This window comes from Lysobacter sp. Soil_C_59 (assembly GCF_057656415.1).
Genome location: NZ_JBDGKK010000003.1, coordinates 509,830 through 560,896, shown reverse-complemented (window position 1 = coordinate 560,896; position 51,067 = coordinate 509,830). Strand labels below are relative to the sequence as shown.

The 51,067-nt window shown below is 64.3% G+C and carries 49 protein-coding genes (1 of these 49 cut by a window edge); 23 read left to right on the top strand and 26 right to left on the bottom strand.

The annotated features are described in order from the left end of the window. The first annotated feature begins 867 nt into the window (after positions 1-867). Positions 868-1,881, top strand: a complete 1,014-nt coding sequence (locus tag AC3A3Q_RS09275) for a CheR family methyltransferase (RefSeq protein ID WP_487585965.1) — start codon at positions 868-870, stop codon at positions 1,879-1,881. 611 nt (positions 1,882-2,492) lie between these two features. On the opposite strand, the gene AC3A3Q_RS09270 is transcribed toward AC3A3Q_RS09275, so the two are convergent. Further along, positions 2,493-3,020 carry a cytochrome b gene (locus AC3A3Q_RS09270; protein ID WP_487585964.1) on the bottom strand — a complete coding sequence of 176 codons (528 nt, stop codon included), beginning with the start codon at positions 3,018-3,020 and terminating at the stop codon, positions 2,493-2,495. Between the two features lie 261 nt (positions 3,021-3,281). Between AC3A3Q_RS09270 and AC3A3Q_RS09265 the strand changes: the two genes are divergently transcribed. Then, on the top strand, positions 3,282-5,741 hold the full coding sequence (locus AC3A3Q_RS09265) for a cation-translocating P-type ATPase (protein WP_487585963.1): 2,460 nt from the start codon (positions 3,282-3,284) through the stop codon (positions 5,739-5,741). Between the two features lie 86 nt (positions 5,742-5,827). On the opposite strand, the gene AC3A3Q_RS09260 is transcribed toward AC3A3Q_RS09265, so the two are convergent. Then, entirely contained in the window at positions 5,828-6,481 is a 654-nt protein-coding gene (locus AC3A3Q_RS09260; protein ID WP_487585962.1) for a BON domain-containing protein, read from the bottom strand. A gap of 160 nt (positions 6,482-6,641) precedes the next feature. Here AC3A3Q_RS09260 and AC3A3Q_RS09255 point away from each other — a divergent pair, with 160 nt between their 5' ends. Then, complete coding sequence (locus AC3A3Q_RS09255; protein ID WP_487585961.1) at positions 6,642-6,884, top strand: DUF6868 family protein; 243 nt, start codon at positions 6,642-6,644, stop codon at positions 6,882-6,884. 122 nt (positions 6,885-7,006) lie between these two features. Next, positions 7,007-7,471, top strand: coding sequence for a CBS domain-containing protein (locus tag AC3A3Q_RS09250; protein WP_487585960.1), 465 nt, complete (start codon positions 7,007-7,009; stop codon positions 7,469-7,471). A 10-nt stretch (positions 7,472-7,481) separates the two neighbouring features. Here the strand turns inward: AC3A3Q_RS09250 and AC3A3Q_RS09245 are convergent, their stop codons facing one another. Beyond that, a complete protein-coding gene (locus AC3A3Q_RS09245; RefSeq protein ID WP_487585959.1) occupies positions 7,482-8,306 on the bottom strand; it encodes a universal stress protein in 825 nt (274 codons plus the stop codon). A gap of 54 nt (positions 8,307-8,360) precedes the next feature. Here AC3A3Q_RS09245 and AC3A3Q_RS09240 point away from each other — a divergent pair, with 54 nt between their 5' ends. Both AC3A3Q_RS09240 and AC3A3Q_RS09235 read left to right on the top strand, forming a co-directional pair. Continuing rightward, positions 8,361-9,185: a response regulator gene (locus tag AC3A3Q_RS09240; protein WP_487585958.1), complete on the top strand. Its 825-nt coding sequence runs from the start codon at positions 8,361-8,363 to the stop codon at positions 9,183-9,185. Further along, positions 9,182-11,164, top strand: a complete 1,983-nt coding sequence (locus AC3A3Q_RS09235; RefSeq protein WP_487585957.1) for an ATP-binding protein — start codon at positions 9,182-9,184, stop codon at positions 11,162-11,164. Before AC3A3Q_RS09240 ends, AC3A3Q_RS09235 begins: the two co-directional genes overlap by 4 nt. A gap of 2 nt (positions 11,165-11,166) precedes the next feature. Here the strand turns inward: AC3A3Q_RS09235 and AC3A3Q_RS09230 are convergent, their stop codons facing one another. Continuing rightward, positions 11,167-11,895 carry a helix-turn-helix domain-containing protein gene (locus AC3A3Q_RS09230; protein WP_487585956.1) on the bottom strand — a complete coding sequence of 243 codons (729 nt, stop codon included), beginning with the start codon at positions 11,893-11,895 and terminating at the stop codon, positions 11,167-11,169. Positions 11,896-12,076: 181 nt separating this feature from the next. Here AC3A3Q_RS09230 and AC3A3Q_RS09225 point away from each other — a divergent pair, with 181 nt between their 5' ends. The 3 genes from AC3A3Q_RS09225 to AC3A3Q_RS09215 all read left to right on the top strand — a co-directional run bounded on the left by AC3A3Q_RS09225 (position 12,077) and on the right by AC3A3Q_RS09215 (position 15,018). After that, positions 12,077-13,465, top strand: a complete 1,389-nt coding sequence (locus AC3A3Q_RS09225; RefSeq protein ID WP_487585955.1) for an MBL fold metallo-hydrolase RNA specificity domain-containing protein — start codon at positions 12,077-12,079, stop codon at positions 13,463-13,465. 116 nt (positions 13,466-13,581) lie between these two features. Next, complete coding sequence (locus tag AC3A3Q_RS09220; protein WP_487585954.1) at positions 13,582-14,229, top strand: BON domain-containing protein; 648 nt, start codon at positions 13,582-13,584, stop codon at positions 14,227-14,229. Positions 14,230-14,244: 15 nt separating this feature from the next. After that, positions 14,245-15,018, top strand: coding sequence for an SDR family NAD(P)-dependent oxidoreductase (locus AC3A3Q_RS09215; protein WP_487585953.1), 774 nt, complete (start codon positions 14,245-14,247; stop codon positions 15,016-15,018). A gap of 26 nt (positions 15,019-15,044) precedes the next feature. Here the strand turns inward: AC3A3Q_RS09215 and AC3A3Q_RS09210 are convergent, their stop codons facing one another. Then, positions 15,045-15,893: a universal stress protein gene (locus tag AC3A3Q_RS09210; protein ID WP_487585952.1), complete on the bottom strand. Its 849-nt coding sequence runs from the start codon at positions 15,891-15,893 to the stop codon at positions 15,045-15,047. A gap of 95 nt (positions 15,894-15,988) precedes the next feature. Continuing rightward, positions 15,989-17,665, bottom strand: a complete 1,677-nt coding sequence (locus AC3A3Q_RS09205) for an ABC1 kinase family protein (protein WP_487585951.1) — start codon at positions 17,663-17,665, stop codon at positions 15,989-15,991. A gap of 169 nt (positions 17,666-17,834) precedes the next feature. Between AC3A3Q_RS09205 and AC3A3Q_RS09200 the strand changes: the two genes are divergently transcribed. Beyond that, the gene (locus AC3A3Q_RS09200) at positions 17,835-18,512 is read left to right on the top strand and encodes a DUF2238 domain-containing protein (RefSeq protein ID WP_487585950.1); all 678 of its coding nucleotides are present in this window, start codon (positions 17,835-17,837) and stop codon (positions 18,510-18,512) included. Then, positions 18,491-19,540 carry a L,D-transpeptidase gene (locus tag AC3A3Q_RS09195; RefSeq protein ID WP_487585949.1) on the top strand — a complete coding sequence of 350 codons (1,050 nt, stop codon included), beginning with the start codon at positions 18,491-18,493 and terminating at the stop codon, positions 19,538-19,540. The genes AC3A3Q_RS09200 and AC3A3Q_RS09195 overlap by 22 nt, the downstream gene beginning before the upstream one ends. Here AC3A3Q_RS09195 and AC3A3Q_RS09190 read toward each other — a convergent pair. Beyond that, positions 19,537-20,367, bottom strand: a complete 831-nt coding sequence (locus AC3A3Q_RS09190; protein ID WP_487585948.1) for a universal stress protein — start codon at positions 20,365-20,367, stop codon at positions 19,537-19,539. The genes AC3A3Q_RS09195 and AC3A3Q_RS09190 overlap by 4 nt on opposite strands. A gap of 164 nt (positions 20,368-20,531) precedes the next feature. On the opposite strand from AC3A3Q_RS09190, the gene AC3A3Q_RS09185 reads away from it, so the two are divergent. Further along, complete coding sequence (locus AC3A3Q_RS09185) at positions 20,532-21,104, top strand: N-acetyltransferase family protein (RefSeq protein WP_487585947.1); 573 nt, start codon at positions 20,532-20,534, stop codon at positions 21,102-21,104. Positions 21,105-21,191: 87 nt separating this feature from the next. Here AC3A3Q_RS09185 and AC3A3Q_RS09180 read toward each other — a convergent pair whose 3' ends face one another. Next, the gene (locus AC3A3Q_RS09180; protein WP_487585946.1) at positions 21,192-22,040 is read right to left on the bottom strand and encodes a universal stress protein; all 849 of its coding nucleotides are present in this window, start codon (positions 22,038-22,040) and stop codon (positions 21,192-21,194) included. A gap of 172 nt (positions 22,041-22,212) precedes the next feature. Here AC3A3Q_RS09180 and AC3A3Q_RS09175 point away from each other — a divergent pair, with 172 nt between their 5' ends. Further along, positions 22,213-22,635, top strand: coding sequence for a universal stress protein (locus AC3A3Q_RS09175; protein ID WP_487585945.1), 423 nt, complete (start codon positions 22,213-22,215; stop codon positions 22,633-22,635). A 29-nt stretch (positions 22,636-22,664) separates the two neighbouring features. Here the strand turns inward: AC3A3Q_RS09175 and AC3A3Q_RS09170 are convergent, their stop codons facing one another. Continuing rightward, positions 22,665-23,360, bottom strand: a complete 696-nt coding sequence (locus tag AC3A3Q_RS09170) for a VIT1/CCC1 transporter family protein (protein WP_487585944.1) — start codon at positions 23,358-23,360, stop codon at positions 22,665-22,667. A gap of 443 nt (positions 23,361-23,803) precedes the next feature. Between AC3A3Q_RS09170 and AC3A3Q_RS09165 the strand changes: the two genes are divergently transcribed. Next, positions 23,804-25,096: a BamA/TamA family outer membrane protein gene (locus AC3A3Q_RS09165; protein WP_487585943.1), complete on the top strand. Its 1,293-nt coding sequence runs from the start codon at positions 23,804-23,806 to the stop codon at positions 25,094-25,096. 125 nt (positions 25,097-25,221) lie between these two features. On the opposite strand, the gene AC3A3Q_RS09160 is transcribed toward AC3A3Q_RS09165, so the two are convergent. The 6 genes from AC3A3Q_RS09160 to AC3A3Q_RS09135 form a co-directional block, all read right to left on the bottom strand. Further along, positions 25,222-26,118 (bottom strand): ribose-phosphate pyrophosphokinase, encoded by an 897-nt coding sequence (locus tag AC3A3Q_RS09160; protein WP_487585942.1) that lies wholly within the window; start codon positions 26,116-26,118, stop codon positions 25,222-25,224. Continuing rightward, positions 26,115-27,638, bottom strand: coding sequence for a thymidine phosphorylase family protein (locus tag AC3A3Q_RS09155; protein ID WP_487585941.1), 1,524 nt, complete (start codon positions 27,636-27,638; stop codon positions 26,115-26,117). The genes AC3A3Q_RS09160 and AC3A3Q_RS09155 overlap by 4 nt, the downstream gene beginning before the upstream one ends. A gap of 290 nt (positions 27,639-27,928) precedes the next feature. Next, a complete protein-coding gene (locus AC3A3Q_RS09150) occupies positions 27,929-28,906 on the bottom strand; it encodes a zinc-binding alcohol dehydrogenase family protein (protein ID WP_487585940.1) in 978 nt (325 codons plus the stop codon). Positions 28,907-28,983: 77 nt separating this feature from the next. Next, complete coding sequence (locus AC3A3Q_RS09145) at positions 28,984-30,159, bottom strand: acetate/propionate family kinase (protein ID WP_487585939.1); 1,176 nt, start codon at positions 30,157-30,159, stop codon at positions 28,984-28,986. Then, positions 30,122-32,587, bottom strand: a complete 2,466-nt coding sequence (locus AC3A3Q_RS09140) for a phosphoketolase family protein (RefSeq protein ID WP_487585938.1) — start codon at positions 32,585-32,587, stop codon at positions 30,122-30,124. Before AC3A3Q_RS09140 ends, AC3A3Q_RS09145 begins: the two co-directional genes overlap by 38 nt. 62 nt (positions 32,588-32,649) lie before the next feature. Then, a complete protein-coding gene (locus AC3A3Q_RS09135) occupies positions 32,650-33,090 on the bottom strand; it encodes a low affinity iron permease family protein (RefSeq protein ID WP_487585937.1) in 441 nt (146 codons plus the stop codon). A 351-nt stretch (positions 33,091-33,441) separates the two neighbouring features. Between AC3A3Q_RS09135 and AC3A3Q_RS09130 the strand changes: the two genes are divergently transcribed. Then, positions 33,442-33,885 carry an Hsp20/alpha crystallin family protein gene (locus tag AC3A3Q_RS09130; protein WP_487585936.1) on the top strand — a complete coding sequence of 148 codons (444 nt, stop codon included), beginning with the start codon at positions 33,442-33,444 and terminating at the stop codon, positions 33,883-33,885. A gap of 17 nt (positions 33,886-33,902) precedes the next feature. After that, entirely contained in the window at positions 33,903-34,442 is a 540-nt protein-coding gene (locus AC3A3Q_RS09125; RefSeq protein ID WP_487585935.1) for a sll1863 family stress response protein, read from the top strand. A gap of 6 nt (positions 34,443-34,448) precedes the next feature. Here the strand turns inward: AC3A3Q_RS09125 and AC3A3Q_RS09120 are convergent, their stop codons facing one another. Both AC3A3Q_RS09120 and AC3A3Q_RS09115 read right to left on the bottom strand, forming a co-directional pair. Then, positions 34,449-34,928 (bottom strand): CDP-archaeol synthase, encoded by a 480-nt coding sequence (locus AC3A3Q_RS09120; RefSeq protein WP_487585934.1) that lies wholly within the window; start codon positions 34,926-34,928, stop codon positions 34,449-34,451. Positions 34,929-34,959: 31 nt separating this feature from the next. After that, the gene (locus AC3A3Q_RS09115) at positions 34,960-35,181 is read right to left on the bottom strand and encodes a hypothetical protein (protein WP_487585933.1); all 222 of its coding nucleotides are present in this window, start codon (positions 35,179-35,181) and stop codon (positions 34,960-34,962) included. Between the two features lie 238 nt (positions 35,182-35,419). On the opposite strand from AC3A3Q_RS09115, the gene AC3A3Q_RS09110 reads away from it, so the two are divergent. The 7 genes from AC3A3Q_RS09110 to sugE all read left to right on the top strand — a co-directional run bounded on the left by AC3A3Q_RS09110 (position 35,420) and on the right by sugE (position 44,440). Continuing rightward, positions 35,420-35,890: an Hsp20/alpha crystallin family protein gene (locus tag AC3A3Q_RS09110; RefSeq protein WP_487585932.1), complete on the top strand. Its 471-nt coding sequence runs from the start codon at positions 35,420-35,422 to the stop codon at positions 35,888-35,890. 755 nt (positions 35,891-36,645) lie between these two features. Continuing rightward, on the top strand, positions 36,646-38,340 hold the full coding sequence (locus AC3A3Q_RS09105; RefSeq protein ID WP_487585931.1) for a DUF3604 domain-containing protein: 1,695 nt from the start codon (positions 36,646-36,648) through the stop codon (positions 38,338-38,340). Then, positions 38,337-39,191, top strand: coding sequence for a peptidyl-prolyl cis-trans isomerase (locus AC3A3Q_RS09100; RefSeq protein WP_487585930.1), 855 nt, complete (start codon positions 38,337-38,339; stop codon positions 39,189-39,191). Before AC3A3Q_RS09105 ends, AC3A3Q_RS09100 begins: the two co-directional genes overlap by 4 nt. Then, complete coding sequence (locus AC3A3Q_RS09095) at positions 39,188-40,195, top strand: HupE/UreJ family protein (RefSeq protein WP_487585929.1); 1,008 nt, start codon at positions 39,188-39,190, stop codon at positions 40,193-40,195. The genes AC3A3Q_RS09100 and AC3A3Q_RS09095 overlap by 4 nt, the downstream gene beginning before the upstream one ends. 612 nt (positions 40,196-40,807) lie before the next feature. Then, positions 40,808-43,228, top strand: coding sequence for a ribonuclease R (rnr, locus tag AC3A3Q_RS09090; protein WP_487585928.1), 2,421 nt, complete (start codon positions 40,808-40,810; stop codon positions 43,226-43,228). A 47-nt stretch (positions 43,229-43,275) separates the two neighbouring features. After that, positions 43,276-44,037: a 23S rRNA (guanosine(2251)-2'-O)-methyltransferase RlmB gene (gene rlmB, locus AC3A3Q_RS09085; RefSeq protein ID WP_487585927.1), complete on the top strand. Its 762-nt coding sequence runs from the start codon at positions 43,276-43,278 to the stop codon at positions 44,035-44,037. An 85-nt stretch (positions 44,038-44,122) separates the two neighbouring features. Beyond that, a complete protein-coding gene (sugE, locus tag AC3A3Q_RS09080; protein ID WP_158731508.1) occupies positions 44,123-44,440 on the top strand; it encodes a quaternary ammonium compound efflux SMR transporter SugE in 318 nt (105 codons plus the stop codon). Positions 44,441-44,444: 4 nt separating this feature from the next. Here the strand turns inward: sugE and rnt are convergent, their stop codons facing one another. From rnt to pstA, 9 genes are all read right to left on the bottom strand, one after another. After that, positions 44,445-45,125 carry a ribonuclease T gene (gene rnt / locus AC3A3Q_RS09075; protein WP_487585926.1) on the bottom strand — a complete coding sequence of 227 codons (681 nt, stop codon included), beginning with the start codon at positions 45,123-45,125 and terminating at the stop codon, positions 44,445-44,447. A 26-nt stretch (positions 45,126-45,151) separates the two neighbouring features. Then, positions 45,152-45,793 carry an HvfX family Cu-binding RiPP maturation protein gene (locus AC3A3Q_RS09070; RefSeq protein WP_487585925.1) on the bottom strand — a complete coding sequence of 214 codons (642 nt, stop codon included), beginning with the start codon at positions 45,791-45,793 and terminating at the stop codon, positions 45,152-45,154. A gap of 59 nt (positions 45,794-45,852) precedes the next feature. Continuing rightward, the gene (locus AC3A3Q_RS09065; RefSeq protein ID WP_487585924.1) at positions 45,853-46,635 is read right to left on the bottom strand and encodes an HvfC family RiPP maturation protein; all 783 of its coding nucleotides are present in this window, start codon (positions 46,633-46,635) and stop codon (positions 45,853-45,855) included. After that, a complete protein-coding gene (locus tag AC3A3Q_RS09060; RefSeq protein ID WP_487585923.1) occupies positions 46,628-47,506 on the bottom strand; it encodes an HvfB family MNIO-type RiPP peptide maturase in 879 nt (292 codons plus the stop codon). Before AC3A3Q_RS09060 ends, AC3A3Q_RS09065 begins: the two co-directional genes overlap by 8 nt. Positions 47,507-47,509: 3 nt before the next feature. Next, a complete protein-coding gene (locus tag AC3A3Q_RS09055; RefSeq protein WP_200605815.1) occupies positions 47,510-47,902 on the bottom strand; it encodes an HvfA family oxazolone/thioamide-modified RiPP metallophore in 393 nt (130 codons plus the stop codon). A 110-nt stretch (positions 47,903-48,012) separates the two neighbouring features. Next, entirely contained in the window at positions 48,013-48,528 is a 516-nt protein-coding gene (locus AC3A3Q_RS09050; protein ID WP_487585922.1) for an RNA polymerase sigma factor, read from the bottom strand. A 365-nt stretch (positions 48,529-48,893) separates the two neighbouring features. After that, entirely contained in the window at positions 48,894-49,604 is a 711-nt protein-coding gene (phoU, locus tag AC3A3Q_RS09045; RefSeq protein ID WP_200605811.1) for a phosphate signaling complex protein PhoU, read from the bottom strand. A 22-nt stretch (positions 49,605-49,626) separates the two neighbouring features. Then, positions 49,627-50,436: a phosphate ABC transporter ATP-binding protein PstB gene (gene pstB, locus AC3A3Q_RS09040; RefSeq protein WP_487585921.1), complete on the bottom strand. Its 810-nt coding sequence runs from the start codon at positions 50,434-50,436 to the stop codon at positions 49,627-49,629. Positions 50,437-50,470: 34 nt separating this feature from the next. Continuing rightward, positions 50,471-51,067: the 3' portion of a phosphate ABC transporter permease PstA gene (gene pstA / locus AC3A3Q_RS09035; RefSeq protein WP_487585982.1), read on the bottom strand. It continues 303 nt past the right edge of the window; only the last 597 of its 900 coding nucleotides appear in the window; its start codon lies off the right edge, out of view; the stop codon is at positions 50,471-50,473.

The following is a 51,067-nucleotide window of genomic DNA, read 5'->3' as shown; positions in this document are numbered from 1 at the left end:
AGGCCGGATATACGTGCGCAGTCGACTAGGGCGCCGGATGCAGGATGCTTGCAGCAAGAGGAGGAGTCCATATACGGACATATGGCCGGGAGGGACGGCGGCGGTGCTGCTGGTGTCCGCTCCCGACCCAAGGCGGACCATGACGCAGCGAATGTAAGCCTCGTTCGGTATCCCTTGTCTAAAGGGTTGTTTCTGCGCATCTGCAGATCACATGAGGTGCATGGCCTCGACCCCAAAACAAGATGGCCGGCCCCGCGGGCCGGCCACGTTGGAACAAGTGCTGCAACCTAATGAGCGGCCATGCTTCCACGTCCCCGACAACTCGTGTCAGTTCTGCGTGCCTGCTTCATGACGCTGCTTCTGCTGGGGCTGGCGACGCAGCCGGTCTTGATTGCTGCCGGGCAGCTACACGAAGTCGAACACGCCGCGGCCGCCATTTGGGGCCACGACCATGACCATGACCATGGGGCGGAGCTCGGGAACTCTGCCTCTCCTAGCCCAGATCCCGGCCACGCATCAGGATCCCACGGCCTTCTGCACCACCACGCCGTGATCATGGCGGCCGATGTCCATTCGGTCTCCCCGATGTGCGTAATCGTGATGACAACGTCCACGATCTTCAAACTGCCTGGCCGCGACGTTCCTGCCGGCAGATGCGCGGTGCCATTCCGTCCGCCAATCGCTTAGGTTCCCAGACTCCCCGTCACTGATCGAAGAAGCTTTCGGCGCCTAGCGTGTCCGGCATCTGCTGGAGTGTCCATCGACCTGCTTGGTTGAAGGCGGGCCGTGGGTGCGCCTGTAGCTACTCGGTGCCCCCCGGCATCGAGCAAGGCGTCCGGATCGGTGACCAATCCCCCGGATTGGACGATGGACACCATGAATATCAATTCGAACGGGCAGCTCGCAGCCCCGCTGTTGACGTTTGCGCGCCGATTCTGGCAGCGACTTCCTCCTGATGTCCTCGCGAGCAGGCCAATGCGCCGTTTGGGAGGCGCCATCTACAACCATTACGTGCGGCACACCGACCTATCTCAGTCTCACTACACGTGGTTCTTGCGCAATCCGCCACAGATGGCATTGGCGACGGATCTGATCTGCAGCGCACGGCATGCAAGGACGCCCCTGCGCGTCATATCGGTTGGCTGCAGTGTAGGGGCTGAGCTCTACTCATTGCTTTGGCTCTTACGCCAACAGCAACCGGACATATCAGTCGACGCGAGAGGCATCGACATAGTTCCTGACGCTGTTGCATCGGCACGGCAAGCAACCTATCGCCTAGAAGCGCCGTCGTCATCCGGTGGTACTTTGTGGGTCGATGGGAACAAAGTTCTGTCGACATCAGCAGAAGCCATCAATGAGATATTTGACCTCTGTCCGAACGGTGCCTATCGGGTCAAGGACGCCATCCGTGCCGGCACATCCTGGTACGTCGACGACGCGGCCGACCCTGGGCTGTCAGATCGGCATGGACTGCAGGACGTCGTACTCGCCTGCAACTTCCTCGGGCCGATGGGGCCGGAATTGGCGGAGAGGTGCCTTCGCAATGTGGCGAACCTACTCACGCCGGGAGGCCATCTCATCGTAGACGGGATCGATCTCGACCTGAAAGCACGGGTGGTAAAGGTGCTCGGGTTGCTTCCCATAACGGAGGATGCGCAGTGCATCCACGAAGCCGATCCGACCAAGCAAGATTGGCCTTGGACCCGATGGTCTTTGGAGCCCTTCGATGAATCGCGGGCTGACTGGCCTTTCCGCTATGCAACGATCTTCCAACGTCCCATGTTGCTGGAACGAGCACGCCACGTTCTCCGATCCTCTTCTCCTGCTATGACTGTGGAGTCGGTTGACTCATTGGCGACGACGTCTTCACACAGAAGTTAGGTCGAGTGCTGCGGGCTAAGCTCCATGTCCGCTATGGCCGAGAGCGGACATCGGGGCAGGGCGGAGACCAGGGCCGGTGCTAATGTCCGCTTCCGACCCAAAGCGGACAGGCCGCGCTACGGCAATTCCCGCGCGGAGATCAAGGAGCGGGTCGGGAAGGACCGACGTGCCAAGCCCTAAAGCGTCTCTAACCCGCTGAGGCGTCGTCACTGTTCTGGCGCTGCTGGAGAATCTTGGCCACCTGTGCGTCGGCGGCCGCCCGATGCTGCAGGGACTTGCACATCTCAATCCCGGCCGAAGTCAGTGCCAGCCCTTCCTCGTCCTCAACCACCAACCCACTCTCGATCATTCGGTCTCGGACGACGGAGTCATCATCAGTCAGAGCGGAATGCTGGGAGATCCTTGTTAACACCTCCAATAGTGCGAGGTCTTCGAGCGAAATAGGATCCTTGGTCGTCCGGAGAAGTGGGCATGCGACGTGTTGCCGCAACTGGGACTATACCAAGTGAAATTCTGGCAAATGTGCGGGGTCCGCATTCAGTCTCAGAACGGCTTTGCGTGGGAGTCTGCCGTAAGTCGTGCTGACTCAGCCCCTACAGGTGAGGCGCCCTTCATAGCATCCGCCGAAGGACGCCGTCTCGGCGAACGATCTGGTGCCAAAGCGCAGCTAGCACGTGCAGGCCAATTACCCCATAGAACACATTGCCGATAACCTCGTGCAACTCCTCGAGTGTCCCCTCCATTCTCTCGCCCGCTATCAGAAGTGGCGGAATCTCCCAGCCCAGCAGTGGCACGGTCAGCGGATCCCCATCAGCCCATGAGATCAGTAGCCCGATTGCAGGCTGCACTACCATGAATAGCAGCAATGCCAGATGCACGGTGCGTGTCAGGAACCTCTCCATCAGGCTGGAATGCATGCTGGGCACTTCCCGTACCCACAATCGCGCCAGCACTCGTGGCACGAACATCACCAGCACGCCAAGTCCGGCAAGTACGTGCCAGTTTGTACTTGCTTCACTGGACCCGCCATGCCCTTCTGCTGACTCAGTACTGACGTAGGCAATTGTGATCAGGACCACGCTGAGCCAGTGAATCCAGCGAAGAAGCAGGGGATATCGGTACTGGGGGGCAGCATTCATTGTCAGCCGAACTCGTGAGGCTGGCGCTACCAAGCCGCGCGCCAGGTTGCATGGTGCACCCTAAGCCCGGAACCGCTACCCGAACTTGATCTGGGTCAATCAATCCACCGGTATGGACTGGAAGCTACGTATCGATGCTTGCCCACTGTCTTGAGAGGACCAGGTCGCGCCGAGGGATCTACGGTCGCATGAATCCAATCGAGAATCTTCACCGGTTGGCGGGGGACATCGCGTCCCACTTGATGGATGTAAGAGGACCACATGCAACATCGCGTGCCACCAGACCGCCTTCCGTTCCTGTCTTCTGGTAAGGCAGGCCTCGATAGTGAAGCTGCGGCAGAGGCGCTTCGCCACTTCGGCAACAACGACATAGTCGGAGCGGCCACATCGGGCTGGAGCGCCATTGTGCTCGACACCATACGCGACCCTATGCTTTGGTTCCTACTGGCCACAGCAGCACTGTTCCAGTGGCTGGGAGATCACGCGGAGGCGATGGTACTTGCGGCCGCGCTGCTGCCCATACTGGGTATGGATGCTTGGTTGCACTGGCGCACGCAGGCCAGTACTGCCAGCCTGGCAAGCCGGCTTGATCCGCATGCTCGAGTGCTCCGCGATCGTAGATGGATCGAAGTTGCCGCTACGTCCGTCGCTCCCGGAGACCTGTTGGAGGTACGACCTGGCGATCATGCTGCGGCGGATGGTGTCGTGGTTCAGGCAGAGAACGTCCAGTTGGACGAATCTGCACTCACCGGCGAGTCGATGCCGGTGCGCAAGCATGCACTGTGTGGCGTTCCTGAGGACGACCGAGTTGACGACGAGCACTGGATCGCAGCCGGCACCCGTATGCTTGCTGGAACTGCGCACGTGCGCGTTTTACTGACGGGAAAGGACACGCTGTACGGCGAGATCGCGCGACTGACGAAGACGGGAGGCGTCGAGAGGACGCCGCTGCAGCGATCGCTTGATCGACTCGTCGGTCGACTTGTCATTGCGGCAGCCGCCCTTTGCCTGCTGCTCGCCGGAGTGCGGCTAGGCCAGGGCCATGGCGCAGTTGATGCCCTTGTCAGTGGGGCGACGCTTGCCGTCGCCGCCTTGCCCGAGGAGTTTCCAGTCGCTTTCGCATTCTTCCTGGGTGTGGGCGTGTATCGGCTAGCCAGACGCCAGGCGCTGGTACGGCGTGCCGCAGTGGTCGAGAACATCGGAAGGGTGACCTGCCTGTGCACTGACAAGACTGGAACCCTGACCGTTGGTGAGTTGCGACTGGTGGCGCTGCTGGCAAGCGATGACAGCAATGAGGAAAGTCTCATCGCGGCTGCAGTAGCCGCGTCACGCCAGGACAGCGGCGACCCATTAGATCAAGCGATTTTCGCCTACCAGGCACGTGCAATGGCTCCCGCCCGGTTGTCACCGGCGTCAGCTTGCATGGCTGATTTCCCCTTCACCGAGCAGCGTCGCAGGGAGGTCGCGGTTCTGCGAGATGCAGGGGGACGCCATCTGGCCTTTGCAAAAGGGGCGCCAGAAACGATCTTTGAACTTTGCGATATGTCAGTCGAGATGCGCGGTCGCTGGCGCGACGTGCTCGTCCAGCAGGCGAAAGAAGCTCGTAAGGTGATTGCGTGCGCTACACGTGAGATCACTGGCTGGGATGGAAGTGAACCTTCATGCGGCTTCGCCCTCGTTGGACTGCTCGCATTCGAGGATCCGCTGCGACCCGAAGCGAGGGAAACCGTCGCTTCCGTCGCGGCCGCTGGACTGAGGCTGATCATGCTAACGGGAGATCACGCCGCGACGGCCAGCGCGATTGCCGGTAGATCCGGCTTGGGGGCAACTCCACCACGCCTGATCGAAGGCGAAGCCCTTGAGGCCGCGCTACGTGAGGACCCTCGACTGAGGTCCGTGGACGTGGTTGCTCGTTGCCTGCCAACCCAGAAGCTTGCGCTCGTGCAGTCGTTGCGGGGCGCTGGGGAAATTGTTGCGGTAACCGGCGACGGAGTGAACGACGCGCCTGCCTTGTCGGCGGCTGACGTCGGAATATCGATGGGGCAACGGGGAACGCGCAGTGCTCGCGAAGCCGCCTCCATCGTCCTTCTCGACGACGACTTACGATCACTTGTGCGCGCCATCGCTGAAGGCCGGCAGCTGTTCCGCAATCTCCAGTCTGCCTTCGCCTACCTCTTATTGGTGCACATTCCGCTTGTACTAACCGCAGCATTAGTGCCGATGTTTGGACTACCGTTGGTCCTTCTGCCGATTCACATTGTGTGGCTCGAGCTTGTCATTCACCCAACGTTGCTTCTGGTCTTTCAGGAGCTTCCACAAAGCTCTGGTTGTGAAGCTCGCGTGGCGACTCAGACTGCGCGGTTCTTCAGCAACTCGCAAGCAACCACGATCGGAATCGGAGGGGCCGTGCTCACCGCGATTGTAGCGGGCGCCTACGTGGCTGCATTGCACGAAACGTCCGATGCAGCTGAGGCCAGGACGTTCGCGTTGTCGGCACTGCTCGCTGTTAGTGCTGGAGTCACGGCGGGTCTAACCAGCTTGCGGACGCGAGCATCTCGTGCGGCCGTCGCGACAACGCTCTTAACGACTGCCATCGCGGTGAGCACTCCGGCGATTGCGTCGACCTTATCGCTTGGTGTCGCCGGATTAGGCGTGATTGCCACGTCCTTGGTCGCAGCTGTCTCGTCGGCATTGATTGCATCACGCGTTCGCCAACCGTAACCTGTTCGCAGATTGCGGCCTGTGTTCACAGGGCCGTGACGTGATCGGGCTACACGTGGTAACGGGTATCAACCTGGACCTTTCGATCAGCGAATTGTCAGTCGATCGACAACCGCTCGTACGCCGGGCGCCGACCAGGCAGCGCGCTCGGCCGCCATACGGCCGCTCCATGTGTTGACTTCGCCATCGAGGCTTACCAACCCCTCCAGTACGCCGACCCGGATCTGACGAGCCTGAACTTCGCAGCTCCTTCTTAGTGCGTACTCGATGCACTGCCTGGCCCGAAGCGCCTGTTCAGCAACCGGCTCGACGGCAACCGCAATGTTGTTGGTGATACCCGTAACACCAGAGAGGTGCGAAAGAGCTTGCTCCGCGTCGTCGCGCTGGGACTGCCGAGTGACCTGTCCTGTCAGATTGATCCAGCCTCGGCTGACCGTCAGTTCGATGGTGTTCGGGAACCTACAGTCCCACTCCAGGAGCGCCCGGCCTCGCGCCTGGATCTCTTGGTCGCCAACCTGTTGCCCATCCCCAGGGCGGACAATGATGCCCTGTACCAGGGCCTTCACGCCTTTCACCCGCCAGGCCGCGCATTCGGCAGCAAGCTTCTGACTGTAGGTGCATGTGTAACCGGCCAAGGTGATGGTGCCATTCTCGGCCTTCACGACGACACTGCTCGCGTCGATGCGCGGCTCAAATGCCAGCTCGTCAACGACGCGCTGGCGCAGTTGCCTATCATCCATCTGGAGTCTCCGACCGTCGACCCTCATCGGGCAGCTCGATTACAGGTGCATGAGGGGCCTTTCATCTTGATCTGGATCAGATCTTTGCGCAGATCTGCCACGGATCATCGGAGGGTCGCCGCAAGGCGGACTGTTCAATGCGATTCAACGGAGACACGTCATGACATTGGTCGAGATAAGAGAACTCCTGCTCTGGTGCGCGGTGATCAATTACACCGTCCTGCTGGTTTGGTTCTGTGCCTATGCGTTTGCCCGCGACTGGCTCTATTCGCTGCATAGCCGCTGGTTCAAGCTGTCGCCGGAAGGTTTCGATGCTATCCACTACTCGGGCATGGCTGTCTACAAGATCGGTATTCTGCTGCTCAACCTGGTCCCGTTTTCTGCGCTGTGCCTGGTTCCATAACGGGAGCATGCCGCCGAGATCAGAACGACAAGACGCCGCGTCGCACTGGACATTGACGCCGATCAACATCACCTCGCCGGAGCCTGGCGATAGTGATCGTGGCGAAGCTCTTGGAGTGATGTATGCGAGTTGGTGACATCTGTACAGGCGAAGTGGCCTGCATCCAGTTGAATGCGTCGATCCGCCAGGCGGCCGAAGCCATGCGGCGGGCCCATGTGGGTACGCTTGTCGTGGTCGCAGGCGACGAGCGCATTCCTGTGGGCATCCTGACCGATCGCGATATCGTGCTGTCTGTGGTCGCTGCCGGCCTCGACGCGGATTTGGTGAGCGTGGCAAGCACGATGACAACGTCAGTTGCGACCTGCCGTGAGCTGCAAGATCCGTTCGACGCGATCGAGATCATGCGCTGCCGGGGCGTTCGCAGGTTGCCGGTGGTGCGAGAGGACGGACACCTGGTCGGTATCGTATCGGCCGACGACATCTGCGCGGTCATGTCCCTTCGCTTGCGTGGGCTCAGTGAAGCAATGCTGAAGGAACAGGTCCGGGAAATGGAATGCGACCAGCGCCGGGCGCAGGGAGCCGTGTGAGGCACCGCCGTCAGTGACGCATCAGCATTGGCAGCTGACTGTGCTCGAGCATGTAGCGAGATACACCGCCCAGGACCCACTCGCTCAGCCGTGAGCGTCCGAATGCGCCAAGGACAATCAGGTCGGCACCAATATCCAATGCCGCGTGCAGGAGAGGCGCACCATCGTACTCATGGCGTCCCAGATCGACTGGCTCGCGATTGCACGACAAACCGTGCCGCGCGAGATGGCGCTCCAAGTCCACTTGTGGCACTCGCGACACTGCCGGAGGTGGCAAGTCGTTGGCGACCAATGCGACCACCCTCCGGGCTCGCTCCATGAGCGGGAGAGCCGCGTGCACCGCGCCTGCGGCCGCAGGCGAGCCATCCCAAGCGATCGCGATGCAGGCGGTGTCTGGGGATAGCTGGCACTTCTGGGGCACCACCAGACAAGGCAGCTGTGACGTCACCAGGATCTCCGCCAAAGCCGGTTCCGAACCCCAGGGCACACCCTGACCAGCAGCCAGCACAAGCAGGTCATGCCATCGTCCCAGCGATTGCAGCGCGTAACTCGGGTCGGTCTGGCAGATCAACAGATCACTGTGCGCGACCCCGATCGAGGATGCCCAGCTTCCGAAACGATGCTTCTTCCCTTCCAGTGCGTCCAAGTCAGGAGGAGGCAGTAACGCCGCCAACGCGACCGTGCCGCCGACATCGCCGGCCATCCCGGCACCAACAGGAGGGATGCACAGTGCTCCGGTCAACGATGCCTTCAATTTCGCCGACAGACGCGCAGCATACAGGGCGCTGCTGTCCCATTCGTGGTGCGACGCAAGAAGTGTGAGGACATCGCGCATGAGGGCACCTCCGGTGTTGAGCCGGACCAAGTCTCGCCCCAACGGTGCCGGGCATTGCTGATCCAGGTCAATCTCCGCGACCGATGCGCCTGCCGCCCTGCGTTGGTAAGCTGGGTCCACCAACGAGCCCGAGCCGCCGCCGTGCATGCTTCCGAGGGTCCCGTCAGCGAAACCCGGTCACACGTCCTGATCGTGGACGACGATCCGGATGTGTGCGCTCTGCTCATGCGCTACCTGGCCGGAAACGGCTTTCGGACGAGCATCGCTGGCAGCAGCTTGGAGCTCGACCTCGTCCTCAAGAGCGGCCCTGTAGACCTGATATTGCTCGACCTGGGCCTGCCTGATGAGGACGGCCTGATGGTGTTAAGACGTCTGCAGCCCTACGGGATCCCGGTGATCGTGGTCACTGGTCGTGGCGAGCCCGTTGAGCGGGTGGTCGGTCTGGAACTTGGGGCGGACGACTATGTCACCAAGCCGTTCGACTTCAGGGAGTTGCTCGCCCGCATGCGATCGGTGATGCGCCGCGTCCAGCCCGAGGAGCGCTCCGCGTCGACCTCTTCGCGTCTGGTTGCATTCGATGGCATGCAACTGGATGTGGCGACGCGCCGGTTGACGGATCGGCAAGGCGCTGCGACGGCGCTGACGACGGGCGAGTTCGCACTTCTGTGCACGCTTGTCGACCACCCAAACCAGACCTTGTCGCGCGACCAGTTGATGAACTCGCTGCACGGGCGCGATGTCGGGCCGTTCGATCGCTCGATCGATGTGCAGATTGGCCGGTTGCGCCGCAAGGTCGAGCGCGACCCCGCGCACCCGCAACTGATCCAGTCCGTTCGCGGCGTCGGCTACCTTTTCGCGGTGACGGTCCAACGGTCATGAGCCTTGGCAACCTGCTCGCGCAGTTGTTCGAGATCATCCCGGATGCGCTGATCCTGGTCGACGATGACGGCAAGGTCGTACAGGCCAATGCCAACGCCGAGCGCCTGTTCGGCTTCGCCCCGGGGCTGTTGCTCGGTCTGGAGGTCGAGGCGCTGATGCCCGCAGCCTCGCGCCACCGTCATGGTCGTCATCGTCAGGACTACATGAGCAACCCACGCGTTCGCCAGATGGGTGAGACCGGCCAGTCCCTCATCGGCCAGCGCCTGGATGGACAACAATTCCCAGTGGAGATCGCCCTCAGCCCGGTGGATACGGAGTTGGGTACACGCTACCTGGCGTCGATCCGTGACGTGTCGGAAAGCCAGCGCGCACGGCAGGCGATCATCCGTGCCCGCTACGATGCGCTGGTCGCGAGGCTCGGCCACCTCGCGCTGGAATCGACGGACGAGAAGCGGCTGATCCAGACCCTGCCGCCTTTGCTGGCAGGCGAACTGGACGTGGATGTTGTGGCGCTGGCTCTGATCGGGCTGGATCGCCTTATCACGGAGGTTCCCGCTTCCTTCGGGGCGGAACCGGAGATCATCCAATCGTGGGCGGTCCGACATTGGTCCGAGCTCAGCCACGGCCTGTCGGGCGACCGACCAGAGATCGTGCACGACGTATCGCTGCAGGCGGATGACAAGCCGTTTGCGCAAGGGGTATTGATTCCATTGCTCGGCCGGGACCGCCCGGTAGGGCTGCTGATCGGGTTGTCGCGCCGCCCCAGTGGCCTGGACCACGACGCGCTGCACCTGTTGCAGTCCTCGGCCCATCTACTGGCGGCGTTGATGCAGCGCCGCCACACCGAAGATCAACTTGCGCACGCGCAGCGACTCGACGCGATCGGCCAGTTGACGGGAGGCGTCGCACACGACTTCAACAATGTGTTGACAGTCGTGTCCGGTTGCCTGCAGTTGCTGGAGCTGGAGTGCCAGGATCGCCCCGGTGCCCAGGAACTGATTGCAGGTGGCCTGCGTTCCGTATCCCGCGGCGCGGAGCTCACCACCAAGCTGCTGGCGTTTGCCCGACGCCAGCACCTGACGCCCGATGGCGTGGTGCCGCACTCGCTGCTGCAGGGATTGGGGATGCTGCTCCAGCGCACGCTGGGCGACATGGTCAGATTGACGATTGACTGCCCGGACTCGGTGCCGGCCGCTTACGCCGATGTCGCTCACCTGGAGACGGCGCTGGTCAACCTCGTGCTCAATGCCCGAGATGCGTTGCCGGCCGGTGGCGACATCACCGTTTCCGCGCAGGAGAGCTGGATCGCTGCCGGACAAGGACTTCCGGACATGGCGCCGGGCCACTACGTGGTCTTCCGCGTCGAAGACAACGGCACGGGCATGTCGGCCGAAACGCTGGCCCACGCGATCGATCCCTTCTTCACAACCAAGGATCCAGGGCGCGGCAGCGGACTGGGTCTGAGCATGGTCTATGGCTTCGCCCGGCAGAGCAACGGCTACCTCGGTATCGAGAGCCGAATCGGGGAGGGCACGTCAGTCGCGGTCTATCTGCCTGTGGCGCGCTCCGCCAGCCTTGCTGCTCGTCCCACACGGTCATCCCTGCGCGGCGACGGCGAGACGGTGCTGGTGGTCGAAGACGAGGCCGATGTGCGCGCGGTTGCCATCGCCTTCCTGCAATCCCTGGGGTACCGGACCCTGTCGGCCGACAGCACGACGCAGGCGATGGCGCTGTTGTCGGAAAACCCAGGAATCACGCTGCTCTTCAGCGACGTCATCCTCGGAAACGGAATGACCGGCCATCAGCTGGCGCAGTGGGCAAAGGAGCAGCACCCCAACCTGCGGGTGCTGCTGACCTCAGGCTATGACGAGAGTACCGCCACGACCGATCACGATGTGCGCAGCGACTTCGAGCTCCTGCGCAAACCCTATCGACGCGAGGACTTGGCGGAAGCGATTCGGGAGTGCCTGCAGCAATAGTGTCACTCCATGACTTCCTCACCCAACGAGGCGCGCAGGCCGGCGGCGTTGAGGATCCGAATCTCGCGCCGGTCCACGCGGATCAGCCCCCGAGCCTGGAGACGTGAAAGCGCGCGCACCACCGTCTCGAGCTGGATCGAAAGAAAGTTTCCTACATCCGCACGGGTCATGCGCAGCATCATGCTGCTGGCACTGAAGCCGAGGGAATGCAGGCGCGCCGACAGGTCCAGCAGGAACGAAACCACCCGCTGATCGGCGTTGAGGCTGCCGGTCACGAGCATCCAGTTCCAGTCTCGCCGGATCTCGCCGGCCAGCATCGCCGTCAACAGTTCCTGGAACTGCGGCAGGCGCTCGCGCAGCTCGCCGTAGGGCAGCTCCCAGACCTCACCGACGTCCAGCGCGATCGCGTCGCAAGTGAACCGGGGCATGTCAAGCGCGTCCATCCCCAGCAAATCGCCGCGCAGGCGGAAGCCGGTGATCTTTTCCCGGCCGTCTTCGCTCAGGATCCGCGTCTTGAAGAAACCGGCATGCACCAGGTAGAGCGCGTTCCGTGCCTGCCCGGCGCGGAATACATACTGACGTGCGCGTACGCGCCGACGGTGCAGTGGCAAGTCGGCCACCAGGGTCTCCAGTCCCGGCAGGTACGGTGCGCAGCGAGTCAAGGCCGGCAGCGAATCCAGAACCGGCGTGGCGATCGCGAAGTCTTCATGGATGCTCTGCGAATCCAGCATGACGGCAACTCCGATGCGGGGATCTCAGGGGCCACGGTAGCTCGCGATTGAAACACCAGAACCCTGGTTCGGTAACGGTTTGTAACAATCGGTAACGGGCCGCTGCCCTGATCCAGATCAATACCGGCAGGCCACCCGATGCCAAGGTGGATCGGTCATCCGACCCGGCAATGGGGCGCTCATGGGCATCCGATCACCGAACAACAATGGTCTAAGGCTGCGCTTCCTCGGGGCCAATGCCACCGTGACGGGTTCCCGTCACCTGCTGGAGATGGGCGGGCGTCGAATTCTGGTCGACTGCGGCCTGTTCCAGGGCTACAAACCGCTTAGGTTACGCAACTGGAAGGATTTCCCCGTCGAGCCATCGTCCATCGACGCGGTGGTGTTGACCCACGCCCATCTGGACCACAGCGGCTACCTTCCCAGACTGGTGCGCTTGGGGTTCCGCGGTTCGATCTGGTGCACGTTGGCCACGATCGATCTGTGCCGGATCATGCTGCCGGACTCCGCCCACTTGCTGGCAGAAGAGGCCGAGTACGCCAACCGTGTCGGTTCATCGCGCCACCATCCTGCTGAACCGCTTTACAGCGAAGCAGACGTGGAGAGCTGCCTGGAGCAGATGCGCGGTATGGCGTTCGACCAGCCGTTCGAGCCAGTACCAGGAGTTCACGCACGCCTGCGGCCCCAGGGGCATATCCTCGGTGCGGCTGCCGTACATGTGATCGCATCCAAGACCTCCATCACTTTCAGCGGCGACATTGGGCGGCCGGCGGATCCGCTAATGCCGGCGCCCGTTCCGCTGACCGATTCCGACTGGATCGTCACCGAGGCCACTTACGGCAATCGGGCGCACCCGCCCTTGTCGCTGAGCGATGAGTTGCGCGCAGCACTCGCTCCGGTGCTGTCTCGCGGTGGCGTAGCGGTGATTCCTTCCTTTGCAGTCGGGCGCGCGCAGCTACTCCTGCATTCGATCGCCCAGCTGCTGGAGGAGGGTCAGTTGCCTGCCGTGCCCGTCTACCTGAATAGTCCGATGGCGACCGATGTCAGCGGGCTTTACCAGCGCTATGGCTACCTCCACCGACTGAACTCGAGCCAACTTTCGGCCATGAAACGGATCACGCGCCTGGTTAACACGGCCGAAGAGTCGAAAGCCCTTAATCGGCGCAAGGGTCCGATGATCATCGTCTCGGCCAGTGGCATGGTCACCGGCGGGCGGGTGGTGCACCACCTGAAGGCATTTGCGCCGGACCCACTCAACGCAATCATCCTGTGCGGATACCAGGCGGGCGGCACGCGTGGCGCGGCACTGGCCGGCGGCGCCCAGTCGCTGCGGATCTTTGGCGAGGACGTGGCGATCAATGCCCAGGTCAAGCAATTGCAAACGGCCTCGGCACATGCCGACGCCGACGAGATCATGGCATGGCTACGGACGGCCCCACGCCCGCCGCGCGGTGTCTTCATTACCCACGGCGAACCGGATGCTGCGGACGCTTTGCGCGTTCGCATCGGGCACGAACTGGGATGGTCGGCACACGTCCCAGAGTATCTGGAAGACGTTGATCTGACCTGATGGTGGCGGCGACGCCCCCGGGCGTGTTTCCAGATGAAGGCGCAGAGTTGATGCAGGTCAATATCGCCGCAGGCGATGACTGACATCGTATCGGCGAGCCATACCGGTGCTGTGCCATGAGTAGTGAACTTCTTCGCCAGAGGATTCTCGATGAGCTGGATTTCGATCCAAGCATCGAGGCGTCGGCCTTGGGGGTCGCCGTCACCGATGGTGTAGTCACCCTGACCGGGCATGTGTCGAGCTATGCGGAAAAGCTCGCCGCGGAGCATGCCGCGTGGCGCGTCAAGGGTGTCAGGGCAGTGGTCCAGGATATCGAGGTCCGCTTTGGACGAAAGGTCCCTGGCGATGAGAGCATTGCCTTGCAGGCAGTCGAGCGACTGGCATGGGATGCCACATTGCCGGCGGACTCGATCCGGGTCACCGTGCACGGTGGCTGGATTACGCTTGAAGGCAAGGTCAACTGGCAATTCCAGCGCGAGAGCGCGGAGAGTGCGCTGAAGAACCTGCACGGCATCGTCGGCATCACCAACAACATCACATTGCTGCCTCGCCCCCAGGCGCCAATGGTCAAGCAGCGCATCGAAGAGGCGCTGCGACGCCGGGCCCGCGAAGAGGCAAACGGCATTCGGGTCCGGTCCGACTCCGCCGGGGGTGTGGTGTTGGAGGGAACGGTCGACAGTTGGTTCGAGCGGGCTGCGGCCGAACACGCCGCATGGTCGGTGGCAGGCGTCACGTCGGTTACCGACCACATCCGGATCGCGTAGCGCGCGGAGGGCGGCATGAATCGGCTCAAGGGCAAGGTCTGCATCGTGACCGGGGCGGCCGTCGGCATCGGCAAGGCGTGCGTGCAGCGGCTGGCGGAGGAGGGGGCAAAGGTAGCGCTTTTCGACGTCCGGGATGAGCAGGGCTCGGCGCTTGCCGAGGAGCTGCGCGCCAGCGGTGCGCAGGCTCACTACTGGCACGTCGACGTCGCGAACGAGGAGGCTGTCGGCGCGGCCACCGATGGCGTGGCCGATCGCTTCGGTGCCATCCATGTCCTGGTCAACAATGCCGGGGTCGCCGGCGTCACCAAGCCGACCCATGAAGTCACAGAGGCCGAGTGGGATCGCGTCCAGGCCGTCAACGTCAAGGGCGTGTTCTTTTGCACGAAGCACGTCATTACACATCTGCGTCAGTCCGGCGGCGGTAGCATCGTTAACCTGTCCTCGATCTACGGGCTGGTTGGCGCAGCCGATGTACCGCCTTATCACGCCTCCAAGGGGGCGGTGCGGCTGATGAGCAAGACAGACGCGATGTTCTACGCGAAGGACGGCATCCGCGTGAACTCGATCCATCCCGGCTTCATCTGGACTCCGATGGTCGAACAGCACCTGCGCGATAGCGGCGCAACCGACATCGAGAAAGCCCGGCACGATGTCGAATTCCTGCATCCGCTGGGCCACATGGGGGAGCCCGACGACATCGCCTGGGGCGTGGTCTACTTGGCTTGCGATGAGTCCCGTTTCATCACCGGGTCCGAACTTGTCATCGACGGCGGCTACACGGCACGTTGATTGCCGCCGTGCGCCACGGCACTGCCTCAATGCGCGAAGAGGACGGGCAACGTTGCCAGGTCCAGAAGATCCCGGGTCGTGCCGCCAAGCACCCATTCGCGAAACCGCGAATGCCCGTAGCCGCCGGCGACCAGAAGTTCGGCGCCGGCGCGGCTGCAGTGTTCCATTAGTTCGCCCGCTACTGATCCCCCTCGCTGGTGGAGGATCACTACGCGCACGTTGACTCCGTGCCGGGCCAGATGGGCCGCAATGTCGGCACCCGGTTGCTGGCCGTCGTCACTGCGTTCCACTGGCCCTGATTCGACTTCCGCCACGTCGACCGATGCGCAGGTACGCAACAGTGGCATCGCATCATGCAGCGCCCGCGTAGATTCGCGGGTCGGTCGCCAGGCCACAACGGCGTGGCGCGGCGGAAACGAGACCTTCCAACTGGGAGGCACGACCAGCAACGGTCGCCCGGACTCGAGCAGCAATGTGCCGAACAATGTATGGATGGGCAGACGATCGGCCTGGCTCCCCTGAGCTGATGTCATCACCACCAGATCGGCGTAGTGAGAATGCATCACCGACTGCGGCAGCGCACTTGCGGCCATGGACTCGATCAAACGCACCTCAGTGGCGACCAGTTCGCTTGCCAAGCGTTCGCGTAGGCTGGCCGCCTGGGCTTCGGCCGCGGCGCGGATCTCGTCGTAGATCCGTTGCATCGACGTGGCGTCGGGTGGGACGCCCCACGGGCCGGGTACTGGCGCGGGAAGGTAGATCGTCCGGGCTACCGCCAGATGTGCATTAGCATGCCTGGCCAGTGCTAGCCCGGCCTCAAGTGCGTTGCCGTCGCCTGGAGAATCAGTCAGCGGGAGAATGAGGTCCTTGAACATGTCGATGGCTCCAGTCAACGATGTCCGCATTACGAGCCGTCCGGCACAGGACCTTCTGATCTGCATCAACAAACCGGCGCGGCCCCGCGTCGTCGTCAACGGCCACCACCGCTGCGCAATATCGACCCCAGCAACCAGATTCCCGCCAGCGACGCGCCGACGAAACCCAGCAACCCGAACAGTGGCAGCCCCAGCAAGGTTGGACCGCCCGTGACGGTCATGGTGATCGACGACCCGACGATCAGGGCCGCTATCACAAGCGCGCCGGCGAGCCGGTTCGCCGAGTGGCTCAGCTGCCGGCCGACGTCCTGCAGATCATCGACCTGCAAGCGCAGGCGTCCGCCGCCCTGGAGCATCCGCAACGCCCTTCGCATCTCGCGCGGCAGCGCCACGATCAGGGACAGCGTGTCGGCAATCGCGCGGTCGCCCCTGAGGAGCATCGCACGCGGGCCGTAATGGGTGAACATCGCTCGGCGCAGGAAAGGCTGAGCCTGGCGTGCCAAGTCGAAATCCGGATCCAGGCTTCGCCCCAGCCCGTCCAGGGTGAGACAGACCTTGATCAGCAGGGCCAGATCCGCCGGCAGTGCGAGCCGGTGCGACCGCAGCAGCGCCGTCACTTCCAGCAGCATGCTCGACAGGTCAAGTTCGCCCAGAGGCACGCCGTGATAACGGTCCAGGAATGCGTCTACATCAATCGCCAGTTGCGCATCGTCGATATCGGAACGCCCGGTCCAGTCCAGCAGGACCCCGGTTACACGATCGACATCTCGCTCGACCAGCCCGTAAAGCAACCCGACCACCTGGGCCCGGCGCTCCTGCGACAGGTGCCCGACCATGCCGAAATCGATGACAGCGATGCGTTCCTTGCCCAGCACGAACACGTTGCCTGGGTGTGGGTCCGCGTGGAAGAAGCCATCATGCAGCAGCATCTTGAGGACCAGCTGCGCACCGGTGCGCGCGACTGCGCGCCGGTCGATTCCGGCAGACTCCAATGCGGCCACATCGGCCACCGGAATGCCGGCGACGAAATCCTGGACATTCATGCGCTCACTGGTGAACCGCCAGTGCACCGCTGGAACCACCATGCGCGGATCGCGAGCGAAGTTCGCGGCAATCCGCTCGGCATGGCGACATTCGGCGGCCAAGTCGAGCTCGCGCGTCAACGATGCCCGGAACTGACGCACCATGCCGACGGGATGAAAGCGGCGCATTTCCGGGAACTTCGCCTCGATCTTGCCGGCCGCGTACTGCAGCAGGCGCAGGTCGGCTTCGATCAACGGCCGTATGCCGGGGCGACGCACTTTGAGCACCACTTCCTTCCCATCAGCAAGACGGGCGCGGTGTACCTGCGCGATCGAAGCGGCGGCTAACGGAATCGGATCGATGGCCTGGAATACCGACTCGGGGACGTCGCCGAGTGCCGCGAGCATTTCCCCGCGAATCGCGTCGTAGGGCACCGCCGGTGCCGCATTGTGCAGACGACTGAGCTCGCCGATCCATTCGGGCGGGAACACATCCACGCGCGTAGCCATCACCTGGCCCAATTTCACGAAACATGGGCCCATCTCCTCCAGGGCGAGGCGAACGCGCACTGGCGGCGGCAGCGCAACGAACTCTTCCAGGCGTTCAAGCGGCAGCACCCGCCCAGCACGGACGAGTGCGCGTGCCATGCCCGATCTGCGAATCAGATCGCCGAAACCATGACGGATGAGGATAGCCGCGAGTGCCTGAAGTCGGGCGCCATCGTGCGCGGCAATCAGCGTGTCCCACATGGTCCGGGATCCTCGTGCGGCAGGGTAAGGCCGGCGGGATCTCAAGGCCTTCCGGATCTCGACGCCCAGCGCCAATCTCGCCCGGCCGCCGCTCTCAGGCATTGATCTGCATCAACGATAGGGCGCATGGATTGGGCAGGATTCGACTTGGTAGTCCGCAGGAGCGACCGTGACCGTCCTTGGCAATCGTGGCGACAAGCCAGCCTTCCACGCGTTGTTCGCTTCGCGGCCAGGCCCGGTCGTCCCGCTGACACTGCTGCTAGTGTTCATCGTGGTCTGGCTGGCGCTGGCGATTGCTCCGCGCTACCGCCAGGACTGGCTGCTGGAGAACCTGGCCGTTGTGGTGGCGATTCCACTGCTGGTGTGGTCGTACCGGAGGCTGCGACTGAGCAACCTCAGTTATGGGGCCCTGTTCTTGTTCCTGTTGCTGCACGAGGTCGGAGCCCACTACACCTACTCAGAGGTCCCTTACGAGCAATGGGCGCAGTCGCTGTTTGGCTTCTCGCCTCAGCATGCGTCCGCACCCTCGCGGAATCACTACGATCGCCTGCTGCACTTTCTCTATGGCCTGCTGGTGACGCCGGCCGCGGTCGACCTGCTGGCAGTCCGTGCCCGGCCGGTCGGCATGTGGCGCTGGATACTGCCGGTGACGTTCGTGATGTCGCATTCGGTTGTGTATGAACTGGTCGAATGGTTTGCGGCGCTGACCTTTGGCGGCGATCTCGGCGCAGCCTATCTGGGAACCCAAGGCGACCCCTGGGATGCCCAGCAGGACATGTTGTTGGCAATGCTGGGGAGCGTGGTAGCAATTGCCGCGCTGGCGCTGTGCGTCCGGCGCGCGGCGTGAAGGGCTGGGCCTGCTCGATTGCGGCCTTCGCGCTGCTACTGGCCGGCCCGTGGCTTCCAGCGACCGCACCCCCCTCCGGAACGGATGCCCGATCCGCGGCCCTGCCTTCGCCTGGCTACTTGTGGTTTCCGGAACTCGCACCGAAAGGGCCCGTGGTGATCGTGATCAGCCTCTTGGAACAGAAGGCGTACGCGTACCGCAATGGAATCCGCATCGGCGTTGCCAACATCAGCAGCGGCCGGCGCGGCTACGAGACGCCTGCCGGGGTTTTCACCATCCTGCAGAAGCATCGAGAGCACTACTCGAACCTCTACGATGATGCCCCGATGCCATACATGCAGCGGCTGACCTGGAGCGGGGTGGCGCTGCACGCAGGCAAACTTCCCGGATACCCGGCTTCGCACGGTTGCATACGCCTGCCATACCCGTTCGCCGAGAAACTCTATGGCATCACGGCAACGGGTATGACCGTGGTGGTGGCCAATGGCAGCAGCGAGCCGCCAGGCGTGGCGGCGCCTGGACTGTTCTCCCCAGTGGAAACAGGTACGGGCCTCCCTCGTCCACGCGCAGCCCCAGCCAACGCGCAATGGTCGTGGCGACCCGAGCTTGCACCGGCCGGGCCAATGACGATCGTGTTGAGTACCCACGACCGGGAAATGGTCGTGATGCGCAATGCCGTTGAAATTGGCCGTGCAACCATCGACTTGCGGGGTGACCCGGCGCTCGGCACGAAGGTGTACGTGCTGCTACAGGGCGCCGAGACAAGGGACAGCGAGCTGGTTCCGGGGCGACCGGCACTGCGCTGGCAGCAGGTCGACCTGGCCGTTGACGGCAGCATTGCCGGCGACGACATTCGCCACGCCGTGCAGGCAGGAACCTTGAGCGTGCCGGTCGAGTTTGCGCGCCAGGTCTACGATGCACTTTCACCCGGCGCCACCGTCGTGGTGACGAGCGAGCCGACCGGCACGGGGCAGGGCGATGCCCACCCGGTCATTGACGCCGATGGCTACGTTGGGCACGAGCGCTAGTGCGAGAATAGCACGGGCACGGTCGCATGACGCAGCAGCGTCTGCGTGACTCCGCCGAAAACAATCTCCGATGCCCGTGTCCTGCCGTACCCCCCCGCCACAATCAGATCAGCGCGCATCTCCCGGGCATAGTGGAGGATGGCCTCGCCGGTTGACGCCCCGGCGTCGTTGCGGCGGACCAGGGTCACGTCGACGCCGTGACGGAGAAGGTGCGGCGCGATCTCCACGCACCCGGCATCGTGCATCGGCGGCGATTTGAAACTCCCTTCGACCATCAGCAGTTCCACCGAGCCGGCGCGCTGGAGTACAGGCAAGGCGTCGTGCACCGCGCGGGCCGCTTCGCGACTTGGCTTCCAGGCAACGAGCACGCGATCGAACGTTTCGACGGAGGATTCTGCCGGCACCAGGAGCAGCGGACGACCACTTTCCATCATCAGGGCGGCGAATGCCCGGTCCTCCAGCGACGGGCACTCCCTTGCAACTCCCAGGACGGTCACGTCCGCACAGTGTGCGTGCGGGATGATCTGTTCGGCCGGTGTCATCCAATACTGCTCAGAAACACGGATCTCGCTATCGCCCTCATTCTGCGCAAGGCGTTCACCAATAGAGCTCGCCAACGCTTGGGTGGTGGCCTCGGCACTCTCGTGCATGGTCGCGTAAACGCCAGCGGGATAGTACGCCCAGGCAGTGGGCACCGGCGCGACAATGCTCACCCCGGCGAGCGCGATCACGCGGCCGTTGAGCGGCCCAGAAAGCGCACGGGCGGCCCGTAGCGCCTGCGGCTGGAGGTTGCCAAAGAAGCAGGGAAGAAGGATGTCTTTGTACATGTCGGCTCTCCAGTTGTTGCATGAAGACTGCCGCGGATAACGCCCCCTCGCGTTGACGCAGATCAACGGCGAAACGCCTCGCCGGAGATCGAAGGTTGACCCACGTCAACGATCAATGGCTGCCCCGGGCTAGGCTGGATGCACACCAATGAAGCGGGGCACCCATGAACACACAGCCTCCCGTCGCTGCGCACGCGTCCGAACAATCATTTCCGCGCTGGCTGGAAACCCTCCGCGACCGCACCAAAGTCCTGATCCGACCCATTTCGGCGGCAGACAGACAGGCGGAGCGTGAGTTCATCGAGGGTCTATCCGACCAGGCCCGCCGATTTCGATTCCTCGGCCAGGTACGCAGCCCTGACGATGCACTCCTCAAGCAGCTCACCGAGATCGACTATGTTCACCAGGTGGCTTTTGTCGCCGTAGTCAGCGATGAGGGCCACGAGCGCATCATCGGCGTGAGCCGGTACTGCCTGGATGCCACCGGCGTCCACTGCGAGTGTGCCGTGACTGTCGACGAGCAATGGCAGCATAAGGGCCTCGCTACGGTGCTGATGCGACACTTGATTGCGGTGGCCCGGTCGATTGGCGTGCTCACCATGTTCTCGATCGACTCTGCGGAGAACGCGCCGATGCGGGACCTGGCTGCTTTCCTCGGATTCAAAACTCGCTTGGACCCGGACGATGCCAGCCAGGTCATTCATGAACTTGACCTCACCGACTCCGAGAAGCGCTGATGCGCAGCGGAGGCCGGCCGAGGCAAAGGCAAAGGAAGGGGATAGGAAGAAGGGCATCTGCGCCGGCAGATGCCCTTGATATGTTGCTCAGTGCGAAAAGAGAACCGGGATCCTGGCGTACTGGAGTAGCTCGCGCGTAACTCCACCAAGCACCCACTCGCGGAAGCGTGAATGCCCATAGCCACCAACGACGAGCATCTGTGCACGAGCCTGCTCGCAGTGCCGCAGCAATGCCGAGGTCACAGCCTCGCCCGACTGCTCATGAACCACCACGCGCACCTTGAGACCGTGGCGGGCCAGGTGCGCCGCAATGTCGGCACCTGGCTCGTCCCCGTCGCCGAGGTCGCTGCGCGGCGGACCCACTTCCAGCACGTCCACCTGTTCGGCCAGAAGCAGCAGGGGCAGCGCATCGTGCAGCGCGCGGGTGGCCTCACGGGTCGGACGCCATGCGACGACGGCGCGCCTTACTGCCGCCTGCACCATGTACCCGGAAGGTACGTAGAGAATGGGTCGGCCCGATTCCAGCAGGAGGGTGCCGAAGTAGTTGCGGACCGCTGACGCTTCGGGGGCGCTCTCTTCAAAGCCGCCCATTACCACCATGTCGGAATAGCGCGCATGGAGGGCAGCCGTGCGATCCGGCTCCACAAACAGCGATTCGACCACGCGAACCTCGAACGGCACTTCCTGCCTGCCTAGGTGTTCACGGAACTTCGCCGCCCGGGCTTGCGACTCGGATCGGATGACCTCGTAAACCGCGCTCATCGATGTGCTGGGGGTCATGCCCCACGGTCCGGGGGTTGGCAGCGGCAGATTTACCGGTTCGATCACGGTCAACCTGGCGCCCCACTGCAGTGCAAACGCGGCCGCCGCATCGATGGTCGCGAGGTCGCCCGGGACATTCATCATCGGAACCACAAGGTCCTTGATCATCGTCATCTCCGGCGTTGTTGGTGACCAAATGGTGCGCCTCCGCGCATCGGTCACCTTGACCTGGATCAACTGCCCGCACCCGCGACTCTGAACCGGATCAAGCATTGATCCAGGTCAATGATGTCCCGGAGCGTTGCGCCAGCATAGGGACCAGTCTAACCAAGCGGAGGAGCCGATCATGCGTATTGTCGTGACGACCGACGGCAGCAAGGCATCCGAGGCAGCTTCACGCCACGTCGCAAAACTGGCCACCGAGTTGGCCAAGCCACCTCAGGTGCTGCTGGTTTACGTTGACGAGCCGTTGCTGCAACGCGTTGCCATCGAGCTGGGCGTCAAAGGCGTCGATCGCTATCACAAGGACAACGGCAAAGTTGTCATGAAGGGAGCGAAAGCGCGGCTAAGCCGAGCGGGAGTCAACTTCGAGGAGCACCTGCTCATCGGCGATCCGGCCGAGGAGCTGATCAAGTTCCTGAAGAAATCAAAATGCGATCTTCTGGTCATGGGTTCGCACGGCCGCAGTGCACTCAAGAGTCTGTTCCTGGGTTCGGTCACCATCAAACTACTCAGCCGCTCGGAAGTGCCGGTCGTGGTCGTTCGTTGATCCGGCAGACCCTGCTACTGCTGGCCGAATCAACCTGTCGTCGACAGGCCGAACTGTTCGCCGATCAGCGCGGTCGTCAACATCGCCAGGGCGCCCCAAATGAAAACGCGCAGTGCTCCCCTGACGACCGGAGCACCGCCGAGATGCGCGGCAGACCCGCCCAGCACCAGGAGGAGGAGCAGCGAAACCGCGGCGATGGCCCAAGTGCCATGTTGCCCCTGCCAAAGTACCGCCGTGGCCAGCGGGAGGGCCGCTCCCACGCAGAAGGAGGCGGCGGACGAAAGCCCTGCCTGGACCGGGCGCGCCTTGACCAGCTCGGAGATGCCGAGCTCATCGCGCAGGTGCGCGCCTAGTGCATCGTGGGTCATCAGCTGCCGGGCAACCGTCATGGCAAGATCCGGGTTGAGACCGCGCCCTTCGTATATCTCGGCCATCTCGCGTAATTCCGCTTCGGGTTGAGCCAGCAACTCCCGGCGTTCCTTCTCCGTTTCGGCGCGCTCCGCGTCTGATTGAGTACTCACTGACACGTATTCGCCTGCGGCCATGGACAAGGCGCCCGCAACTACTCCGGCCGTGCCGATCATCAGGATGTCACCGCTGGCGGCATTGGCCGCAGATACGCCGATCACCAGGCCGCTGGTTGAAATGAGGCCATCGTTGGCTCCGAGCACGGATGCCCGCAACCAGCCCATTTGTTGTCGTCGATGTCGCTCAAGGTGAAGCATCGGACTCCAATCCATCGAGCAGCCGCGGCCGTCGGACGGAGTTCTACGCTCTTTCGGCCGGTTCAGCCTGACTGATTCTCAGTTGAGTTCCCTGCGCGGGCGACAAGGGCTGAGCGGCGCGCCTGTGCCCACCCGCAGGTCGAAAGGCAGGTCTTCATTGACGTGGATCAACTTCGTCCACGCCGGATCGGCCAATCTGAATCGCAACGGCAGTGGAGGCGCGCCATGGCACGTAACAGACTGGCCGGCACCCGTATGGCCCTGGTCGTGGGTGTGCTCCAGGCAGTGGTCGCGTTGGGCTGTGCCTCCCAGATATTCCTTGACGATCAGCGGTCGCCGGATAGTCAGGCGTGCGATGTGGCCCGGACTGCAGCATCGTCCTCCAACCAGGTCCGGCAGCCAGATGTCGGCCGGGCAGCATGCATTTCCCCCTGAGTGCCTGCTTGAGGCTTCGAGCTGCGGCGATAGCCGTGGTGGCATCCGCTGCGGCCTTCAATGCCTGTGCGCAGGCTCCGCTGGAAGCATCGTTGCCGCGCATCGTTGAAGTCCGCCTCGTCGGCAACGAGCGGACACGCGATAAGGTGATCCTGCGCGAGCTCGACCTGGTGCCCGGTGACATCGCCGACCCGGTCGCGATCGAGAGCGGCCGCCAGGCCGTGCTCGACCTGGGACTGTTCCGCGAGGTCAAGGCAACCACGCACGCCGTGGCCGGTGGCGTGGTGCTGGAGCTGGCGGTGCGCGAGAAATACCACCTGCTGGTGCTGCCGCGCATGGACGCCAGCTCCGACAGCGACTACAGCTATGGCGCGCAGTTGCGCTGGAGCAACGTGTGGGGGCTCAACCACCGCCTCAACCTGACGGTCGAGAAAGGCAAGTTCCCGAACGAACGCGACCGACTGGAGGAAACCAGCGCACGCCTGGGCTACCGCGCGCCGTACATTTTCGACAGCCCCTACGAACTGCGCGTGCGCCTGGAGCGCCGCGAGCGGGTGACGCCGATCATCGACCCGGTCAGCAACGAAGTCAGTGACGACAGCTTCGATGAAACCTTCGACCATTTCGAAGTGGGCGCTGCGCGCGACTTCCGCGGCAACCGCCCACGCAGTGGCTGGATCCTGGGCGGCGCACTGTTCTGGCAGCGCCAGGACACCGAAGGGGAATTCGCGCCGCCTCCGGACGGCCAGGCGCTTGCCCTGGTCGGGACGGCCGATTACGACGACATGCGTTTCCACGTCTACAGCGAGACCGGGCGCCGCTTCAATGCGCGCATCGAACTCGCCGCCGAAGGCGTGGCGTCCGACTACGACTACACGCGCAGCACCGCCAGCTACTTCCAGTCACGCGCGATCGGCAATGTGCCGCACCAGACCGTGCATGTGCTGGGCAGCGCCGGCGTGCTCACCGGCGGCACCGGCAGCCGCAACGAGTTCTCCCTCGGTGGCTCGGGGCAGATGCGCGGCTACGACTCCGACTTCCTCGAGGGCAACTATTACTACTACGGCTCGCTCGAGTACCTGCGCCCGGTCAAATGGGACTGGCTGAGGCTGCTCGCATTCGTCGAAGTAGGCGGCAGCGGCGACGACCGCGAAGGCCTGCGCGACGGTTCGCCGTATGCCGACATCGGCATGGGCGTACGCATCCGCCTGAGCTGGTTCGTCGGGGTCGAGATCGAACTGGGCTGGGCCTATCCCCTGCGCGGCGGCGAGGGGGCGAACTTCTTCGCGGGCGGCAACTGAGTGGCGTGCCGAAGGGTGGCTTGCGCAGTGCCGATTACAACAACCTGTTCGTCTCGCTGGCAAGCGAGGCGCTCAAGTGGCAATCAGACCAAGTGATCGACCGTCAGCGCCGCGGATGGCGGGGTTCATTGCCCGCCACCCAGGTGCATCCCCACAGCGTCGGCGATGAGTGGTGCCAGGCCGATCGCATTGCTTGAGTGCTTGATGCTGTCGGTGCTGACGATCTTGACCGCTCCGGCCGCCTGCAAGGCTGAGTATGCGTCGCCAGCGAACACGCCATGGATAACGACGCACACCGGCGGGGCAAGGCCGAGTTGGCGAAGCCAGGAGGTTGCCGCTATCAGCGTTGCTCCCGATGACACCATGTCATCCACGAGAACCGGCGTACGTCCTCGCAGACCAATGACATCGGGCACACTCACCGCAACGGAACGGTCGCCGTGGCGAATCTTCTGGAGTATCTGGAATGGCGCGGACGCCCCCCCAGCGATCTCGGAGACCCACTGCGCGCTTTCCTCATCGGGTCCAATCAGCGCAGGGGAGGGGACTTCTCGATGGATCCAGCGGGCCAGTAGCGGCGCCGCTCTCACGTGCGTGGTCGGGAATCGAAACAGCGCATCCAAGCGGGGGATACGATGCAAATGCGGATCGACAGTGACGAGCCAGTCTACGGTTTCACTTATAAACTCTGCGAACCAACGCGCATTGACCGTTTCGCCGGCATGAAAGCGGGCGTCCTGGCGCATATAGGCCAGGTACGGAGCCACCAAGCCGACCCGACGTGCTCCAAACTCCTTGGCCGTGCGCGCTACGAAGCGCAAGGGCAGAGCCTTGCGGTCCGGGTCGCGCAAGCTGGCGAACAGCACGACGTCGCGATCCTCCAGCGCACTCTCCATGGTGACCAAGGACTCTCCGTCAGGAAAGTGCCGCCACTCCAGTGCCCCCAGGGGTAAATGCAGGCGTCGCGCCACGTCCCGCGCGAGGTCGTGATCATCCGGAAATGGCAAGACTATGGCGGTCATGAAAGTTCATTGGAAACGGCGAGGATGTCCATGTGAAGACGCGCGTAGTCCAGTGCGTAGTTCAACTCGCCACGGGATTCGGCATGGACCTCAAACAGAGGCGTACCGCGGTCAACGTCGTCGCCTTCCCGCAAAGAACAGACTACGCCTGCCGCCGTCGCCAGCGGCGCGCCTGCCAGTTTTGCCACTTTTGCCAACTTCCGGTTATCGATGCGTTGAATGCGTCCGTGGTGAGGAGCCAGCACAGGCTCGACGAATGGCGCACGTCCGGGCTCACGAAACCCGCCCTGGGCATTGCAGATGGCCAGGAACTTCACCCACGCATCGCCGGAATCCACCGCGGCTTCCGCGCGTGCCCTACCGGTGCCCGCTCGAGTGGGCGGTAGCAGGTCCAGCACCGCACCTGCCACATCAAGTGCGCGCTCGCGAAGGTCCACAGGCGCATCCGGCAGGTTGAGCAGAACCGCCATCACATCGTGTGCCTCCAAGGCAGGGCCGATGCCTCGACCCACGGGCTGACGACCATCGGAAACGTGAACTCCCACCCGCAATCCCAGCGCTTCACCAACGAACGCCAGACGTCGACCCAAAGCATCTGCGGCGGCGTGCGAGCGCACCTTTGCGGTGGGCCCTACCGGCATGTCGATGAGCACGTGGCTGGAGCCTGCGGCTGCCTTTTTGGACAGTATGCTCGCAACCAGTTGCCCATCACTATCGAAGTCGAGTGGACGTTCGATGCGAATCAACACGTCGTCAGCGGGGCTCAACTGAAGCCTTCCTCCACCGGCAAGGCATCCGCCTTCGCGCTCGACCACCCGACGCAAGCAGGCAATGTCCAGGTCTACCGTGGTCATTGTCGCCATAGTATCGGCGGTACCCGCGGGCGACGTGATCGCCCGCGAAGACGTCTTCGGAATCCGGTAACCCAGAGCCGCCACGATCGCGACCACGATCGGGCTCGTGCGGTTCCCGGGCAGGCCGCCGACGCAATGCTTGTCAAGCACCGGTCCCGTCCCCCAGTCGATGCGTTCGCCCACGGTCAGCATCGCCCGCGTGAAAGCAACGGTTTCGTCCAGGTCCAGGTGATCGCCGGCGCAGGCGGTGATCAGTGCTGCCAACTCGATATCCGACATCCGGGCTGACAACGCATCGCGCATCAGCGCGGTGAACTCGGGCTCACCCAGGCGCGTTCCGAACACTTTTGCGCGAAGTGCACTGGCTGATTCCGGCGGTTCGGCGTGAGCGAACTCCGCAATCGCGCCCGGAACAGGGTCCAGCGCTTGCCAGGCTGCATCGGAGAGCGCGGCTTCTTGCGGGCTCATCCATGGACCCGTCACGACGTTGAGCACGGCCACCACCTGTCGGTCACCACAGCGCACGTTGACTCGGGTCAATGCCGCAAACCCTTCGGCACGACAGACCGTACAGTCCGCATGCAGGTAGAGCACAGGCTGGCGGTAGGTGTCGATGCCGGCCCGGCGAATCGGCAGTCCCGCACGATGCTCAATCGCCATGCTCATGCAGGGGCTCCTTCGACGGCAACGCGATCACGGCGAGCGTGCGGGGCGCTGTTCCCGCGCGATTCGCGCGGCTTTTGATCCCGCAGGGTGCCCGTCCTCTTCACTGAACCGGAGGTCGGTACGCTGGCGCCGGCACGCGGCAGAGCAGGGGGCTGTCCAATGTTCATCTCGCGTCCCATGGGGTATTGCTGTAACAGCACATGGACACTGACGGTAGCCGGCTCCACGTTTGGAATGTTGACCCCAATCAATGGGAGTAGCGCTTGGCCTTAGGCATCACCCCACATTCCTCACGGCACGAGGACTGCGGCGCCCTGAAGGCGTCCTTCCCGAAGCGCGGCCAGCGCCATGTCTGCGTCCGCGAGTCGGTAGGAGGTTGTATGCGTGCGAACGTCGGCTTTGGCTGCGGCGGCGAAGAAGGACGTCGCGTCCTCCCGGGTCAAGTTGGCTACCGAGACCAGCTGCCGCTCCTGCCAGAGCAGGTGGTAAGGGAACGATGGAATATCGCTCATGTGGATGCCCGCGCACACAACGCGACCGCCTCCGCACACGCCGCTCAGTGCACGGGGCACTAGTTCGCCGCTGGGGGCGAAGATGATGGCGGCATCGAGGGGGCAAGGTGCTCGCTGATCACTGTCGCCTGCCCAGACTGCCCCTAGCCCGCGCGCGAACTGCTGGGCCTTGAAGTCCCCGGAGCGCGTGAATGCGTACACTTCGATTCCTTGCGAAATGGCGATCTGGACGAGGATATGGGCAGCAGCGCCAAATCCGTAAAGCCCCAGAGAACGGCAGGCACCGGCAGCACGCATCGCGCGCCAGCCAATCAGACCGGCGCAAAGCAGCGGCGCGATCGCCGCAGGCTCGCCCCTCGTCGCGGACAAAGGGATGCACCATGCGGCGGCCGCGAGCAGGTGGGTGGCATAGCCACCGTCCCGCGTGCAGCCCGTAAACTCGGCCGCTGCGCAGAGGTTCTCTCTGCCGGCGAGGCAGTATGGGCAATGTCCGCAGGTTTGCCCCAGCCAGGGCACACCGACGCGTTCGCCAAGCCTGGGCGACGTAACTTCGGCCCCGGTGCTGTCGACAATACCAACCACTTCGTGGCCGGGCACGACGGGGTACTTCGCCTGAGCCAGTTCGCCGTCGGCAATGTGCAGATCCGTGCGACACACGCCACAGGCCTCGACGCGCACGCGCACCTGTCCGGTACCCGGTCGTGGAAGGGGGCGGAGGGTCTCCTCCAACGGCAGCCCCGGATGGCGCAACAGCATGACGTGGCAAGTGTCCATGAATGAGTGCCTCAACGGACCCAGATGACTCTTCGTAACCCCTCTCCGGCGCGCCAGCCTCACGTCGGAGCGGACCCGATGCGTGGTCGTCGCCAGAAATTCATGGCTTCCTCCACCATCTGATGCTCCTCGTCGATGGCCAGAACAAGCGTAGAAACGGAGGCGCCCGAGGCGGTGAGTTCCGCCCGGTTCGACTCGTTGGCGGCGGGGTCGACACGCGTGCCCATCCAGTCCAGTTGCTTGCAGATCGCAGCACGCACCGCGGGGGCGTTCTGCCCTATGCCCCCGGAGAATCCCAGCACGTCGATCCCGCCGACGCATGCGGCCATCGCCGCGACGCCTTGCGCCACGAGCGACACGTAGACGGCAATCGCCCGGCGTGAACGCGGTGCGTCGGACGCGAGCAGCCGCCGCATGTCGCCGGATTCGCCCGACATGCCGCGCAAGCCGCTGTTGCGCCAGAGCAGATGGTCGATCTCCTCGTTGGACATTCCCAGTGCGCGCTGCAGATGCAGGACGATACCGGGGTCCAGCGAACCTGGACGCGTGGCCATCGGGACACCGCCAAGCGGCGTCATGCCCATGGTGGTGCTGATCGATACGCCGTCGCGGACGGCACACAGGCTGCTGCCGCCGCCAAGATGCGCCAGAACGACACGTTTCCGCGCCAGGTCGGGCGCCAGCTCCGCGACGCGCACCATGCCCGAGGCGAAGGCCAGGCCATGGAACCCGTAGCGTTGCACGCCGCGTTCGTGCAGCGCGTCGGGTAACGCGAACCACTGATGCACTTCGGGCATCGTGCGGTGCCAGCATGTGTCGAACACGGCGATGTGCTCGCAATCGGGCCAGCGTCGCATGGCCGAGCGTGCAAGCGTCAGTTCTGGGGCCTGGTGCAACGGCGCCAGCGAAGAGAGCGTCTGGAGCGAGACCAGTTCATTATTCGTCAGGCGCGCAGGGCCGTCGCGATCGCCGCCGTGCACCACGCGATGGGTCACCACGTCAGGAGCTGTCTCCAACACTGGCAATCGCCCTAGCTCTTCGAGCAGTGCGTCGCCGCGATCAACCATTGAAAAGGCCTCGTCACTGGATTCGATGTTCGCACCGCTGCGCTTTCGTAGCCGTCCAACGCTATCGGCATCAAAGGAGCCTGCCTTCACGCCGGTCGAGCCCATGTTGAGTGCAAGAACGCGCACCGCCTCATCCTCCGATCGTGCGCGCCAGGGCTGGGTCGCCACGGCCTTCGAGTGTCGCGACCTCGTCCGGGGAGAGCAGATTCCCCCATGCCATTCCGAGCACGTCCGCCGCGGCGGCGACCGCATGTAGCCACGTGCACCGATTGGCGAACAGCATGCCGTCCACGTCCAGCGTGCCGCCGTGGTTGATGTAGCCCAAAGCACGTGTTGTGCGGGGCCCGGTGTCCACGCGCCGCAGCACGCCCAGATACGGCTCTGGTCGCGTATGTGAGATGAACACCCGGGGTACGTCGGCAGGATAAAGCGCCGCAACAAACGACTGATTGGCAACGTATGCAGCTTCAAGGGCATCGCGCGGGATCCGCAGGCGCCCGGGTTCCGCCAGGTAGACGACCGCAGTCGCGATGCCGCGCTGCTCCAGACGCTCGCGAGCCAGGCGCGCAGCGCAAAGTTGGTACGCTCCGGTGGCCGTCACGACGATCGCACTTCGGTCTGGATGCCCATGCAGGCGGACGGCACCGTCGCGAGAGAGCTGCCGTGCCATCTCCGGCGTGAGGACGCCAGGGACTTCGCGCTTCGGGACCACCATCGCGATGATTCGCCCGCGAGTCGCGTAGGCCTGTGCCAATGCGGCCATCGCGGCATTCGCATCGGGAGGGAACACAACCATGGCGGTGTCCGCCATCTCGCCGAGCAGCGCCTCGGCCAGGGTGGGATCCTGGTGCGAGACCTCGTTCTTCGCGTTCTCCCAGGTCTGCGAGGTCAACAGCACCGGCACGCTGAGCCAGCCAGGTGGGCGGCCGGCCTCCGTGAGCTGACGGCTGAAGGTGATCTCCTGACGCAATGCACCGAGCATCTTCGGTGCAAAGGCCTCGTACGTGACGACGAGGTTGATACCGCCTTTGTTGCCGAGGGCTGCGCAGACCACCGCCTCCTCGTTCAACGCGGTGATCACCGCGCCTGTCGATGACTCTGCAACACCTGGCTCGGCGTCGAGCACCCGATGTTTGAGCAGGTCGAGCGTGCGATCGAGCTTGTTGCTGCGCAGTTCGTCCGGGTTGCCCACACGGGGTCGCAGGTGCGGGTTGGCCGTTACGGCGGCGCAGAACAGGCGGTCGATTCCGGCCATCGGTGAACTGGCGCGGGTAGTTGGCTCCCACGCGATCTCTGGAACGCGCTCGAGCCGGACGTCGCGGCGGGCAAGGGGATGGTCGCGTTCACGCGGACGCTGCTGGTCGTCATGAGTCGACAGCGTGGCAACGGCCTCAAGCAGTTCCGATAGAGGCACATGGAGACCTGCCACCGCATCATTGAACAGGGCGCGGGAGGCAGGGTCATCGCGCGGGCTTGCCGGGAGCGGCAGGTTGTGTGCGCGATTGCTGCCCGCACCGGGAAAGCCATATCCCTTGATGGTCTCCGCAATGCCGTACTGAAGGGGCTCGTGCGTGTCGTAGCATCCGGCGCTTGCCCTGGCCGCGGCGTCCACCTGATGCCGTTCCATCGAGTCAATGCCCCAGGCGATGCTCGCCGGGTCGCGTCCATCAAGACCCAGCGGTTCGAAGCCGTTGATGCGCAAGTGGTGGTGCAACCAGGGTTCGCCACCAAGCTGGTCGATCTGGGTGCGCTGCTCGATACGCCGCCCGTTGAGAATCATCACCGGCGAGACCAGTCCGCAGTCCTTCGGCCGCCACCAGCGCGGTGCCCAGTCGCTACCACGCTGTTCCTCGAAGGCGCCGTCGCTCAGGAAGGTAACGACTCGTTCGCCGGGCAGTGGGGCGTGGACATACTGAAGTTCGGTAAAGCCGAGATATCCCCCCTCCTGCGTGCCTCCGGCAGTGTGCGCATTCACGTGCGATCCCAGCGGCGACTCGGGTCGGCCATCCGGGCTCACCGCGAACGAATAGAAGTCCGATACGAATCGCGACAGCCGTTGATCGTCCAGCCCGTACCGCTTCGCATGCACGGGCGACATGTTGCCGGCGATCACATTGAGCGCATCGATTGCCGCCACGCAATGGCCTTGACCCATCATCCAGCTGCGTGTGCGTCCATCGAGAGCATTCATGGCCAGGTACGCCGCATAGGCGATGACCATGTTGAGAGACCCACCCGTGTGTCCTTCCGGGTGGGTCTTGAAGTCATCTGCTTCGAGCGAGCGGCCGTCGAGATGCACTCGGCGCGCGTACGTCATGTGAACTACGAGCCAGAGCCCCGCGCTGGCGATGCGGTCTGCCGCAGCCAGACGCGCCAGGCCGGTCTGGATGTCGGGCAGGCCTCCTTCGCCAACAATCTGCTCCAGCATTGCGTACACACGCACCTGCGTCAGATCGTCATGGCGAATGGCGCCAAACCCCGCCGCCCAGTGGGCAAAGTTGCCTTCGGCGCGATACTCCTCCGCCAGGCGACGCACGCGCTCGCTTTCATGCGTGGGAAGGCCTGCACAGCTGCAGTTTGCGAAACGGTGGTCCATGATGCGGCACGGCGCTTCCCGGGGAGGCGGTCAGGCGGATGGTCCGCTTCGATCGCAGGCAATCATTGATCCAGGTCAAGGTCAGGGCGCCGCGCCTGGGTTGTTGACGTTGCATCGGCCGGATCGTGACCATCCGCTTGTCGGGTCGCCTTCGCCAGTGCCTCATACCGTTGTCGGTAAAGGTCGAGCGTCTGCTCGTCCAGCTCTTCCAGATCCATCAGAGCGTTGTTTGCAGATGCGGTCGCGCGGATCAGCTCATCCAGCTTGATCTGAATGGCCTCGGTGTCCCGGTTCTGGGTGTTCTGGATCAGAAACACCATCAGGAAGGTGACGATCGTGGTGCCCGTGTTGATCACCAGCTGCCACGAGTCGCTGTACTCGAACACCGGTCCCGTGAGGAGCCAGGCCGCCACCACAAGCGAGGCCAGCGCGAACGCAGCAGGCCGTCCTGCGGAACGCGCGGCCTGTTTTGCGAAGCGGTTGAAGATCGAGCGTGTGCCCATGCCTTGCGTCCTGGTCCCGCAGATGCAAGGTCAGTAGGCGCCAACGGCGACATTCCATGTTGACGCACATCAACACCTCAGCCGAGATCGAAGGACCTTGCCCGAGAGGCGCACGGCAGCTCGGGCGACGCAGGACTGCTGCAACAGGTGCGAGGCTCACAATGGCAGGGCGGCTGCGGCTTCCCCGCTTGTTGCGCTCGCTGGCGCCACCTGCGGACCGCTCGCATCGACCTGGGCCAGACCATTGACCGCAGGCGACAACAGCGCGCTTCTTTGATCCTCGTCAACGTATCCGGGAAGGAGTGCATCACCCTGACGTGGCGAATCCCGCGTAACCCCAGGAGACCGATCATGGCCCTCCCCACTCGTTGGAACCCCCTGCGGCAGATCAGCCGTTTCGACCCCATTGGCGACCTCGAGGACGTGTTCAGATCGCTGGGCGCGCGCTCGCTGCCGCGTGATCTCGAGAACGTCCTCGAGATGCGCATGGATATCACCGAGGATGACAAGGCCTACAAGGTCGCTGTCGATGTGCCCGGCGTGCGTAAGGAGCACATCGACGTCAGTATCCAGGGCAATCAGGTCCAGATCTCGGCCGAGGTCAAGCGCGAGCAGCACCAGGACCAGGAGCGACAGGTCTACAGCGAACGCTACGAAGGACGCGCATTTCGCTCCTTCAGCCTCCCCGCAGAGGTCGATAGCGAGTCTGCGAAGGCGGAATACGACGGCGGCGTACTCAAGCTCACGCTGCCGAAGAAGACGGGCGGCGGCAGCAAGCGGCTGCCCATCAACTGACAGGGGTGGAAGCGGTCATGAAGCGAGTCCCCTGCATCGCCGCCGCCATGGCGGCGCTGATGAGCCTGGCGGCGAGTATTGGTGCCCAGGAAGTCCAGCAGCAGAATCCGCCCGGACAAAGTCGACCAGAGAAGAAGGAGCAGGCTCAGCGCGAGGAGGTCAAACAGGAAGTTGGCGAGGCCGTGGATTCCATCCGAATCTACTCCTACGAGCGCCGACAGGAGGCGATGGCCGTGGCCAGACGTAGCATGGACGAGCTCGATGCCCAGCTCGACAAGATGCAGGCGCAAAGCCACGCGCAATGGACCGCGATGAGCGAAGCCGCACGCAGTCGCTCGCAACGTTCGGCCGGGACATTGCGGCGCCAGCGCAATGCGTTGTCCGAATGGTATGGCGGGATGCGCCAGAGCTCTGCGGCGGCCTGGGACGAGGTGAAAACCGGCTTCATTGCCAGCTACCACGAGTTGTCGACCGCCATGCGCCAGGTGCGCGACGACGCTCGGAAGGCCGACGGACAGGATCAGGATGAACGTCAGAAGCCGGAGCAGCGCCGGTAGCCGCGACTACCAGGGCGTCCGCTTGATTCCGAGCCAGTAGGAGAGGCGATTCACCAGCAGGTCCGCCACGAACGTCATCGCAAGGACTGCGATGACGTTCCACCAGGACATCACGATGAAGGGCGCGGCGAGCAGGAGCGAACCCACGACGAAGTCGAGCTGGTCGAAAGGGATCCAGGGCGCCCCGGGCGCCCGATGAAGGCGCCGCTTCACCAAGCTCTTAAGCGCATCGCCACCCGCCGTTCCAAGTCCAAAGGCGAGACCGAGCCAGGGCCAATCGTCCGGCGACCGCCAGTATGCGGACGGCAACGCGATCGACTGCATCGCCGTGGCCAGAAATCCCACCCCGACCGCGAGGACGAAGCCAATAACGGTCTTGTGATCGCCCAGCAGGTTGCGGTGGATCGGGCGATTCCAGCCACGCCAGAACCGCGCGAACGGCGGGGCCATGTTGGCCAGCCAGGCCGGAATCATGAAGTAAGCCAATCCGGCGAGTTCGGTCGTCCAAGCGTGCACGTTAACCCCGGCGCATCCAGTACATGCCCATCATGCCGTTTCGCGATCGCCGTAGGGCGTGCCCCGCAGCGCCCGCGTTGGCAGTGTCTGCCGGCGGGGCAGCTTCATCGGCCTGCGGCGGCGCATCGATGTACGCGGCAAGGCGATCGTCGAGAGTCAGCAGCGACTGCTCGGCGGCGAACCGCAGCACATCCAGAATTGTTGCCGCTGCGGCCGCGGTCATCATCTCAGCCAATGCCTCGGTGGCCTGCTTGAGGCGGGCGAAGACGGCACGCGGATCTGGGAACGGTTTCGGCCCCAGGCGGACATTCCTGAAGGGTAATCTCTACGAATTTTTGACGACCCTTAAGAATCGCCAACGGACCTGCATCCCCCGCTTGAAAAGACGCGTCGGCGCGCTATTTTTCAGCCCGGATGGGACCTGCCACATCCGGAGATCAACGCTTTTTGGGAGAGATGCGATGAATCAGATGGCTCGCTTTCCGCAGTGGGGCGGACAGGGAACCACAGACCCAGTCCGCCAAATCATCGATCGCCTTTTTGAAGGAAGCTTTTTGCAAGGCGGCTCTAGGGACGAATCGTCAGTCGTGACTAGCCAATGGATCCCGTTAGTAGACATCAAGGAAGAGCAGGACCGCTTCGTCCTCTATGCCGATATTCCCGGCGTGGACCCCAAGAACATCGATGTGCAGATGGATAGGGGATTGCTCACCATTAAGGGAGAGCGTACCTCCGAGATCGAAGAAAGCGAACGCTTCTCCCGCATCGAGCGCCAACACGGAAGCTTCCACCGCCGTTTTGCCCTCCCCGATAGCGCCGACCCTGAAGGGATTACGGCGACCGGTCACAACGGCGTGTTGCAGATCATGATCCCGAAGCGTCCCGAGACGACCCCTCGCCGCATCCAGGTGGGATCAACCTTCAACAACTGATCTAGTAGCGCCCCGCAGAGGCGGGGCGCTTTCTTTACCTCAATGTTGGTGGGCGCCTATGGACCGACTGACGGAGGAAGCGCTTTGCGATTTGCAGGCTCAGGTTCTTGTCCTTCGCATGGCACTACGGGCTTTGATTCGTACGCATCCCGATCCGGACGCCTGCTTGGCTGCATGGCGCACGACAGTTTCGGATATTGCGTCCGGTCCTGCGGTGTTGCCCGTGTACGCTCGTGGCAGCGAATACGTCACCGAGAGGTGCTTTGCGTTTGCTGAGGACTGGACAGCCGAGTTGGTCGAACACGCGGTTGCATGCAAGGGCAGTTAGTGCGTCTCCATGCGCCAGGAGAGACCGGATGACGGCGGGGATGTCCGCTTCTGGCCGGTAGCGGACATCGGGGATTACCTGAGCGCCGAGACTGGTGCTAAGGTCCGCTTCCGACCCTTAGCGGACACCGCGCCGCGGTGCGTCTCCATGCGCCGTGCGAAGTCTTCACGCTGGCTTGACGAACCTGATGCCTCGATAACGTGTGCTTCGCGCCCGACACTCCGGCGCGACGCCTCCACACGAGGGCACGGTCATGCACAGCTGGCGCATTGCAGCAGTCGCTTCTTTCTCCGTGGCCGCGCTGGCCGCGACTTCATGCTCAAAGGCGCCCGATGCGCCCCCTGCGCATTCGACCGAAACGGCCACAAAAGATGCCGCGAAACCTTCTGCGTCGACGAACCCCGAACGCAACGCCTATTTCGGCGACTTGCACCTGCACACCGGTTACTCGGCCGATGCGGCATTGATGACCGACAGCACGCCCGATGATGCCTACCGTTACGCGAAGGGAGAGGCGATCGCGCGCTTCGGCAACCAGACCATCCAACTCAAGCGACCGCTCGACTTCCTGGCAGTGACCGATCATGCCGAATATGCCGGCGCGGTCCAGGAGCTGCGTCGCGAAGGCGGACCGCTGTACGACACTGAGCTGGGCAAGGCCTTCCGCAGTACCGACTTCGACACGCGCATGAAGGCGTACTTGTCGCTCGTTCAAGATATCGCCACCGACAAGCCGCGGCCCGAGCTGGTGCAGCCCAAGCTCATCCAGTCGGTGTGGACGCAGTACGCGGACGAGGCGAAGAAACACTACCAGCCAGGGAAGTTCACCACGTTCATCGCGTTCGAATGGACGTCGATGCCGGACAACAATAACCTGCACCGAAACGTCATCTTCGGCACCGATAAGGTACCGGGAATGCCGTTCTCATCGCTTGATTCGCAAAAGCCGGAGGACCTGTGGACCTACCTGGAGACGGCGCGAAAGGACGGCAGCGACGTGGTCGCGATTTCGCACAACGGCAACATCTCAGGCGGCCTGATGTTCGCCGAGTCCGACTCCTACGGGAAACCGCTCGATGCGGCCTACGCCAAACGCCGTACGCTCAACGAGGTCGCGCACGAGATCATCCAGGTAAAAGGCGAGTCGGAGACGCACCCACTGGTGGCGCTTAACGACGAGTTCGCCGGCTTCGAGGCAGACACCTTCCAGCTGGGCACGTTCGCTGACCTCTCCAAGCAGCCAAAGTTCGACCCGAAGCACAGCTACCTGCGCGAGGCGTACAAGAACGGCCTGGTGTACCAGCAGAAGATTGGCGCCAATCCGTTCAAGTTCGGCATCGTCGCCGGCAGCGATTCGCATGCCGGTGGCTCGCAACCGGAGGAGAACAACTTCAAGGGCGTGCATGGTGACGCCGATGCCACGCCGGAGGCGCGTATCGTCAAGCCCGAGAACCCTTATGCGTTCGCAATGGGCAGCGGCGGATTGACGGGCGTGTGGGCCGACCAGAACACGCGCGAGTCGATCTTCGCAGCGATCAAGCGCAACGAGACCTTTGGCACCAGCGGCGTCCGGGTGCGCCCGCGCTTCTTCGGCGGCTATGACTACGCGGCCGATCTGGTGCGCCAGCCGGACTGGATCAAGACTGCCTATGGCGGCGGTGTGCCGATGGGCGGCAACCTGCCCAAGCCGCCGGCGGGCAAGGCGCCGACGTTCGCGGTGGCGGCGACGAAGGATTCCGAAGGCGCCAACCTCGATCGCATCCAGATCATCAAGGGCTGGGTGAAGGACGGGAAGGCGCTGGACCGTATCTACGATGTCGCGCTGTCGGGCGATCGAAAGGTCGACCCGGTCACTGGAAAGGCGCCAGCAGTGGGCAACACGGTCGACATCAAGACAGCGACCTACACCAACGACATTGGCGCCGCTGAGTTGTCGGCGGTATGGACCGACCCGGACTTCGATCCTACGCAGCCGGCGTTCTATTACGTGCGCGTGTTGGAGATCCCCACGCCGCGCTGGAGCACGTTCGACGCGGTCAAGCTGGGTATCGCACCGCGCAAGGACGTGGAGGCGACAATTCAGGAGCGTGCCTGGACGTCGCCGATCTGGTACACGCCGTGAAACCCCACCTGCGCCGACTGCTGCGCGAGCCGTTGCTGCATTTTGTGATCGCGGGAGCGGCCTTGTTCGCGCTGTACGCGTGGGCGAAGCCGCGAGCATCAGGCGAGGGAGACAGCATCGTCGTCAGTACCGATCGCATCGCCGCGCTCGACCAGCAATTCCAGCTGGTTTGGCAACGCGCGCCGACTCGCCACGAGCGCGAGGGGCTGGTCGAGCAGTACGTCCGCGAGGAAGTCCTGTACCGCGAAGGGCTCGCGCTGGGGCTGGAGCGCGACGACGCGGTGGTGCGTCGCCGCGTGGGGCAGAAGGTCGCGTTTCTGGTGCAGGAGACGCCGCAGCCGCCGACCGAGCGCGAATTGCAAGAATGGCTCGATGCGCACGCCCAGCAGTACCGGCGTCCGGCGCTCTACACGATGCAACAGGTCTTCGTCGATCCATCACGCCGGGGCGAGATTGCCGCCGTCGGCACCGCCCTCGCTGCACCGGGCACCGACTGGCGTCGAGCCGGCGACGGCACCATGCTGCCCGCGATGCTGGATTCGGCCACCGCTAGCGATGTCGAGAATGTGTTCGGCCCCGGGATAGCCCAGGCTTTGGATGACGCTCCGGTCGGCGCATGGATGGGGCCGATCCAGTCCCAGTACGGGTTTCACTTTGTCCGGGTGACGGTGCGCGAACCCGGCTCGATGCCCTCGCTCGACGATGTGCTTGAAGAGGTGCGGCGCGACGTGCTCGCCAGCCGCCTGCGCAAGGCGCAGGAAGACATGTATCAGCGTCTGCGCGCCCGCTACGCGGTGAAGGTCGAGTCGCCGGCGGAGACCGCACCCGCGCTCGTGACGACGACGCCATGAAGCGCGCATCGGCCAGCAACAGGCGCTGGTCGCTGCTCCTGCTGCTGTTGCTCTCGTGGCCTCTGCTGGCGGATGTGTTCCGCCCGGCTTACCTGGAACTGCGCGAAACCGGCACCAACCGTTACGACGTCCTGTGGAAGGTGCCCGCGCTGGGCGAGTCCCTGCGCGCACCAGCCCGCCTCGTGTTCCCGGCGGGCACGGAAGACGTGGGGGCGCCGCAGTCTTACGCCGTGCCGGGGGCTGTGATCGAACGGCGCAAGATACATCGGCCGGGCGGGCTGGTCGGGCAGACGATCCGCATCGAGGGCGTGTCGGGCAGCATTACCGACGTACTGGCGCGCGTCGAGCGGCTGGACGGCAGCAGCCAGGTCGAACGCCTGATGCCGGACGCGCCAGCGTTCGTCGTTGAAGCGCCGGCTGGTGCGTTCGCGGTGGCAAGGACGTATCTGGTGCTCGGCATCGAGCACATCCTCGCCGGCTTCGACCACCTGCTGTTCGTGCTGGCGTTGCTGCTGATCGTGCGCGGCGGTCTGCGCATCGTCGCCACGGTCACCGCGTTCACGGTCGCGCACAGCATCACACTGGTCGCGGCGACGTTGGGCTGGGTGCACGTTCCAGGTCCTCCCGTCGAGGCCACGATCGCGCTGAGCATCGCCTTCGTCGCCGCCGAAGTCGTGCATGGGCTGCGGGGCAAACCTGGCCTGACCGCGCGGGCGCCGTGGTTCGTAGCCTTCGGCTTCGGCCTGTTGCACGGCCTGGGGTTTGCCGGGGCATTGGCGGAAGTCGGCCTACCCCAGAACGCTATCCCGGTGGCGTTGCTGATGTTCAACGTCGGCGTAGAGATCGGGCAACTGATGTTTGTCACCGCCGTGCTGTTACTGCTCGCCCTCGCGCGCCGCCGCAACTGGACACTGCCAGCCGCAACCGAGCTCGCGATGCCGTACGCGATCGGCACCATCGCGATGTTTTGGGTGATCGAGCGGGTCGGGGCGTTCACTGGCTAGATATTCCTGGCAGGCAATATCCGCTTCTGGCCGTTAGCGGACCTTGGAAATCTTCCCGTTGACAATGGCGGAGCCTGACGAGGCTATAGCTCAGCGATCGGGCAGGCACGCGAAGCTTTCGTTCTAGACCTTAGATGCGTCCCAGGCCGGGGAAGGAAATGCGTCGCGTAGGCCGGGTTGCCGTCGATGCGCCCCGGCTGACCTGCGCAAGGGGGCATTCTCGTCGTATTGTGCGGTCCACACTAGGCCACTAACGCAACGAGCGTTACCTCGGCGTTACTTGGCGCCAGACCGGCATGCGATCCATACACTGACGAAAACCACTCCCACGCATTAATGTGGGTGGTCTTAGGATCCCTGCCTGACCCATTTTGAGGGGGCATATTTGGGGGCATGTAATCCGGCTTGCCAGTGGAAGCGTCTATTTTGAAGCGGGTTTATCATATTGTTCGAGTCCTCTCCTGGCACCACTACAAGACGGTCGAAATGTATCTCGACCGGAACGATCACCCGCCGACAGGCGGGTTTTTCGTTTCTGCGGCAGGGGTCGCATCCGTGCCTTCGCGCACGTCCGGCGACACCGCGTTCATGGCGATGTGCGACCATGGCTGAATGAGCAAGAAACCCCCGAGTCGCGGCAAGTCCGGCACCAAGTCCCCCTCGCGCAAGACCTCCGGCGCTCCCGCCAGGTCGGGCAAACCCGGAGGGGCAAAGAAGCCCGCCAAGCGCCCTGGCTGGATGCCTGAACCGCCGCCGCATTTGCCCGCGCGCAGCGGAGCCGGTGGTGGTGGACCGGGTGGTTTCCACGACCCCTACGCCGAACGCGAGGCTGCCCGCTACGCCGAGCCGATCGCCAGCCGCGAAGTGATCCTGCAGATGCTGGCCGATGGCGATGGCCCGATGCCCGCCGAGGAACTGGCCGAGCGCCTGGGCCTGGCCGCGCCGGAACGATTCGACGCGCTCGGCAAGCGCCTGGGCGCGATGGTTCGCGACGGCCAGCTGCTGCGCAACCGCATGGGCGAATTCCTTCCGGCGCAGCAACTTGCGCTGGTGCCGGGCGTGGTGATCGCCAACCCCGACGGCTTCGGTTTCCTGCGCCTGGAAGGCGGCGGCGACGACCTGTTCCTGCCGCCGATGGAGATGCGCAAGGCCATGCACGGCGACCGCGTGCTCGCCAGCGTCACCGGCGTCGATCGCCGTGGCCGCCGCGAAGGCGCGATCACGCGCGTCCTGGAGCGTCGACTCAATCGCCTGATCGGCCGCTTCGTGCTCGAGGCCGGCATCAGCTATGTCGTGCCAGACGACCGCCGCATCCAGCGCAACGTGCAGATCCCGCCGGACGAGCGGCTGGGCGCGCAGAACGGCCAGCTGGTGGTCTGCGAGCTGCTGCAGGCGCCCGATCCGCAACGGCCGCCGATCGGCCGCATCCTGGCCGTGCTCGGCGATCGCCTCACGGCCTCGCTGGCGGTGCAGGCGGCGATCCACGGCCACGAGATTCCGCACGAGTTCCCGCAGGAAGTCCTGGACGAAGCCGCGGCCGTGCCGCTGACCGTCGATGCCGCCACCGCGGCGCAGCGCGTCGACCTGCGCGCGCTGCAACTGGTCACCATCGACGGCGAGGACGCCAAGGACTTCGACGACGCGGTCTATTGCGAGCCCAACCGCGACGGCTTCCGCCTCATCGTGGCCATCGCCGACGTTTCCAGCTACGTGCGCCCCGGCACACCCCTGGACGACGAGGCGCAGAAGCGCGCGACCTCGGTCTATTTCCCCGGCTTCGTCGTGCCGATGCTGCCGGAGACGCTGTCCAACGGCATCTGCTCGCTCAATCCGAAGGTCGACCGCCTGTGCTTCGTCTGCGACATGCAGGTCGACCGCAATGGCGAAGTCGGCGAGTCGAAGTTCTACGAAGCGGTGATGAACTCGCACGCGCGCCTGACCTACACCCAGGTCTGGAATGCGGTCGGCGAGGGCATCGCCGAGGATGCGCGCGAGGAAGCACTTGGCCAGATCGGCTCGCTGCTGCCCAACATCCAGCGCCTGCACCAGCTCTACCAGATCCTGTCGAAGGCGCGCGAGCGCCGCGGCGCGATCGAGTTCGAGTCCAGCGAAGTGCGTTTTGTCCTCGGCCCGCAGGGCGAGGTCGTCCAGGCCGGCATGCTGCAGCGTAACGACGCGCACAAGCTGATCGAGGAATGCATGATCGCGGCGAACGTGCAGGCCGCCAGGTACCTGCTCGAGCACCACGTGCCTGCGCCTTACCGCATCCACGAGCGCCCGCCGGAGCAGAAGTACGCCGACCTGCAGGAGTTCCTGAAGGAATTCAAGCTGCGCATGCCGCCGTGGCCGAAGGTCGAGCCGCGCGACTTCACCATCCTGCTGAAGAAGGTGCGCGAGCGCGCCGATGCCGCGCTGATCGAGTCGGTGCTGCTGCGCAGCCAGTCGCTGGCGGTGTACTCGCCCGACAACGTCGGCCACTTCGGCCTGGCGCTGGAGGCGTATGCGCACTTCACCTCGCCGATCCGCCGCTACCCCGACCTGCTGGTGCACCGCGCGGTCAAGTACGCGCTGACCGGCGGCCGTCCCGAGAAGTACCGCTACTCGCCCAGCGAGATGGCGGCCCTGACCCTGCAGTGCTCCGAGCGCGAGCGCCGCGCCGACGAGGCCGAGCGCGAAGTCGACGAGCGCTACCGTGCCGCGTGGATGGAGCAGCACGTCGGCGGCGAGTTCGACGGCGTGATCAGCGGCGTCACCAGCTTTGGCCTGTTCGTCGAGCTCGACAACTCCAAGGTCAACGGCCTGATCCACGTGACCCAGCTGCCGCACGACTATTATCATTTCGATCCGATCCGCAAGACCCTCGCCGGCGAGCGCACCGGTCGCGAGTTCCGCCTCGGCGACCGTGTCAGCATCGTGGTGATGAAGGCCAGCGTCGAGGACCGCAAGATCGACTTCCGCCTGGTCGAGGAGCGCGGCGCCAAGCCGTTGCCGCCGCGCGGACAGCCGGCCAAGCGGACGAAGAAACCCTACTGAACGCCACACCCCGCGCGGCATCGGCCGCCGGGCCATGAGAGAAAGCAATGAGTCAGAAGCAGTGGATTGCCGGCATCAACGCGGTCGCGGCCGCACTCGAGCACGATGCCGAGCACGTCCGTGAGGTGCTGATCGAGGCCGGCGCCAAGAACCCGCGCATCGTCGAGATCGAAGCCAACGCGCGACGCATGGACATCGACGTGCGCCGCGTCGCCACGCAGGCGCTCGACGGCGTCGTCGGCAACCTGCGCCACCAGGGTGTGGTCGCGCGCTATGCCGCGGCCAAGACCTGGAACGAGAACGAACTCGAAGCCATCGTCGAAGCGGCCGAGGGTCGCGCGCTGCTGCTGATCCTCGACGGCGTGCAGGACCCGCACAACCTGGGCGCCTGCCTGCGCAGCGCTGCCGCGGCCGGTGTGACCGCGGTGATCATTCCCAAGGACAAGTCGGTGCAGGTCAACGCGACCGTGCGCAAGACCTCCGCCGGCGCCGCCGACAGCGTCGCGGTGATCCCGGTGACCAACCTGGCCCGCACCATGCGTGACCTGCAGAAGCTCGGCGTGTGGCTGTATGGCCTGGCCGGCGAAGCCGACACGTCGCTGTACTCGCTCGACCTGCGCGGCAACGTCGGCCTGGTGCTGGGTGGCGAGGCCGACGGCCTGCGCCGCCTCACGCGCGAGAACTGCGACCAGCTGGTGAAGATTCCGATGCCGGGCGCCGGCAGCCTTGGCGTTGAAAGCCTCAACGTGTCGGTGGCCGCGGGCGTGACGCTGTTCGAAGTCGTGCGCCAGCGCGGCGTGCCGAAGTAGCGGCAACAAACACTAGGAAGCGGGGACGACCCCGCCTCTCCATGATCGCAAGGGGACGGCCCCACCTTGGATTGGAGACGTTGTCATGCCCTGGATCATTCTCGTACTCGCCGGCCTGTTCGAAGTGGGCTGGGCGATCGGCCTCAAATACACCGACGGTTTCAGCAAGCTGTGGCCCACCGTCGGCACGGTGGCGGCGATGGCGATCAGCCTGGGCCTGCTCGGGATCGCGATGAAGTCGCTGCCGGTCGGCACCGCTTATGCGATCTGGGTCGGCGTCGGCGCGGTCGGCACCGTGATACTCGGCATCGTGTTGTTCAACGAGCCGGTCAACGCGCTGCGGATGATCAGCGTCGGCCTGATCATCGCCGGACTGGTAGGTTTGAAGCTGGCCTCGCCCTGAGGTTTCAGCTGGATGCAGGCGCCGGTGGTGGCATCACCACCGGCAACGGTTTCGGCCACGCATTGACGATCTTGCAGAACAGCTGCGCGGTGCGCTCGGTGTCGTACACGGCCGAGTGCGCCTCTTCACCGTTCCAGTCGAAGCCGGCGGCCTGCACGGCCCGCGCAAGCACGGTCTGGCCGTAGGCGACGCCGGCGAGCGTCACCGTGTCGAACACGCTGAAAGGGTGGAACGGGTTGCGCTTGTGCCCGCTTCGCGCGACCGCGGCATTGAGGAAGTTGAGGTCGAAGTGGGCGTTGTGGCCGACCAGGATCGCGCGCTGGCAGCCGTGCTTCTTCGCCGCCGCGCGCACCGGCGCGAACACCGTTTCGAGCGCCGCGCGCTCGGGCAGGGCGCCGCGAAACGGGTGGTCGATGTCGATGCCGGTGATCTCCAGCGACTTCGGGTCGATCTCCGTCCCGGCCGCCGGCACGACGTGGCTGCTGGTGATCTCGCCGACCACCAGCAGGCCATTTTCATCAAGATCTATGGGTGCTACCGCGATCTCGAGCAGCGCATGCCGGTTCCAGTCAAAGCCGCCGGTTTCGACGTCCACCACCACCGGCAGGAATCCGCGGAAGCGGCTCGCGAGCGTCGGATGGGCGGGAGCAGCGGGGGTCTTGGGGGAGGAGCCAGCATCGATCATGGGCAAAAGCCTAGCAGACACGCATATCAGCGTAGCCAGCGCCGGGCCAGCAGCGGCACGCCGGCAGCAGCCATCAGCGCCCCCGGCAACGGCAGCAGCATCGCCACCACCGGGCCGCTCACGAGAAGGACCATGCCCCAGCCCTGGGCGTCACCCCGCGGTTGCGGCGACGGCATTGCCAGTCGCGCCACCAGTGCATCGACGCTCAACCGGCCGGCACCGTTGAAGATCTGCGGAACCAGCATCACCAGGAAGATCAGCGGCAGCTTGTAGTTACCGGCGCCGGCGTCGCTGATCGCATAACCCTGGGCCAGTTGCGCCAGGCCCATCCAGTTGCTCGGCCAATGCACGGCGGCGATCGCCACTACGGTGAGCACGAACAGCGAGGCGGCGAAGAACCGCGTGCACAGCCCGATCAGCAGCGCGATGCCGCCGATCAGTTCGAACCAGGTCGCCATCGTCCAGCTCAGGTTGGCCGGGATCCGGTCGAACGGGAAAGGAAACGCCTCCATGATCTGTCCGAACCAGTTCTCGCCGTGCAGCTTCTCGCGACCGGCCTCATAGAACTCCCAGGCCAGGACCAGGCGCAGTCCCAGGGGCGCGACCCAGGCGCCGATGCCTTCGAGGCGGTTGCGCAGAATGGCCAGACCGTTGTTGCTGTCGAACATCGTGGAGCTCCGTGCAGGACGACGCCGGCATTGGCGTCAGTCCTTACAAGAGGCACCGATCAGGCAGAAGGATTCGCGCGACTGACGCCAAGCACGACGCCGCTTTCGCGCATCTGCTCCAGCAACGTGGCGCCCTGTTCCACGAACCCGGCCGAATCGCTGCTGCCAGCTTCGGCAGCCAGGGCCTGCAGCTGTTCGCGCCCACTGAGCTGCGGTGCTTCGCCCAGACGCTGGACGAGGCGGAACGCCAATGGGCTGAGCTCGGAAAACCGCACCGTGCCCTCGTCGTCGCGACGCAGCAGCAGCAGCGTGGGCGTCGCGGGAGGCCGGTCGGGCTGGAAGTCCGGGCCGATGCGGTGCACTGGCCAGGCGTATGCCAGCGGCCAGGCCAGGGGCGACAGTGCCGGCGCACCGTCGAGCAGATCACCGCCGGGGTCGGCGCCGATGTCGTCATCGACTTCGGCGATCTGCAAGGCCAGTTCGACCCATTCGTAATGCGCCAGTTCCTGCAGGAACGGCGGGTCGTTGGCCTGCCCACTCTCGCCGCGGTCCTCCAGGTAGCGCAGGAACTCGCGCGCGATCTCGGGAAACAGTGGCGTATGGCAACGGTAGTCGCGGTAGAAATCGCGCACCAGCGCCTTCCAGGCGCCCTCGCCGAGCAGCTTGACGATGACCGGGAAGTTTCCGGACAACAGCCCTTCGATGTTGTTGAACAGCAGTTCGCGATAGATCGCCAGGCGACGATCCTCGAAGCCTTCGGGTGCCGGGCTGGCTTGCGGGTCGCGCAGGTGCCGGGTCAGCGCGAACTGCTGCGCGCGCAGGCGATCGGGTGCCTCAGCCATGTGCACGCCTGGCGTGCCGCGGCGACACGTCGTCCATCACCTTGCGGATGGTCGCCAGTTCGCCGACCAGTTCGGCATAGGGCGGAAAGTTGAAATCGCGCTCGAGCAGCGTCGGGCGCAGGCCGTGGAGCCGGTACGCCTCGCCGAGCAGCGACCAGACCGCGTCCTTGACCGCGGCACCGTGGGTGTCGACCTTGAGGTCGTCGGCTTCGTCGTAATGGCCGGCGACGTGGATGTAGGCGATGCGTTCGCGCGGCAGCGCGGCCAGGAATGCGCTGGCGTCGTAGCCGTGGTTGATCGAATTGACGTAGATGTTGTTGACGTCGAGGAGCAGGTCGCAATCGGCCTCGACGAGAACGGCATTGATGAAGTCGATCTCGCTCAGCGCCGCCTGGTCGTCGTCGGCCGGGGCGGGAGCGTAGTAGGAGACGTTCTCGACCGCGATGCGGCGGCCGACGATGTCCTGGGTCTGGCGGATGCGCGCGGCCACGTGCTGCACCGCTTCCTCGGTGAAAGGAATCGGCAGCAGGTCGTAGAGGTGGCCGTCATCGCTGCAGTAGCTCAGGTGTTCGCTGTAGAGCGGCACGCGGTGCTGGTCGAGGAAACGGCGGACGCGGTGCAGGAAGGTCTCGTCGAGCGGTGCCACGCCGCCGAGCGACAGCGACAGCCCGTGGCAGACCAGCCGATGGCGGGACGTCAGGTCCTGCAGCGCTTCACCGAACTTGCCGCCCACGCCGATCCAGTTTTCCGGCGCGCATTCGAGGAAGTCGAAGTCGCCTTGCGGCGCCGACTGCAGCGGGCCCAGAAGGGCCCGCCGCAAGCCGAGGCCGGCGGCACCAGTATCAAGCTGGCCGATGCCGTCCGCGGTCATGGCTCAGGCCGAGCCACCGCACTTGCCTTCGCCGCACTTGCCTTCACCGGCCTTCTTCTTGTCCTTGTCGGCGCCGCACTTGCCTTCGCCGGTGGCCTTGGCTTCGTCTGCGCTGATGAAGCCGTCCTTGTTGGTGTCGTGGGCGGCGAACTTGCTGGTATCGCCCTTGTGGGCGGCGCCGAACTCGGCCTTGGAAACCTTGCCGTCCTTGTCGGTGTCCATCTTCTCGACGCCGCAGCTGCCTTCGGCAGCCTTGTTGTCGGACGCGGCTGCGCCGGTGCCAAGCATGTAGCCAGAGGCCAGGTCGCTCATTGCGAACGCCGAGCCCGACAGGGCAAGTCCGCCGACAATGGCGCCGAGGGCGAGGGCGATGGGCTTGTTGGTTTGCTTCGACATGTGTTCTCTCCTGCGGGGTGGTGGCGGAGGATCCGCCTTGGATAACAGTCCGGGTCGAACTCGTCGCTAGCCGGGCTTGCTGATAAGAGGCACCGGTAAGGCAAAACGATTCACTGGCTGAGGTACTCGCGTGCCAGTGCCCGCGCGCGATGCAGTCGTGATTTGACCGCTTCGCTTGTTAGCGTGAGGTGGTCGGCGATTTCAGCAATCGTCAATCCCTCCAGGTCCCGCAGTAGTACCACTTCCCTGTAGTGGGCGGGCAGCGATTCCAGCGCGGCGGCGACATCGTGGCGCCATTCGGCCGGTTCCGGCGTGACCACGGGCATGATCTCGTCGGTGATTTCCTCGCCGCTGAGCCAGCGGCGGCCGCGCTTGAGCCGGTTGCACTCGCGCTTGACGATGCGGAACACCCACGAGGTGAAGCATTCGAGCGTGCGCAGGTCGCAGAGCTTGCGTGAAACCGTTATCAGGCTTTCCTGTACGGCGTCCTCGACGTCGTTCACGACGCAGTGGAATTCGGCGTAGCGGCGCAGGTCCTGGCGCGAACGGCACAGCACCCGCTCCAGTGCGAGGCAATCGCCCATGTGCGCTGCTTGCAGATCGCCATTGGCCATAAGTTGCTTCATGCCGCGGGGTTCTCCTGCCAGAGCTTGGGGCCGGGTAGCGGTCGGCGCATAAGCCATGAGTTGGGGAGAGGGCGGAATGATTCGGCGCGGGACATCAAATCGCGCGGTTATTTAGAGTCCGTTCAGTTCCGCCGCTCGGTCGGGGCGATTGCTCGCCGGCCCCGTATCGGGGGCGAGGGAGCATGGTAGCCAGCGTCCTGGCCGGCGACTTTCCGTTCGAGGACGGGTTCTTCGCGTTCGGGCGGCCGGAGAGTTCACGACCGCGAATCCAACGGTTTGCAAAAACGGCTGTAGGAGCGAGCTTGCTCGCGATGACCGTTGCGGGCCCTGTCGCGAGCAAGCTCGCTCCTACCGGGGTTGGTGGGTCAGACCGCGCCGGTGGTGCTGCTGTCGTCGCGCTTCTCGCGCGGCGGCAGCAGTTCCTCGCCCCTGACCAGGAACCAGACGTTCTCGGCGATGTTGGTGGCGTGGTCGCCGATGCGCTCGATGTTCTTGGCCATGAACAGCAGATGCGTGCAGGCGGTGATGCTGCGCGCGTCTTCCATCATGTAGGTCAGCAGCTCACGGAACAGGGCGGTGTAGGCGATGTCGATCTCGGCATCGCGGGCGCGCACGCGCTGGGCCAGCTCGATGTTGTTGTCGCGGTAGGCGGCCAGTACGTCGCGCAGCTGCTGTACCGCCAGCGTGCCGATCGCGTGCAGGCCGCTGATGTGCGGCAACGGCGGCGACAGGTTCAGTGCGGTGGAGCGCTTGGCGACGTTGGCGGCATAGTCGCCGATGCGCTCGATGTCCGCCGCGATCCGGATCGCCGACAGGATCTCGCGCAGGTCGCGCGCCATCGGGCCGCGAAGCGCGAGCTTCATCACGTCGTGGCTGATTTCCTGCTCCATCGCGTCGATGGCTTCGTCGTTGGCGATGATGCGTTCGGCGGCCTTGTCGTCGCGACGCTGCACGACGTCGAGTGCGGCCTCGAGTTGCGAGGCGGCCATCTCGCCCATGCGCAGGGTTTCATTGAGCAGCCGGCGCTGCTCTTCGTCGTAGCTCTTGACGATGTGATCGTGCATTTGGGTGCTCATGTAGTTGTCCTGATCGAATGCATCAACCGAAGCGACCGGTGATGTAATCCTCGGTCTGCTGCTTGCTCGGGTTGGAGAAGATCGTTTCGGTGTTGCCGTGTTCGATCAGGTCGCCCAGGTACATGAAGGCGGTGAAGTCCGACACGCGCGCGGCCTGCTGCATGTTGTGGGTCACGATCGCGATCGTGTAGTCCTTCTTGAGCTCCTCGACCAGCTGCTCGATGCGGCTGGTGGAGATCGGGTCCAGTGCCGAGGTCGGCTCGTCGAGCAGCAGCACGTCCGGGCGCAGGGCCACGGCGCGGGCGATGCACAGGCGCTGCTGCTGGCCACCCGACAGGCCAAGTGCGCTCTGGCCGAGCTTGTCCTTGACCTCGTCCCACAGCGCGCCCTGGCGCAGGGCGTGCTCGACGCGGTCGTTCATGTCGGCCTTGGACAGCTTCTCGTGGTGGCGGATGCCGTAGGCGACGTTCTCGAAGATCGTCATCGGGAACGGCACCGGCTTCTGGAACACCATGCCGACCTTGCTGCGCAGCCGGTTCATCGGGTAGCGCGGGTCGAGGATGTTGTCGCCGTCGAGCAGCACTTCGCCCCTGGCTTCCAGCTTCGGGTACAACGCGTAGATGCGGTTGAAGATGCGCAGCAGCGTCGACTTGCCGCAGCCCGAAGGCCCGATTAGCGCGGTGACACGCTTTTCCGGAATCTCCAGGTTGATTTCCTTCAGCGCATGGAACTTGTCGTAGTAGAAGTTCAGTCCGCGCGCGGCGAGCTTCACCGGTGCCGCCGCGGCGCTGGCGCGCTCAGGCGTGGCGACCGTAAGGCGGGAGTCGTTCATGGCCGGAGTCCGGGCGATTCGGGAGGGCGTGAGGTCAGTCATGGCTGATCTTGTTTCGAAGCACGATGGCGCGGGCCACCAGGCTGATTAGGAGGACGAACACCGTGAGGACCAGCGCGCCGGCCCACGCCAGCACCTGCCACGACTCGTAAGGACTGCCGGCGAACTGGTTCATCACCACCGGCACGCTCGCCATCGGCTGGAGGACGTTGCTGCTCCAGTACTGGTTGCCGAAGGCGGTGAACAGAAGCGGCGCGGTCTCACCGGAAATGCGTGCCAGTGCCAGCAGCACGCCGGTGACGATGCCGGCCGAGGCGCTGCGGTACAGCACCTGCACGATCACCTTCCACTGCGGCACGCCCAGCGAGAGGGCGGCTTCGCGCATCTGCGCCGGCACCAGCCGCAGCATCTCGTCGGTGGTGCGCACCACCACCGGCAGCACGATGAAGGCCAGCGAGATCGCACCGGCGAGCGCCGAGAAGTTGCCGCCGGACTGCATCACCACCAGCGTGTAGACGAACAGGCCCAGCACGATGGAGGGCGCCGACAGCAGGATGTCGTTGACGAAGCGGACCAAGGTGCCGATCTTGCGCGCGTTGCCGTATTCGGCCAGCCACGTGCCGGCGGCAAT

What these genes read in the sequence shown, in the direction of transcription:
- AC3A3Q_RS09275 (WP_487585965.1), top strand. Translation starts at nt 868, where the DNA reads ATGGACACCATGAATATCAATTCGAACGGGCAGCTCGCAGCCCCGCTG.
- AC3A3Q_RS09270 (WP_487585964.1), bottom strand. Translation starts at nt 3,020, where the DNA reads ATGAATGCTGCCCCCCAGTACCGATATCCCCTGCTTCTTCGCTGGATT.
- AC3A3Q_RS09265 (WP_487585963.1), top strand. Translation starts at nt 3,282, where the DNA reads ATGCAACATCGCGTGCCACCAGACCGCCTTCCGTTCCTGTCTTCTGGT.
- AC3A3Q_RS09260 (WP_487585962.1), bottom strand. Translation starts at nt 6,481, where the DNA reads ATGGATGATAGGCAACTGCGCCAGCGCGTCGTTGACGAGCTGGCATTT.
- AC3A3Q_RS09255 (WP_487585961.1), top strand. Translation starts at nt 6,642, where the DNA reads ATGACATTGGTCGAGATAAGAGAACTCCTGCTCTGGTGCGCGGTGATC.
- AC3A3Q_RS09250 (WP_487585960.1), top strand. Translation starts at nt 7,007, where the DNA reads ATGCGAGTTGGTGACATCTGTACAGGCGAAGTGGCCTGCATCCAGTTG.
- AC3A3Q_RS09245 (WP_487585959.1), bottom strand. Translation starts at nt 8,306, where the DNA reads ATGCGCGATGTCCTCACACTTCTTGCGTCGCACCACGAATGGGACAGC.
- AC3A3Q_RS09235 (WP_487585957.1), top strand. Translation starts at nt 9,182, where the DNA reads ATGAGCCTTGGCAACCTGCTCGCGCAGTTGTTCGAGATCATCCCGGAT.
- AC3A3Q_RS09230 (WP_487585956.1), bottom strand. Translation starts at nt 11,895, where the DNA reads ATGCTGGATTCGCAGAGCATCCATGAAGACTTCGCGATCGCCACGCCG.
- AC3A3Q_RS09225 (WP_487585955.1), top strand. Translation starts at nt 12,077, where the DNA reads ATGGGCATCCGATCACCGAACAACAATGGTCTAAGGCTGCGCTTCCTC.
- AC3A3Q_RS09220 (WP_487585954.1), top strand. Translation starts at nt 13,582, where the DNA reads ATGAGTAGTGAACTTCTTCGCCAGAGGATTCTCGATGAGCTGGATTTC.
- AC3A3Q_RS09215 (WP_487585953.1), top strand. Translation starts at nt 14,245, where the DNA reads ATGAATCGGCTCAAGGGCAAGGTCTGCATCGTGACCGGGGCGGCCGTC.
- AC3A3Q_RS09210 (WP_487585952.1), bottom strand. Translation starts at nt 15,893, where the DNA reads ATGTTCAAGGACCTCATTCTCCCGCTGACTGATTCTCCAGGCGACGGC.
- AC3A3Q_RS09205 (WP_487585951.1), bottom strand. Translation starts at nt 17,665, where the DNA reads ATGTGGGACACGCTGATTGCCGCGCACGATGGCGCCCGACTTCAGGCA.
- AC3A3Q_RS09190 (WP_487585948.1), bottom strand. Translation starts at nt 20,367, where the DNA reads ATGTACAAAGACATCCTTCTTCCCTGCTTCTTTGGCAACCTCCAGCCG.
- AC3A3Q_RS09185 (WP_487585947.1), top strand. Translation starts at nt 20,532, where the DNA reads ATGAACACACAGCCTCCCGTCGCTGCGCACGCGTCCGAACAATCATTT.
- AC3A3Q_RS09180 (WP_487585946.1), bottom strand. Translation starts at nt 22,040, where the DNA reads ATGACGATGATCAAGGACCTTGTGGTTCCGATGATGAATGTCCCGGGC.
- AC3A3Q_RS09175 (WP_487585945.1), top strand. Translation starts at nt 22,213, where the DNA reads ATGCGTATTGTCGTGACGACCGACGGCAGCAAGGCATCCGAGGCAGCT.
- AC3A3Q_RS09170 (WP_487585944.1), bottom strand. Translation starts at nt 23,360, where the DNA reads ATGCTTCACCTTGAGCGACATCGACGACAACAAATGGGCTGGTTGCGG.
- AC3A3Q_RS09160 (WP_487585942.1), bottom strand. Translation starts at nt 26,118, where the DNA reads ATGACCGCCATAGTCTTGCCATTTCCGGATGATCACGACCTCGCGCGG.
- AC3A3Q_RS09155 (WP_487585941.1), bottom strand. Translation starts at nt 27,638, where the DNA reads ATGAGCATGGCGATTGAGCATCGTGCGGGACTGCCGATTCGCCGGGCC.
- AC3A3Q_RS09150 (WP_487585940.1), bottom strand. Translation starts at nt 28,906, where the DNA reads ATGCTGTTGCGCCATCCGGGGCTGCCGTTGGAGGAGACCCTCCGCCCC.
- AC3A3Q_RS09140 (WP_487585938.1), bottom strand. Translation starts at nt 32,587, where the DNA reads ATGGACCACCGTTTCGCAAACTGCAGCTGTGCAGGCCTTCCCACGCAT.
- AC3A3Q_RS09135 (WP_487585937.1), bottom strand. Translation starts at nt 33,090, where the DNA reads ATGGGCACACGCTCGATCTTCAACCGCTTCGCAAAACAGGCCGCGCGT.
- AC3A3Q_RS09130 (WP_487585936.1), top strand. Translation starts at nt 33,442, where the DNA reads ATGGCCCTCCCCACTCGTTGGAACCCCCTGCGGCAGATCAGCCGTTTC.
- AC3A3Q_RS09125 (WP_487585935.1), top strand. Translation starts at nt 33,903, where the DNA reads ATGAAGCGAGTCCCCTGCATCGCCGCCGCCATGGCGGCGCTGATGAGC.
- AC3A3Q_RS09115 (WP_487585933.1), bottom strand. Translation starts at nt 35,181, where the DNA reads ATGACCGCGGCCGCAGCGGCAACAATTCTGGATGTGCTGCGGTTCGCC.
- AC3A3Q_RS09110 (WP_487585932.1), top strand. Translation starts at nt 35,420, where the DNA reads ATGAATCAGATGGCTCGCTTTCCGCAGTGGGGCGGACAGGGAACCACA.
- AC3A3Q_RS09095 (WP_487585929.1), top strand. Translation starts at nt 39,188, where the DNA reads ATGAAGCGCGCATCGGCCAGCAACAGGCGCTGGTCGCTGCTCCTGCTG.
- rnr (WP_487585928.1), top strand. Translation starts at nt 40,808, where the DNA reads ATGAGCAAGAAACCCCCGAGTCGCGGCAAGTCCGGCACCAAGTCCCCC.
- rlmB (WP_487585927.1), top strand. Translation starts at nt 43,276, where the DNA reads ATGAGTCAGAAGCAGTGGATTGCCGGCATCAACGCGGTCGCGGCCGCA.
- sugE (WP_158731508.1), top strand. Translation starts at nt 44,123, where the DNA reads ATGCCCTGGATCATTCTCGTACTCGCCGGCCTGTTCGAAGTGGGCTGG.
- rnt (WP_487585926.1), bottom strand. Translation starts at nt 45,125, where the DNA reads ATGATCGATGCTGGCTCCTCCCCCAAGACCCCCGCTGCTCCCGCCCAT.
- AC3A3Q_RS09070 (WP_487585925.1), bottom strand. Translation starts at nt 45,793, where the DNA reads ATGTTCGACAGCAACAACGGTCTGGCCATTCTGCGCAACCGCCTCGAA.
- AC3A3Q_RS09065 (WP_487585924.1), bottom strand. Translation starts at nt 46,635, where the DNA reads ATGGCTGAGGCACCCGATCGCCTGCGCGCGCAGCAGTTCGCGCTGACC.
- AC3A3Q_RS09060 (WP_487585923.1), bottom strand. Translation starts at nt 47,506, where the DNA reads ATGACCGCGGACGGCATCGGCCAGCTTGATACTGGTGCCGCCGGCCTC.
- AC3A3Q_RS09055 (WP_200605815.1), bottom strand. Translation starts at nt 47,902, where the DNA reads ATGTCGAAGCAAACCAACAAGCCCATCGCCCTCGCCCTCGGCGCCATT.
- AC3A3Q_RS09050 (WP_487585922.1), bottom strand. Translation starts at nt 48,528, where the DNA reads ATGAAGCAACTTATGGCCAATGGCGATCTGCAAGCAGCGCACATGGGC.
- phoU (WP_200605811.1), bottom strand. Translation starts at nt 49,604, where the DNA reads ATGAGCACCCAAATGCACGATCACATCGTCAAGAGCTACGACGAAGAG.
- pstB (WP_487585921.1), bottom strand. Translation starts at nt 50,436, where the DNA reads ATGAACGACTCCCGCCTTACGGTCGCCACGCCTGAGCGCGCCAGCGCC.